46 protein-coding genes (1 of these 46 running past the window's edge) are annotated in these 49,948 nt (G+C 74.9%); 27 read left to right on the top strand and 19 right to left on the bottom strand.

The window, feature by feature from the left end; all coding sequences use genetic code 11:
- From ACLIYP_RS04345 to ACLIYP_RS04335, 3 genes are all read left to right on the top strand, one after another.
- On the top strand, positions 1–977 hold a 977-nt coding region (locus tag ACLIYP_RS04345), incomplete at its 5' end, for a DUF4139 domain-containing protein (RefSeq protein WP_412711801.1).
- 8 nt (positions 978–985) lie between these two features.
- Positions 986–2,641, top strand: a complete 1,656-nt coding sequence (locus tag ACLIYP_RS04340) for a DUF4139 domain-containing protein (RefSeq protein WP_412711800.1) — start codon at positions 986–988, stop codon at positions 2,639–2,641.
- Positions 2,642–2,717: 76 nt separating this feature from the next.
- The gene (locus tag ACLIYP_RS04335) at positions 2,718–2,999 is read left to right on the top strand and encodes a Thoeris anti-defense Tad2 family protein (protein WP_412711799.1); all 282 of its coding nucleotides are present in this window, start codon (positions 2,718–2,720) and stop codon (positions 2,997–2,999) included.
- Between the two features lie 29 nt (positions 3,000–3,028).
- On the opposite strand, the gene ACLIYP_RS04330 is transcribed toward ACLIYP_RS04335, so the two are convergent.
- Complete coding sequence (locus ACLIYP_RS04330; RefSeq protein ID WP_412711798.1) at positions 3,029–4,330, bottom strand: alpha/beta fold hydrolase; 1,302 nt, start codon at positions 4,328–4,330, stop codon at positions 3,029–3,031.
- 317 nt (positions 4,331–4,647) lie between these two features.
- Here ACLIYP_RS04330 and ACLIYP_RS04325 point away from each other — a divergent pair, with 317 nt between their 5' ends.
- Positions 4,648–6,024: a GDSL-type esterase/lipase family protein gene (locus ACLIYP_RS04325; protein WP_412711797.1), complete on the top strand. Its 1,377-nt coding sequence runs from the start codon at positions 4,648–4,650 to the stop codon at positions 6,022–6,024.
- Between the two features lie 51 nt (positions 6,025–6,075).
- On the opposite strand, the gene ACLIYP_RS04320 is transcribed toward ACLIYP_RS04325, so the two are convergent.
- Positions 6,076–6,816 carry an SDR family NAD(P)-dependent oxidoreductase gene (locus tag ACLIYP_RS04320; RefSeq protein ID WP_412711810.1) on the bottom strand — a complete coding sequence of 247 codons (741 nt, stop codon included), beginning with the start codon at positions 6,814–6,816 and terminating at the stop codon, positions 6,076–6,078.
- A 203-nt stretch (positions 6,817–7,019) separates the two neighbouring features.
- Here ACLIYP_RS04320 and ACLIYP_RS04315 point away from each other — a divergent pair, with 203 nt between their 5' ends.
- From ACLIYP_RS04315 to ACLIYP_RS04305, 3 genes are all read left to right on the top strand, one after another.
- On the top strand, positions 7,020–7,823 hold the full coding sequence (locus ACLIYP_RS04315; RefSeq protein WP_412711796.1) for a phosphotransferase enzyme family protein: 804 nt from the start codon (positions 7,020–7,022) through the stop codon (positions 7,821–7,823).
- Between the two features lie 92 nt (positions 7,824–7,915).
- Positions 7,916–8,713: an SDR family NAD(P)-dependent oxidoreductase gene (locus ACLIYP_RS04310; protein WP_412711795.1), complete on the top strand. Its 798-nt coding sequence runs from the start codon at positions 7,916–7,918 to the stop codon at positions 8,711–8,713.
- Positions 8,714–8,854: 141 nt separating this feature from the next.
- Positions 8,855–10,345 carry an MFS transporter gene (locus tag ACLIYP_RS04305; RefSeq protein WP_412711794.1) on the top strand — a complete coding sequence of 497 codons (1,491 nt, stop codon included), beginning with the start codon at positions 8,855–8,857 and terminating at the stop codon, positions 10,343–10,345.
- 76 nt (positions 10,346–10,421) lie between these two features.
- On the opposite strand, the gene ACLIYP_RS04300 is transcribed toward ACLIYP_RS04305, so the two are convergent.
- Positions 10,422–11,399 (bottom strand): TIGR03557 family F420-dependent LLM class oxidoreductase, encoded by a 978-nt coding sequence (locus ACLIYP_RS04300; protein WP_412711793.1) that lies wholly within the window; start codon positions 11,397–11,399, stop codon positions 10,422–10,424.
- Positions 11,400–11,596: 197 nt separating this feature from the next.
- Positions 11,597–12,052 carry a tellurite resistance TerB family protein gene (locus ACLIYP_RS04295; RefSeq protein ID WP_412711792.1) on the bottom strand — a complete coding sequence of 152 codons (456 nt, stop codon included), beginning with the start codon at positions 12,050–12,052 and terminating at the stop codon, positions 11,597–11,599.
- Between the two features lie 773 nt (positions 12,053–12,825).
- Here ACLIYP_RS04295 and ACLIYP_RS04290 point away from each other — a divergent pair.
- The 6 genes from ACLIYP_RS04290 (at position 12,826) to ACLIYP_RS04265 (ending at position 18,288) form a co-directional block, all read left to right on the top strand.
- Positions 12,826–14,289, top strand: coding sequence for an endo-1,4-beta-xylanase (locus tag ACLIYP_RS04290; RefSeq protein WP_412711791.1), 1,464 nt, complete (start codon positions 12,826–12,828; stop codon positions 14,287–14,289).
- A gap of 449 nt (positions 14,290–14,738) precedes the next feature.
- Positions 14,739–15,215 (top strand): VOC family protein, encoded by a 477-nt coding sequence (locus tag ACLIYP_RS04285; RefSeq protein ID WP_412711790.1) that lies wholly within the window; start codon positions 14,739–14,741, stop codon positions 15,213–15,215.
- 297 nt (positions 15,216–15,512) lie between these two features.
- Positions 15,513–15,947 carry a hypothetical protein gene (locus ACLIYP_RS04280; protein WP_412711789.1) on the top strand — a complete coding sequence of 145 codons (435 nt, stop codon included), beginning with the start codon at positions 15,513–15,515 and terminating at the stop codon, positions 15,945–15,947.
- 114 nt (positions 15,948–16,061) lie between these two features.
- Positions 16,062–16,556, top strand: a complete 495-nt coding sequence (locus ACLIYP_RS04275) for a hypothetical protein (RefSeq protein ID WP_412711788.1) — start codon at positions 16,062–16,064, stop codon at positions 16,554–16,556.
- Positions 16,557–16,666: 110 nt separating this feature from the next.
- Positions 16,667–17,425, top strand: coding sequence for a DsbA family protein (locus tag ACLIYP_RS04270; RefSeq protein ID WP_412711787.1), 759 nt, complete (start codon positions 16,667–16,669; stop codon positions 17,423–17,425).
- Positions 17,422–18,288 (top strand): cytochrome c biogenesis CcdA family protein, encoded by an 867-nt coding sequence (locus ACLIYP_RS04265; RefSeq protein ID WP_412711786.1) that lies wholly within the window; start codon positions 17,422–17,424, stop codon positions 18,286–18,288. Before ACLIYP_RS04270 ends, ACLIYP_RS04265 begins: the two co-directional genes overlap by 4 nt.
- A 97-nt stretch (positions 18,289–18,385) precedes the next feature.
- On the opposite strand, the gene ACLIYP_RS04260 is transcribed toward ACLIYP_RS04265, so the two are convergent.
- From ACLIYP_RS04260 to ACLIYP_RS04245, 4 genes are all read right to left on the bottom strand, one after another.
- Positions 18,386–18,967 carry a tyrosine-type recombinase/integrase gene (locus tag ACLIYP_RS04260; protein ID WP_412711785.1) on the bottom strand — a complete coding sequence of 194 codons (582 nt, stop codon included), beginning with the start codon at positions 18,965–18,967 and terminating at the stop codon, positions 18,386–18,388.
- A gap of 127 nt (positions 18,968–19,094) precedes the next feature.
- On the bottom strand, positions 19,095–19,760 hold the full coding sequence (locus ACLIYP_RS04255) for a helix-turn-helix domain-containing protein (protein WP_412711784.1): 666 nt from the start codon (positions 19,758–19,760) through the stop codon (positions 19,095–19,097).
- A 178-nt stretch (positions 19,761–19,938) separates the two neighbouring features.
- Positions 19,939–20,991, bottom strand: coding sequence for an NAD(P)-dependent alcohol dehydrogenase (locus tag ACLIYP_RS04250; protein WP_412711809.1), 1,053 nt, complete (start codon positions 20,989–20,991; stop codon positions 19,939–19,941).
- 150 nt (positions 20,992–21,141) lie between these two features.
- On the bottom strand, positions 21,142–21,708 hold the full coding sequence (locus tag ACLIYP_RS04245) for a rhodanese-like domain-containing protein (RefSeq protein WP_412711783.1): 567 nt from the start codon (positions 21,706–21,708) through the stop codon (positions 21,142–21,144).
- 80 nt (positions 21,709–21,788) lie between these two features.
- On the opposite strand from ACLIYP_RS04245, the gene ACLIYP_RS04240 reads away from it, so the two are divergent.
- Positions 21,789–22,079 (top strand): metal-sensitive transcriptional regulator, encoded by a 291-nt coding sequence (locus ACLIYP_RS04240; protein ID WP_412711782.1) that lies wholly within the window; start codon positions 21,789–21,791, stop codon positions 22,077–22,079.
- A 79-nt stretch (positions 22,080–22,158) separates the two neighbouring features.
- Here the strand turns inward: ACLIYP_RS04240 and ACLIYP_RS04235 are convergent, their stop codons facing one another.
- From ACLIYP_RS04235 to ACLIYP_RS04225, 3 genes are all read right to left on the bottom strand, one after another.
- A complete protein-coding gene (locus tag ACLIYP_RS04235) occupies positions 22,159–22,923 on the bottom strand; it encodes a sulfite exporter TauE/SafE family protein (protein WP_412711781.1) in 765 nt (254 codons plus the stop codon).
- The gene (locus ACLIYP_RS04230; RefSeq protein WP_412711780.1) at positions 22,920–23,279 is read right to left on the bottom strand and encodes a rhodanese-like domain-containing protein; all 360 of its coding nucleotides are present in this window, start codon (positions 23,277–23,279) and stop codon (positions 22,920–22,922) included. The genes ACLIYP_RS04235 and ACLIYP_RS04230 overlap by 4 nt, the downstream gene beginning before the upstream one ends.
- Before the next feature lie 84 nt (positions 23,280–23,363).
- Positions 23,364–24,728 (bottom strand): MBL fold metallo-hydrolase, encoded by a 1,365-nt coding sequence (locus ACLIYP_RS04225; protein WP_412711779.1) that lies wholly within the window; start codon positions 24,726–24,728, stop codon positions 23,364–23,366.
- Between the two features lie 186 nt (positions 24,729–24,914).
- Between ACLIYP_RS04225 and ACLIYP_RS04220 the strand changes: the two genes are divergently transcribed.
- Positions 24,915–25,310 carry a DUF302 domain-containing protein gene (locus tag ACLIYP_RS04220; RefSeq protein WP_412711778.1) on the top strand — a complete coding sequence of 132 codons (396 nt, stop codon included), beginning with the start codon at positions 24,915–24,917 and terminating at the stop codon, positions 25,308–25,310.
- A 60-nt stretch (positions 25,311–25,370) separates the two neighbouring features.
- On the opposite strand, the gene ACLIYP_RS04215 is transcribed toward ACLIYP_RS04220, so the two are convergent.
- Complete coding sequence (locus tag ACLIYP_RS04215; RefSeq protein WP_412711777.1) at positions 25,371–26,555, bottom strand: lactonase family protein; 1,185 nt, start codon at positions 26,553–26,555, stop codon at positions 25,371–25,373.
- A 138-nt stretch (positions 26,556–26,693) separates the two neighbouring features.
- Between ACLIYP_RS04215 and ACLIYP_RS04210 the strand changes: the two genes are divergently transcribed.
- The 3 genes from ACLIYP_RS04210 to ACLIYP_RS04200 all read left to right on the top strand — a co-directional run bounded on the left by ACLIYP_RS04210 (position 26,694) and on the right by ACLIYP_RS04200 (position 29,092).
- Entirely contained in the window at positions 26,694–27,452 is a 759-nt protein-coding gene (locus ACLIYP_RS04210; protein WP_412711776.1) for a hypothetical protein, read from the top strand.
- A gap of 71 nt (positions 27,453–27,523) precedes the next feature.
- Complete coding sequence (locus ACLIYP_RS04205; RefSeq protein ID WP_412711775.1) at positions 27,524–28,417, top strand: hypothetical protein; 894 nt, start codon at positions 27,524–27,526, stop codon at positions 28,415–28,417.
- Positions 28,418–28,462: 45 nt separating this feature from the next.
- Entirely contained in the window at positions 28,463–29,092 is a 630-nt protein-coding gene (locus tag ACLIYP_RS04200) for a histidine phosphatase family protein (protein ID WP_412711774.1), read from the top strand.
- A gap of 168 nt (positions 29,093–29,260) precedes the next feature.
- Here ACLIYP_RS04200 and ACLIYP_RS04195 read toward each other — a convergent pair whose 3' ends face one another.
- Both ACLIYP_RS04195 and ACLIYP_RS04190 read right to left on the bottom strand, forming a co-directional pair.
- On the bottom strand, positions 29,261–32,446 hold the full coding sequence (locus ACLIYP_RS04195; RefSeq protein WP_412711773.1) for a glycoside hydrolase family 3 N-terminal domain-containing protein: 3,186 nt from the start codon (positions 32,444–32,446) through the stop codon (positions 29,261–29,263).
- A 276-nt stretch (positions 32,447–32,722) separates the two neighbouring features.
- Complete coding sequence (locus ACLIYP_RS04190) at positions 32,723–33,727, bottom strand: Gfo/Idh/MocA family protein (RefSeq protein WP_412711772.1); 1,005 nt, start codon at positions 33,725–33,727, stop codon at positions 32,723–32,725.
- 147 nt (positions 33,728–33,874) lie between these two features.
- On the opposite strand from ACLIYP_RS04190, the gene ACLIYP_RS04185 reads away from it, so the two are divergent.
- The 5 genes from ACLIYP_RS04185 (at position 33,875) to ACLIYP_RS04165 (ending at position 37,233) form a co-directional block, all read left to right on the top strand.
- Complete coding sequence (locus tag ACLIYP_RS04185; protein WP_412711771.1) at positions 33,875–34,390, top strand: metallophosphoesterase family protein; 516 nt, start codon at positions 33,875–33,877, stop codon at positions 34,388–34,390.
- A 126-nt stretch (positions 34,391–34,516) separates the two neighbouring features.
- Entirely contained in the window at positions 34,517–34,861 is a 345-nt protein-coding gene (locus ACLIYP_RS04180) for a DUF1232 domain-containing protein (RefSeq protein WP_412711770.1), read from the top strand.
- A 121-nt stretch (positions 34,862–34,982) separates the two neighbouring features.
- Positions 34,983–35,738: a LamB/YcsF family protein gene (locus tag ACLIYP_RS04175; protein ID WP_412711808.1), complete on the top strand. Its 756-nt coding sequence runs from the start codon at positions 34,983–34,985 to the stop codon at positions 35,736–35,738.
- Positions 35,735–36,358 carry a 5-oxoprolinase subunit B family protein gene (locus tag ACLIYP_RS04170; RefSeq protein ID WP_412711769.1) on the top strand — a complete coding sequence of 208 codons (624 nt, stop codon included), beginning with the start codon at positions 35,735–35,737 and terminating at the stop codon, positions 36,356–36,358. The genes ACLIYP_RS04175 and ACLIYP_RS04170 overlap by 4 nt, the downstream gene beginning before the upstream one ends.
- Positions 36,355–37,233 carry a 5-oxoprolinase subunit C family protein gene (locus ACLIYP_RS04165; RefSeq protein ID WP_412711768.1) on the top strand — a complete coding sequence of 293 codons (879 nt, stop codon included), beginning with the start codon at positions 36,355–36,357 and terminating at the stop codon, positions 37,231–37,233. Before ACLIYP_RS04170 ends, ACLIYP_RS04165 begins: the two co-directional genes overlap by 4 nt.
- A 36-nt stretch (positions 37,234–37,269) precedes the next feature.
- On the opposite strand, the gene ACLIYP_RS04160 is transcribed toward ACLIYP_RS04165, so the two are convergent.
- The 5 genes from ACLIYP_RS04160 to ACLIYP_RS04140 all read right to left on the bottom strand — a co-directional run bounded on the left by ACLIYP_RS04160 (position 37,270) and on the right by ACLIYP_RS04140 (position 46,037).
- Positions 37,270–37,590 carry a hypothetical protein gene (locus ACLIYP_RS04160; RefSeq protein WP_412711767.1) on the bottom strand — a complete coding sequence of 107 codons (321 nt, stop codon included), beginning with the start codon at positions 37,588–37,590 and terminating at the stop codon, positions 37,270–37,272.
- A 127-nt stretch (positions 37,591–37,717) separates the two neighbouring features.
- Positions 37,718–40,303, bottom strand: a complete 2,586-nt coding sequence (locus ACLIYP_RS04155) for a SpoIIE family protein phosphatase (protein WP_412711766.1) — start codon at positions 40,301–40,303, stop codon at positions 37,718–37,720.
- A gap of 47 nt (positions 40,304–40,350) precedes the next feature.
- Positions 40,351–44,397 (bottom strand): HAMP domain-containing protein, encoded by a 4,047-nt coding sequence (locus ACLIYP_RS04150; RefSeq protein ID WP_412711765.1) that lies wholly within the window; start codon positions 44,395–44,397, stop codon positions 40,351–40,353.
- Between the two features lie 376 nt (positions 44,398–44,773).
- Positions 44,774–45,268 (bottom strand): DUF6069 family protein, encoded by a 495-nt coding sequence (locus tag ACLIYP_RS04145; RefSeq protein ID WP_412711764.1) that lies wholly within the window; start codon positions 45,266–45,268, stop codon positions 44,774–44,776.
- Between the two features lie 148 nt (positions 45,269–45,416).
- The gene (locus tag ACLIYP_RS04140; RefSeq protein ID WP_412711763.1) at positions 45,417–46,037 is read right to left on the bottom strand and encodes a dihydrofolate reductase family protein; all 621 of its coding nucleotides are present in this window, start codon (positions 46,035–46,037) and stop codon (positions 45,417–45,419) included.
- A gap of 137 nt (positions 46,038–46,174) precedes the next feature.
- Between ACLIYP_RS04140 and ACLIYP_RS04135 the strand changes: the two genes are divergently transcribed.
- From ACLIYP_RS04135 to ACLIYP_RS04120, 4 genes are all read left to right on the top strand, one after another.
- A complete protein-coding gene (locus ACLIYP_RS04135; protein WP_412711762.1) occupies positions 46,175–47,710 on the top strand; it encodes an ATP-dependent DNA ligase in 1,536 nt (511 codons plus the stop codon).
- A gap of 127 nt (positions 47,711–47,837) precedes the next feature.
- On the top strand, positions 47,838–48,377 hold the full coding sequence (locus ACLIYP_RS04130) for an SRPBCC family protein (protein WP_412711761.1): 540 nt from the start codon (positions 47,838–47,840) through the stop codon (positions 48,375–48,377).
- Positions 48,374–48,700: a YciI family protein gene (locus ACLIYP_RS04125; RefSeq protein WP_412711760.1), complete on the top strand. Its 327-nt coding sequence runs from the start codon at positions 48,374–48,376 to the stop codon at positions 48,698–48,700. Before ACLIYP_RS04130 ends, ACLIYP_RS04125 begins: the two co-directional genes overlap by 4 nt.
- Positions 48,697–49,948 carry the 5' portion of an RNA polymerase sigma factor gene (locus ACLIYP_RS04120; RefSeq protein WP_412711759.1) on the top strand. 20 nt of this gene lie beyond the right edge of the window, so 1,252 of the gene's 1,272 nt are visible here — the first part of the coding sequence; its start codon is at positions 48,697–48,699; its stop codon lies beyond the right edge, outside the window. The genes ACLIYP_RS04125 and ACLIYP_RS04120 overlap by 4 nt, the downstream gene beginning before the upstream one ends.

The raw sequence follows: 49,948 nt of genomic DNA, 5'->3' as shown, positions 1-49,948 counted from the left end.
ACGGCGGCCCCGCCGCCCCCGCCGCCGCACCGCTGGCACCGGCCTCCCCCGGCGGCCCGCCGGCCGCGGCTCGGACGGCAGCCGTGTCCCCGCCGGGCCCGCCCGGTCAGGCTCCCCCGCCGGGCCCGGCCGAGGACATGCTCGACTACTCCGGTCTGACGCTGGCCGGTCCGGACGAGCCCGGCCGGCGCGGCAGACTGCGGCCCGCACCGGACGAGCGGGGCACGGCCGTCGCCGAGCACCGGCGGCGGGCCGAGTCCGTGGCGCGGCTGGCGCGCCCCTCCCACACGGTCGACGTACGGCAATCGGCCGGTTCCTTCCACCACCGCTACGACACGGCCGCCCCGGTGGACGTGGCCGCGGACGGGGCCTGGCACACCGTCCCCGTACGCGAGATCCCGGTGGAGACGGTTCCGGAGTACGTGTGCGTGCCGTCGGTGGACCGGACCGTGTACGGCACGGTGCTGCTGACCAACGCCTCCGGCCACCCGCTGCCGGCCGGTCCGGCCGACGTCGTCGTGGACGGCGGCTTCGTCCTCACCACCCCTCTGCCCACCCTCGCGCCCGGAGAGCGCCGCAGGGTGGGGACCGGCGCCGTCGAGAGCGTGAAGGCGGCGCGGCGCACGCGTCTGCGCGAGTCCACCGCCGGGCTGCGCGGCGGGACGACGGTGCTCGACCACGCGGTCGAGGTCGAACTCGCCAACCGCCTGGCGCACCGGATCACGGTGGAGGTGCGCGAGCGCGTGCCCGTCGGCACCGACAAGGAGGTGCGGATCGAGGAGCGCCCGGCCGAGCCGCCCTGGACGGCCGCCGAGAGCCCTCTCGACGACCCCGGCGGCGGCGACGGCCGCCATGTGCGCGGGGTGCGGATCTGGCGGGTGGAGCTGGAGCCGGGCCGGACCACCGTCCTCAGGGGCGGGTACGAGGTGCGGATCCCCGCGGGCAAGGCACTGGTCGGCGGGAACCGGAGGGACTGAGCCGCATCATGACGAACGCATCCCAGGACACGGCCGGCCGTGGCGCGCCGTCCTCCCGGCCGGAGCCGGTCCCCATGCCGGTCACCGCCGTGACGTGCATGGAGGACCGCGCCCAGGTCGAGCGGCACGGGAGTGTCGAACTGGCCGCGGGGGCGCAGCGGCTGCTCGTCGGCCCGGTGACGCCGCTGGTGGTGGACCGCTCCCTGCGCGCGGAGGTCCCGGCCGGGGACGGCGGCGCGGGCGGCGTCCGGGTCGTCGACGCCCGCGTGGTGCGCACGTACGCGCCCCCGCGTCCGGGGCGGCCCGGCGACGACGCCTCGGAGCTGCGCCGCAGGGTCCACGATCTGGAGGAGGAGCTGCGCGACGCCCGGTGGCTGCGGCAGCGCCTGGAGAGCCGTCTCGCGGTCGTCGCCCAGGCCAGGGCGGACCTGTACCGCGATGTCGCCGAGGGCGCCGGGGCCGGCTCGGCCGACCCGGAGCGCTGGGCGGACCGTCTGGAGCGGATCGACGAGGAGGACGGGACGCGCACCGGGGAACTGCACCTGCTGCGGCGCCGGATCCTCCGCACGGAGGAGGAGCTGGAGGACGCGCGCCGGGCCCTGCGGCGCACCGAGGAGGAGCCTCAGGAGCTGACGGCGGTCGTCGAGGTGGTCGTCGAGGCCGATCGTGCCGGGCCCGCCGTGCTGCGCCTGACGCATCTGGTGCCCTGCGCCCTGTGGCGGCCCGCCTACCGGGCGACGCTGGCCGGGGACGAGCGGTCGGTGCGCCTGGAGACCGACGCGGTGGTGTGGCAGCGCACCGGCGAGGACTGGAGGGGGGTGCGGCTGTCGCTGTCCACCGCCCGGCCCACCCTCGCCGCCGGCCCTCCGTCGCTGTACGAGGACGAACTGGTGCTGCGGGAGCGCTCGGCCGGGGAGCGGCGCACGGTCGAGGTGGATCTGCGCGAGGAGGAGGTGCCCACGGTCGGGCACGGACCGGCCGCGGACGGGTCCGCCGGGGCGGACGCGGAGCTTCCCGGGCTGTCGGACGGCGGCGAGGTGCGGGTGATGACCGCCGCCTCGCCCGTCGACGTGGCCTGTGACGGGCGCCCCCACCGGGTGCGCCTGTCGGCGTTCACCGCGCCGTGCCGCACCGAGCTGGCGTGCGCCCCCGAACTGTCGCCGCTGGTGGCCCGGGTGGCCCGGACGGTCAACGGGGCCGGGCACGTCCTGCTGGCCGGGCCGGTGGACCTGGTGCGCGGCGGCGGTTTCACCGGGCGCGGTGAACTGCCCTTCGCCGGGCAGGGCGAGGAGATCTCCCTGTCCTTCGGCAGCGAGGACACCTACCGGGTGGTGCGCCGTGTCGAGGAGAGCCGCGGCACCGCGGGCCTGTCCGGCGTCAACCACCGCACGGTGATCACGCGTACGGTGCGGCTGTTCGTCTCCCGGCTGGACTCCTCCCCGCAGGGGGAGGCGGCGGTCGTGGTGGTCCGCGAGCGCGTCCCGGTCTCGGAGGTCTCCGCCGTCGAGGTGCGGCTGCGGAGGGCGGCGTGCCTGCCGGAGCCCGACGAGGACGTCGACGCGGAGGGCATGGTGCGCTACACGCTCCGTCTGGCTCCCGGCGACAGGCGCGAGATCACGCTGGAGTACGAACTCACGGCCGCGGACGGCGTGGTGGGGCTCTGAGGGACTTCCGGCCTCCCATAGCGCATTCTCCGTCCGGTGTTCAAGAGCCTTCCGGACGGCTCGCTACGCTCGCCGCATGGACTTCTCCGCAGCCCTGGAGCTACTGAGGGACGGCCGCCGCGTGGCGCGCCGGAGCTGGATCCAGCCGGGCAAGTACGTCTACCTGGAGCCGGAGTCGGTCTGCGTCTGCCCCGACGGGCGGAGCCGGCCGCTCGCCGCCCATCTGCGGTTCGTCACCGCCGACGGCACCGTGCAGGCCGGGGTGCAGCCGTCGCACGCCGGGCTGCTGGCCGACGACTGGTACGACGTCGACGCGCCGGAGGAGGCCGGCGGGGGCCGGTCCGGCGGCGGGGGCTGAGCGGCTCCGCCGCCGGGGGCGGGCGGCCGTCAGATCTCGCCGCGCACCATGGCCAGCAGCCGGCCGTAGACGGCGGGGTCCACCCGTACGCCGTCGTGCGCGTGGGCGTTGGTGATCCAGGGGCGCAGACCGCGCACGGCGGCGGCGGTGCGCAGGGAGTGCTCGCGGTCGACGTACATGTCGTCGTGGTAGACGGCCGCCGCGACCGGCACGCGGTTGGCGGCCAGGCGGTCGGCGTCGTACAGCGGGGGCCAGTCGGCGCGCCCGGCGAGCAGGTGGGCGGCCTCCCGCAGCGGCTCCAGCGCCGGGTCCTCCTCGAAGTGCCAGGGGTAGACCATCTCCCCGGTGAAGCGCAGCGGCCCGCCCCGGGAGGCGTCGAAGGCGGGGAACTCCTCGCGGATCCGGTGCGCGGACCAGGCGGTGGGCCGGCCGCCCTGGGCGTAGATGGCCTCGTGCAGCACGGCGTACAGGGGGTGTTCGGCGTAGGAGACGGCCGCCTCGACGCGGCGCAGGAAGGTGTCGGACAGCTCCGGTCCGCGCGCGCCCGGCACGAACGCGGTCTCCAGCAGGTAGTGCAGGGAGTCGAAGGAGGAGACTGCGCCGAAGGCGGCGCCCAGGGTCTGGAAGCGGCGCACGGTCAGTCGTTCGCCGGTGGGCAGCCGTACGTCCTCGCTCCCCAGATGCCCGGCCACGGCGTCGGTCAGGCGCTGGTCGCCGGGGTAGCGGTCGAAGTAGCGCTCGTTGTGGTCCGCCACGCGGGCGTAGGCGGCGCGGTAGACGTCGTCGGCGTGCGCGGTCGGGGAGGGCAGGCCGCCGGTGATCATCACCTTCTCCAGTCCCTCGGGCGCCAGGGACAGGTAGGTCAGGGCGCAGAAGCCGCCGAAGCTCTGGCCGAGCACCGTCCAGGGGCGGTCCTGCTCGCCGTCGGCGGCGAGGTGGCGGCGCAGCAGCTCGGCGTCGCGGACGATGGAGTCGGCGCGGAAGTGCGCCAGGTGGGCGGCGGTTGCGGCGGCGCCGGGGAGGGCCGCGAGGGTGCGGCGGTCGGCCGGGGTACTGCGGCCGGTCCCGCGCTGGTCCATCAGGACGACGCGGTGGTCGCGCAGCGCCTCGCGCAGCCAGGCGCCCGGAGCGTCGGGGCGTTCGGCCCGGTGGCCGGGACCGCCCTGGAGCCACAGCAGCCGGGGCAGGTCCTCCCCCTCGCGCCCGGCGGCGGTCACCTCGCGGGCGAACAGGGTGATCTCCGGGCCGTCCGGGCGGGCGTGGTCCAGTGGCACCCGGATGGTGTGGTCGGCGCAGGCGAGCCCGTTGTGGCGGTAGACGGCCGTGTCCATGGTGCTGGGGCTCCTCGTGCCGGGGGTCGGGGGTGGGCCGGGGCTCCGGGGGCGGTCTCCGGGTGGCTCCGTCCGCACCGTACGCGCCCGCGCCCGCGAGTGCGGACGGGCCCCCTCCGAACGGGTGCGGGCCGGACGGCGTCGAGGCGGTGTTGACGCCCCCGCCGGGGCGTTCCTACTGTGCGGGGCGCGGCCCGCGCACCGCGCACCCCGCGTGCGCCGCGCGTCCCGCCCTCCCGAACCGCCTGTCACCACGCACGACTTCAGCTCCTCGACGCCCGGTACGCCCACCGCACCAGCCGAACGAGAGGAAAGCCGTGACGTCTTCGCCGAGAGGCGGCGGACACCGCGCCCGCAGGGGCGTGTGGCCGGCCCCGCTGCTGATGCTGCTCGTCGCCCTGCTGTTCCCCCTGCTGGCCGCTCCCCCGGCCACCGCCTCCGGCACCGGTGAGGCCGGATCCCGCGAGCGGGGGCCGGCGCACGGGCGCAGCGCGATCTGGAGCGCGAGCCTCCAGGGAGCGCACGGCACCTCACCCGATGTGACCGTGCGCAACATCGCCCGCGCCTCGGTGTCGGCCACCTGGCTGCGGGTGCGCATCGGCAACCCGTACGGCGACCGCCCGGCGACCTTCCGCTCCGCCACGATCGGGCTGCAGCGCCGGGTCGGGGAGGCCGATCTCGTCCCCCGCTCCCTGCGCACCCTCACCTTCGGCGGGCGCGCCCGGGTGACCCTGGCACCGGGCGAGCGCGTCTACAGCGACCCGGTGCCGCTGCGGGTGTCCGCCCAGCAGAACCTGGCGGTCAGCCTGTACGCGCCGGGCGCACCGGTCAACGACCACACCTTCCCGCCGCCCACCCCGAACCCGCCCGGCAGCTTCCTGTCGCTGCCCGGCGACCACACCCGTGACACCGGCGACACCTCCTATCCGGAGCAGGACCGGGGGCTGTCGGACGAACCGGGCTACCACCCGGGCCAGTTGTGGTGGGTGGACGTCGTCGACGGCCGTACGCCCGCGGCGGGCGCCATCGTCGCCCTGGGCAATTCCAACACCTCCGGCCACAACGCCACCGGGGGCGGCGACCGGTGGACGGACCTGCTGGCGCGCCGGATCAACGCCCTGCCCCCGCACCGGCAGCTGGCCGTCGCCAACGCCGGGATCTCGGGCAACACCGTCAGCCGCCAGCCCAACCCGTACGACCCCACGGGCCAGTGCTGCGGCCCGCCCGCGCCCGACCGGCTGGAGCAGGACGTACTGGCCCTGGCAGGCGCGCGGTACATGGTCCTGTTCGAGGGCACCAACGACCTGGGTGGCGGCGAGTTCGCTCCTCCGGCACCGGCGGAGCAGGTCATCGACGCGATGCGGGAGATCACCGAACGCGCCCGCGAGCGCGGGCTGAAGGTCGTCGGCGCCACCCTGATGCCCATGTGCAACGCCGCCGGCGGCGCCAAGGAGGCCAACCGCCTGGCGGTGAACGAGTTCGTGCGCACCGGCGGGCTGTTCGACGGTGTCATCGACTTCGACGCCGCCGTTCGGGACCCGGCCGACCCGACCAGGATCCGCGCGGAGTACGAGGCGGACTGCTACCACCCCAACGCGGCGGGCCACGCGGCGATGGCGGAGGCGATCGACCTCGGCGTCTTCGGTCTCGGCCGGTGGGAGGCGGGCGCCGCCCGCCCGGGCCGGGCCGCCTGAACGGACCGGGCCGCCTGAACGGCTCCGTCCGGGCGAACGGGCCGGACCGGCTCAGGTCCGCAGGTGGGAGGCCCCGTTCAGGTCCAGCACGGCGCCCGCGCTCCACTGGGCCTGCGGGGACGCCAGCCACAGCACCGCCGCGGCCACCTCCTCGGGCGTGGCCACCCGCCCGTACGGGCTCTGTGCGCGGATGGCGTCCCCCTCGGGACCGGTCAGCCGGTGGGTGACGCGTTCGGTGTCGATGAAGCCCGGCGCAACCGAGGTGACCGCGATGCCGTACGGGGCGAGGGCGACGGCCAGGGACTGGCCCAGCGCGTGGACGGCGGCCTTGGTGGCGCCGTAGGCGGGGTGGTCCGGCTCGCCGCGGAACGCCCCGCGCGAGCCGACGTTGACGATCCGGCCGCCGGTGCCCCGGGCGATCATGTGGCGGGCGGCGGCGTGGCTGAGGTTCGCCGTGCCGAGCAGGTTGACGTCCACGTGCCGCCGCCAGGCCTCGCACCAGTCCTCGTACTCCGTGGTCGCGGGCGGGTGCGGGGTGTTGACGGCCGCGTTGTTCACCAGGACGTCGAGGCCGCCCAGCGCCCCGGCCGCCGCGTCCGCGAGCTCCGCGGCCTGCCGCGGGTCGGCCAGGTCCGCGCCGAGCAGGACGTGGCCGTCGCCGGGCAGGGAGGCCAGGGTGGCCTCGGCGTCGCGCCGGCGGCTGCCGTAGTGGACGGCCACCCGGTCCCCGTTGGCGGCGAACGCCTCCGCCACCGCCCGTCCCAGCCCCCGCGACGCGCCGCTGACCAGCACGCGCCGTCCGCTGCCGGGGAACGCGGTGCTGTCCGCGGCCGCCTCGCCGGCGGCAGGTGTCTCGGACCGGTCGGGGTGCTGCACGGCGGGGCTCCTCGGTGGTTGGCGGCGGTTCACCGCGGTCATCGGGGTCGTCGGGACCGCCGGGTGCCCACACCCTAATCCGGGTGCGCGGACGGGGCGGACGGGTGAGACTGGGCGGCATGGAGCGTGTCGCGCAGGGTTCGGGGGACTCGGGGGAGGAGCCGCTGCCGGGCGGGAACGTCAGCGCGGGCGTCGTCCGGGTGGGCGACACGGTACGCCGCCCCGCGGGACCGTGGACCCCCGCCGTCCACGCCCTGCTGGACCATCTGCACCGGGCGGGGTTCCGGGGCGCTCCCCGGCCACTGGGCGTCGACGACCGCGGACGCGAGGTGCTGGCGTACCTGCCGGGCCGCACCGTGTGGCCGGACCACTTCTCCCTGCTGGATCCGGTCCGCGGGCTGGAACGGGTGGCGCGCCTGATCCGGGAGTTCCACGACGCCGTGGCGGACTTCGTCCCGCCGCCCGGCGCACGCTGGCGGCGGCTGATCCCCGCCGAGGGGCACGAGATCGTCGCCCACCACGACCTGGCCCCGTGGAACCTGGTGTTCGACGGCGACCGGGGGTGGGCGTTCATCGACTGGGACGGCGCCGCGCCCGGCTCCCGTCTGGAGGACCTGGCCTACGCCGCCCACGGCTTCGTCCCGCTGTCGGCGAATCCCGCCTTCCGGCGTACGGACGCCGGGGCGCGGCTGCGGGCCTTCGCCTGCGCCTACGGGCTGGACGAGGACGAACGCCGCCGCCTGGTGCCCCTGCTGGGACGCCGTACCCGCGCCATGCACGACTTCCTGCGGGAGCGGGCCGCACGCGGCGTCCAGCCGTGGGCGAGGCTGTGGGACGAGGGCCACGGGGAGGTGTGGCGGCGCGACGCCGAGTACACCGAGCGGCGCGAGCGGCTCTGGCTGGACGCCCTGCTCGGCGGCTGAGGCCTCCGCGGCGGCCCGGGGCCGGGTGTTCGGGTGTCCGGGTGCCGCGCAGTACGGTTGCCCGCCCGGGCCCGATCCCGGATGCTGCGGTGGTGATCGACACCGGACTGGACGGACAGGTCGTACTCGTCACCGGCGCGGGCGCGGGCATCGGGGCGGCGATCGCCCGCGCGTTCGCCGCCCAGGGAGCGCGGGTGGCCGTACACCATCTCCCCGCGCAGGGCCCTCCGCCGCCCGGAGCACGCTGGGAGCACGCCACCCCACCCGCCGAGGCGGTGCGGGAACTGGTCGCCGAACTGGGCGGAGCGGCCGCGGTCGCCGCCGACCTGGCCGCGCCGGACGCGGCGGCGCGCCTGTTCGACCAGGTCGAGGAGCGGTTGGGGCCGGTCGGCGTCCTGGTCAACAACGCCGCGCACTGCGAGAGTCCGGACACCCTCGACACGCTCACCGCCGAATCGCTGGCACGCCACCACCGCGTCAACTCCATCGCACCGGTACTGCTCACCGCCGAACTCGCGCGCCGCGCACGGGGCGGGAGCGGCGGCACGGACGGGACCGCGCCCTGCGTGGTGAACGTATCCACCGACTCCGCGCGCGCCTTTCCCGGCCAGATCGGCTACGGCACGTCCAAGGCGGCGCTGGAGGCGTTCACCCGGGCCGCCGCGCTGGACCTGGCCGCGTCGGGCACCAGGGTCAACGCCGTGGCCCCGGGGCCGGTCCAGACGGGCTGGATCGGGGCGGACCGGATCGACGAGGTCCGCGCGATCGTGCCCATGGGCCGGGTGGGCGAGCCGGAGGACATCGCCGACGCCGTGGTGTTCCTGGCCTCGCGTCAGGCCCGGTGGATCACCGGGCAGGTCCTCCAGGTCGCCGGCGGCCACGCCTTGTGACGGTCCGGGGCCGGACGGATTCCGCCCTCCCCGCTCCCGCGGAGCCTCCCCGCACAGGCGCGTGTGGGCCGGCCGCGGCCGGGAAACCGTCAGGAGCGCGCCGAGGCGCATCCCCTCGGCACCGCGCCGGAGGGAGTGTTGATGGCGACTGACAGCCCCGTGGAACCGTCGGCCGGTACGGGCACGGTGACGACGTCCGTACCGGCCAGGCTCGACCGCCTGCCGTGGTCGCGCTGGCACTGGATGATCGTGATCGGGCTCGGCACGGTGTGGATCCTCGACGGCCTGGAGGTCACGGTCGTCGGCAACATCGCCGGGCGGCTGGCGGAGGAGGGCAGCGGACTGCCCATCACCTCCGCCGAGGTCACCGGCATCGCCGCGGCCCTGTACGTGGCCGGCGCCTGTTCGGGGGCGCTGTTCTTCGGCTGGCTGACCGACCGCTACGGCCGCAAGAAGCTCTTCATCATCACGCTGGCCGTCTACCTGGGCGCCACCGCGCTGACCGCCCTGTCCTTCTCCAGCTGGTGGTTCTTCGCCTGCCGCTTCCTGACGGGCTTCGGCATCGGCGGCGAGTACGCGGCCATCAACTCCGCGATCGACGAGCTGATCCCCTCCAAGTACCGGGGCCGCATCGACCTGATCATCAACGGCAGCTTCTGGCTGGGCGCGGTGGGCGGTTCGCTGCTGTCCGTCGTGATGCTGGACACCGACGTCTTCGCCCTCGACGTCGGCTGGCGGCTGACCTTCGCCCTCGGTGTCGTCTTCGGCCTGGCCATCCTGCTGGTGCGCCGCCATGTGCCCGAGAGCCCGCGGTGGCAGTTCATCCACGGCCAGGGCGACAGGGCCGAGAAGCTGGTGAGCGAGGTCGAGGAGGGGATCCGAGCCGAGAAGGGCACCGAACTGCCGCCGCCCGCCGGTGAGATCACCATCCACACGCGCCGCAGCATCGGCTTCGGGACGATCGCCCGCACGGTCTTCTCCCACTACCGCAAGCGGGCGGTGCTGGGGCTGTCGCTCTTCATCGGCCAGGCGTTCCTCTACAACGCCATCACCTTCGGCTTCGGCGCGATCCTGACCACGTTCTTCGACGTGGGCACCGGTTCGACCGGCTACTACTTCGCCGTCATCGCCGTCGGCAACTTCTTCGGCCCGCTGCTGCTGGGCAGGTTCTTCGACACCGTCGGCCGCCGCGTGATGATCTCCGGCACGTACATCCTCTCCGGTGTGCTGCTCTTCGCGACCGCCTGGCTGTTCGACGGCGGGCATCTGAGCGCCACCACGCTGACGGCCTGCTGGTGCGTGGTGCTGTTCTTCGCCTCGGCCGGGGCCAGTTCGGCCTATCTGACGGTCAGCGAGGTCTTCCCGATGGAGACGCGGGCGATGGCGATCGCCTTCTTCTACGCCATCGGCACGGCCGCGGGCGGCATCAGCGGTCCGCTGATCTTCGCCGGGCTCACCGAGTCCGGCGTCGTCGCGGACACCGTGCTCGCCTTCCAGATCGGCGCCGGTCTGATGACCCTGGCCGGGCTGGTGGCAGTCCTCCTGGCGGTGCCGGCCGAGCGGCGCGCACTGGAGGACATCGCCGTGCCGCTGTCGGCGCAGGTGACGCCCGCCCCGGGCGAGCGCGGGTGACCCCGGCCCCGGAAAGGGGCGGAAGGGGTGCTGCGGCGGTACCGCCGCAGCACCCCTTCCGCCATGCGGGGTCCGCTCAGGAGCCGGCCGGGCGCGGCGACAGTGCGCGGATGCGCTGGTCCAGCTCGCTGCTGTAGAACTCCAGGAAGCCGTCCGGGTCGGGGCCGGCGTTCATCAGGACCAGCCGGTCGAAGCCCGCGTCCACGTACCGCTGCGCCATCTCCACGAACCCGGCCGGGTCCGGGCCGCAGGCGAAGTTGGCGAGGATGTCCTCCTCGCGGACGGTGGTGGTGGCGGCCGCGAAGTTGACCGGGTTGGGCAGCTCGCTCATCACCTTCCAGCCGGTGACGGCCCACCGCGTGGTCTCCAGGACGGCACGGGCCGCGGTGTGCTCGTCGAGCGCCCAGGCCACGGGCACCTCGGCGTAGGCGGGGCCGGAACCGCCGGCGTCGTGGTACCGGCGCAGGATCTCCGGCTTGGCCTCGGTCGCGAACAGCCCGTCGCCGAGCTCTGCGGCGATCCGCGCCGACGGGCGGCCGCTGGCGGCCACCGCGATCAGCGGAAGCTCCTCGGGGAGGTCGAAGACCCGCGCGTCCTCCAGGTGCAGGTGCTTGCCCTCGTAGGACCGGTATCCGCCGCGCCACAGCAGCCGGATGATCTCCAGCGCCTCGCGGAGCATCTCGTGGCGCGCGGCGACCGCGGGGAAGCCCCGGCCGACGACGTGCTCGTTGAGCCGCTCGCCGGAACCGACGCCGAGGACGAACCGGCCCTCGGAGAGCAGGGCGAGCGTCGCGGCGGCCTGGGCGATGATCGCCGGGTGGTACCGCACGGTCGGGCAGGTCACCCCGGTGGCCAGTCCGATGCGTTCGGTCTTCGCCGCGATGGTGCCCAGGACAGTCCAGGCGAACGGCGAGTGGCCCTGGTTGTCCAGCCACGGGTGGTAGTGGTCGCTGATCTCGACGAAGTCGAAACCCGCCTGCTCCGCGCGAACCGCCTGCCGGACGAGTTCGGCGGGCCCGAACGCCTCCGCCGCCAGTTTGTAGCCGATCTGCATCTGTCCCTCTGTCCCTCGCCGTACGTCGCCGTACGTGGTGCCGTTCGGTTTCCGCTCGCGGCGGGTTCCCGCGACGTGCGGTGCGAAACGGTGTGGTGGGCCATGTGGACGAGGGGCGGAGGGAGAAGGAAGAGGGGAAGGGAGGGAGGGAGACCGGGGCGCGGGGGCACTGGGTACGGCCCCCGCGGATCGGCGGTTCAGAGGTCGAACTCGTGCGGGGGCAGGTCCAGTGCCTGGCAGACCTCGCGGACCACGGCCCGTTCGGAGAGGTCGAAGCGGCCGTCGGCGCCCGCGATGACGATGCCGATCTGGACGACGGCCCGGGCCTCCATCGGTTTCCTCCTGACCTTGGCGATCTCCTGGAAGGCGTCGGCCCTGCCGCGCTCGCGGTCGGCGGCGATCGCGTCCAGACGGTCCTCGAAGAGGCTCCGCAGTTCGTCGGCGGGGAAGTTCCTCAGCACCTCGTTGTTGGCGATCAGGTAGGCGACACGGCGCCGTTCGGCCGGGTCGACCGTGCCGTCGGCCGCGGCGACGAGCGCGCACACCGCCATGCTCGCGTCGCGGAACGCGCCGCCTCTGAGCTCGTTCCTCCTCTCCTCCAACTGGGCCTGCATCGTCTGTGCGGATTCCTTGAGGCGGTTCCACAGGGCCATGGGCACACTCCGTACGTCGCTGAGGGGTCCGGGCCGCGCGCCGTCCGGACCGTCCGCCCGGCGGGGGCGGCGCAAAGAAAGTCACGGCCGTCCGCGCGCCGTTCGACTCCGGGGGAAGGATAGAAGTGCCGCGCCCGCTCCGGTGACATCGCCCCTGGCCGGGCGGGCGGGTGCGCCGATCAGGTGATGCGGCGTCACAGTGCCTGCCGGGGGGCGCAGACGGGGTCGGGGCACCCCGGCCGATCCGGAGGCCGGGCGCGGAAGGGGATGGATCGTCTTTCCCGCCGCCGGCCGGGTGTGAGCGGCCGATCGCCGGGCATGCGCACGGTACGGCCGCGCCCGCGATGCCCCCTCCCCCTCGTCGCGGCGCGGCCTCACGCTGTCCGGGCCCTGTCCGGAGGCTGCCCGTGCGCTGTCCGGGCCGGAGCGCACGCCCGGCCGCGGACCCCCTTCAACCCCTCCGGAAGACCACCGAAAATTTTGGTCTGACCCTCATCACGCGCAGGCGGCAGCCCCTCCTTATTTCCCCAAAACCCCGGAGAATAAAGGGATATGACATGCACTCCTATCCGGAAGTTTTCCGGAAGGAAGCATTGACGGCGACTTGCAACCCGCGCATACTCCACATCGATCGTTGCCGATCGCCATGGACCTGTCACCGGCCTCGCCCCGGGTGGCGGGCCCACGAGCCGCGAATGGCACACCCACCGGCCCGACGGCCTCCCGCCCTGCCCCGGCAGGACGGGAGGCGGGCCACGGACGAAGGGACCGCAATGGTCGACACCCCCCACGCCTCGCCGGAACCCAGAACACCGGGCAGGCGCGGACGCTCCTCGCTGCGCAACGCCCTGGTCGTGGGCGCCACCCTGGCGCTGGCCGCCGCGGGCACCCTCACCGCTCTGACCGGCACCGCCTCCGCGGCCTCCACCCTGGGCGCGGCGGCGGCGGAGAAGGGCCGCTACTTCGGGACCGCGATCGCCGCCAACCGGATGGGCGAGTCGGACTACATGAGCGTCCTGAACCGGGAGTTCAACTCGCTCACCGCCGAGAACGAGATGAAGTGGGACGCCCTGGAGCCCTCCCGCAACTCGTTCAACTTCGCGACCGCCGACCGGATCGCCAACCACGCCCGCAGCCAGGGCATGAAGCTGCGCGGCCACACCCTGGTGTGGCACTCCCAGCTGCCGAGCTGGGTGACCAACCTGTCCGCGAACGACCTGCGCTCGGCGATGAACAACCACATCAACCGGGTGATGGGCCAGTACAAGGGCCAGGTCCACTCCTGGGACGTGGTCAACGAGGCGTTCGAGGACGGCTCCAGCGGCGCGCGCCGCAACTCCGTCTTCCAGCAGCGCCTGGGCAACGGCTACATCGAGGAGGCCTTCCGCACCGCCCGGGCCGCCGACCCGGACGCCAAGCTCTGCTACAACGACTACAACACCGACAACTGGAGCCACGCCAAGACCCAGGCCGTGTACAACATGGTCAGGGACTTCAAGTCCCGCGGCGTGCCCATCGACTGCGTCGGCTTCCAGGCCCACTTCAACAGCGGCAACCCGGTGCCCAGCAACTACCACACCACCCTGCAGAACTTCGCCGACCTCGGTGTCGACGTCCAGATCACCGAGCTCGACATCGCCGGCTCCGGCTCCTCCCAGGCCGAGCAGTACCGCGGCATCACCCAGGCCTGCCTGGCCGTCTCCCGCTGCACCGGCATCACCGTCTGGGGCGTGACCGACAAGTACTCCTGGCGCTCCTCCGACACCCCGCTGCTCTTCGACGGCAACTACAACAAGAAGCCCGCGTACACCGCCGTCCTGGAGGCCCTCGGCGGCTCCGGTTCCGGCGGGACCACGGGCGGCACCACCGGAGGCACCACCGGAGGCACCACCGGAGGCACGGACGGCGGGACCACCGGCGGTGGCGGCACGGCCTCCTGCACCGTCACCTACGAGCAGACCGACCGCTGGGGCGACCGCTTCAACGGCAGGGTGACCGTCCGGGCCGGCAGCGCACCGATCAGCAACTGGTCCACGACCGTGACCGTCACCTCGCCCCAGAAGATCTCCGCCACCTGGAACGGCACCCCGAGCTGGGACTCCAGCGGCAACGTCATGACCATGCGGCCCAGCGGTAACGGCACCCTGTCCGCCGGCTCCTCCACCAGCTTCGGCTTCACGGTGATGGCCAACGGCAACTGGACGGCTCCCCGCATCGGTTCCTGCACCGCCTCCTGACCCCGGTCACGGCGGCTCCCCGCGCACAACCTCCCCCCACAACCGGTGGTGCGGCGGCCTTCAGGCCGCCGCACCGCCGGCGCGTCCGCCCCCGTTCCGAAAGCGCCCCTCCAAGGGCGCGTCCCCCCAGCGGGAAACCGGCCCAGACCGGACGGCCAATCCGGCTCGGCCCGTTCCTCCGAATCACCCGCACGGCACTTGCGAGGCCCCCCGGCGGACCGACGCCCGACCTGCCCCCATCGCCTGCCCCTGGCAGCGCCGCGGTACGGCGGGCGGCCGGCCCGGTGACGCGGCGCGGCGCGGATTCCGGCTGCCGGCCGGCCGGCCGCCGGCACGGGCGCGATCCGCCGCCCGCCCGGATCCACCGGGCGGGCGGCGATGAGTTCCGGCGGCCCGGCCGGTCCACCCATAGGAAAGCGTCCGGCACACGCATGCCAGGAGGGCACGCCATGCAGAAGCAGAAGATCGCGACCTGTCTGTGGTTCGACGGCCGCGCCGAGGAAGCCGCCCGGTACTACACGTCCCTCTTCCCCGACTCCCGGATCACGGACGTCCAGTACTACGGCGAGGCCGGGCCGGGCGAGCCGGGATCGGTCATGACGGTCACCTTCGAACTCGCCGGCCGGGAGTTCATCGGGCTCAACGGCGGCCCGGAGTTCACCTTCAGCGAGGCGATCTCGCTCTCGGTGGACTGCGCCGACCAGGCGGAGGTGGACGAGCTGTGGGCCAGGCTCACCGACGGCGGCGAGGAGAGCGTGTGCGGCTGGCTCAAGGACCGCTACGGCCTGTCGTGGCAGATCGTCCCGCGGGAGCTGACCGAGCTGCTGAGCCACCCCGACCGGGCGGTGTCCCAGCAGGTCATGAAGGCCATGCTCGGCATGAAGAAGATCGACGTCCAGGCGCTGCGGGAGGCCGCCAGGAAGTGAGCACCCGCCGTCCCCGCCGGTGACCGGTCCCCGCGGCGGCACCCGGCACGCCTGCGGGCGGGCGGCGCTCCATGCGCACCGGGGTCGGCCGTGCGCCCCCTGGACATTCATACCCCGCCGGGTATACAAACGAGGGCGTCCGCGTCACGGCCCCCTCCATCGCACGGCGAAGGGAGGGAAGATCCACGTCCGGCGCCGTCCTGTACGCTGCCGGACGTCCCCGGGCATCCCGCCGGGGCGCACACACCACGCCGACCGATCCCTGCGGGAAGGGGCGGGAAGGGGGAAGCGCAGGCGATGCACGTCTTCCGCCGCCTCCTCGGCACCTCCCCGTGGGCCGTCTGCGTGCCGGCCCTGGCCCTCACCGCCGTACTGACGGTGCTCTGCGTCCAGACACCGGCCTCCCCGGCCCACCGGGGCGGCGCGCCCGTCACCGCCGCGGCCCCGACCCCCGCGGAGGGGTCCCACGCATCCGCTGCGCCCGCGTACACCGACCGGACCGCGGCCCTGCCCGCGACCGGCGGCGACGGCGGCTCCCCCTCGTGCTCCGGCGGCGACGGGAACGCACCGGCGGTCGTTCCGGCCACGGGCGCGGGAGACCCCGCCGCGGCCCCAGATGTCCACGGGCGCCCCCTCTGCGCGGACCCGGACGTCCACGGCGCCAGGGCCCCCGCGGACCGGGCCGGCCCAGGCCCGCACGCCTCGCGCTCCTTCACCGTCCTGAGGATCTAGACCCTGTCCCGGGGCCGCCCTCCCCGGCCCCGCCGTCGCCACCGTTCACCCGCGGTCCGCTCCCGGCCCCTCCGGTCCAACGGTTCCGCGTCACGACAGGACAGGATCTTCCCCATGCTCTCCTCCGTCCCGCGCACCCTGCGCACGGCCGGCACCGCCCTCGCGGCGTGGACCCCGCTGCGCCGGGGCGCCGCGGCGGGCGGCGCCGCCCTGACCGCCCTGCTGATCGGCCTCCCCACCGCCGTCATCCCCAATCCGCTCTTCTCCCGGATGACCCCGACGCTGTGGTGGAACTACCCGGCGCTCGCCGCCACGGCCGTCCTGGCCGGCATCGTCATCGCCACCTACGTCAAGGCCCCCGCCGACCCCCGGGCGTCGCGCTCGGGCTCCATCGGCGGCGTGCTGTCGTTCCTGGCCGTCGGCTGCCCGGTGTGCAACAAGTTCGTCCTCATGGCCCTGGGCACCTCCGGCGCGCTCGGCATCTGGGCCCCCCTCCAGCCGTTCCTCGCGCTCGCCTCGGTCGCACTGCTGGCCGTGGCGGCGGTGAAACGGCTGACCGGCGAACTCGCCTGCCGCACCTCCGCGCGGGACACGGCCCCCGCGGCCTGACCGCCGCCGCCCGCAGGGCCTCCGGCAGGCCTCTTTCCTCCTGCTCCCCCTGCCCTCCGCCACTTCCTCCCGTTCCTCCTCCCCGTTCCCGTTCCTCCTGGAGCTCCGCCATGCCCTCCACGTCCAGCACCTCCAGCACGTCCACACGCCGCGGGCGCGGCGTCCTGGCCGCCGTCGCCGTTCTCGTCCTCGCACTCGTCCTGGGCCTGGTGTCGGCCCTGGGCGGCGCCTCCGGTCCCGGCGGCGAGGAGCCCGCGGCCCGGGTGGAGACACCGCGGGACACCGCACCCCCCGACGAGGACCTCCTCGCCCTCGCCCGCCGCGACGACGGCGACCCGAACGCCCTCGGCAGCCCCGACGCCCCCGTGGTGCTGATCGAGTACGCCGACTTCCAGTGCCCGTTCTGCGGGAAGTTCGCCCGGGACACCGAGCCGGAACTGATCGAGAAGTACGTCGAGTCCGGCGTGCTGCGCATCGAGTGGCGCGACTTCCCGATCTTCGGCGAGGAGTCCGAGAACGCCGCACGGGCCGGGTACGCGGCCGGGCGCCAGGGCCGCTTCTGGGAATTCCACGAGATCGCCTACAGCGAGGAGGGCAAGATGAACAGCGGCCGCTTCGCCGAGGAAGAGCTCGTGCGGATGGCCCGCGAGGCCGGGGTGAAGGACCTGGACGAATTCCGCTCCGACATGGAGAGCGACGCCGCCGGCAAGGCGATCGAGCGCGACACCCGGGAGGGCTACGAACTGGGCGTCACCAGCACCCCCGCCTTCCTGGTCAACGACCGGCCCATCCTGGGCGCCCAGCCGACCGAGGTCTTCACCGACGCCGTCGAGGGCGCGAAGAAGGCGGCGGAGGCGCACGGCAGGTGAGCGACATCGGATACCTCGCAGCGTTCGCCGGCGGGCTGCTCGCCCTGCTCAGCCCGTGCAGCGCCCTGCTCCTGCCGGCCTTCTTCGCCTACTCCTTCAACAGCCCGGCCCGGCTGCTGGGCAGGACCGCGGTCTTCTACGGCGGCCTGTGCCTGACGCTCGTCCCGCTGGGCGCAGCCGGCTCCTTCGCCGGCCGGCTGTTCTACGGCAACCGCGACCTGCTGGTCGCCGTCGCCGGCTGGACGATCGTCGCACTCGGCGTCGCCCAGATCCTGGGCCTCGGGTTCGCCTCGCGCCGGATGCAGGCGGCCGCGGCCGGCGTCCGGCCCTCCTCGCCCCTGTCGGTCCTGGCCCTGGGCGCGGTGTACGGGCTGGCGGGCTTCTGCGCCGGGCCCGTCCTGGGCGGTGTCCTGACAGTCGCCGCCGTCGGCGGCAGCCCCTGGTACGGCGGCGCCCTGCTCGCCGTCTACGCCCTGGGCATGGCCGTTCCCCTGTTCGTCCTGGCCCTGTTCTGGGACCGCTTCGAACTGGGGCGCAGGCGGTGGCTGCGCGGCCGCCCCCTGCGCCTCGGACCACTGGAGACGCACAGCCTCTCGCTGGTGTCCGGACTGTTCTTCATCCTGCTGGGCGCCGTCTTCCTGGTCTTCGACGGCTCCTCCGCGCTGCCCTCGCCGCTCGGCGTCGACCAGGAGTTCGCACTGCAGCGATGGGTGGCGGACCGGTTCGGCGGCATCCCGGACGCCGCGGTGCTGGCCGGGGCCGCCGCCCTGGCGGCCGCCGCCCTGCTGGCCCGGGCGTGGCGCTCCCCCGGCCGGGCGGCCGGCACGGAACCGGAGAGGAACGCGGCCGGCCGGACCGACTGAGGCCGGCCGCCTCGCGCCCGCCCGGCGCTCCCGCCCCCCGGCCGTACCCTCACGGCGACGGCAGGGGGACGGGGGCCCGGGCACCGGGGCGGGCGGGTCAGAGCCCGGCGGTGGTCCAGGCGCGGCGCAGCTGCTCGAAGCGGGTGGGCAGCGGGGGCCGCCGGCCGGCGTGGGCGGCGTTGGTCCGGTACACGAAGCGGCGCCAGGAGAGCACCAGGCCCTGCCTGGTGATGGGCAGCCCCGCAGCGACCGTCACCCCGTTGTCGTGCGTGTGGTGCACCGTCAGCAGCAGCGCCTCGGGCACCGACCCCTCGAGCTCGGCGCACAGGTCGGCGCGGACGTCCATCCAGCGGCGCAGCACCAGCACCGTTCCCGCGTCCAGGCCGTGCCGGCGCGGGACGCGGTGCTTCCCGTGCTCGACGTCCACCCACCCCGCCCCCAGGTCCAGCGACCGCACGGTGCACCGCAGCAGATCGCCGTAGCGCGCCCCGCTGGCCCGGGCCAGCCCGGTCACCACGGCCAGCCGCACCGTCTCGGGCTTCGCGCGCTCCTCCACGGCCTGCGAGGCCAGGGTCCGCCACACCCACTCGGCCTCCTCCAGGGACACCGGAGGCCTGGGGTAGCGGGCCTCCGCCGCTCCGCCCGGCCCCTTCGCCTCTTCCGCCTGCCCGGCCGTCATGGTCTCCGTCCTGTTCGCGTCCGCTCGGATCCTTCCGGGTCATCGTACGCTTGGCACATTATTTCTTGTGCACGACGGCGTCCCTCTCCGGCGGGACGGTCACGCCCCGCCGGTCACGCCCAGCCGGTCACTCGGTGTGGATGCGGCGTCCGGTGACGCGTTCGGCGCGGACGACCACCCACAGGTCGCGCTCCTCTCCCCCGGCCCAGGGCTCACTGGGTTCCCGTCCGGCCAGGTGCCGGGCCTCCTCCTCGCCCGCGGCCCGGGCGCGGCCGACGACCAGGACGCTCCAGCCGCGCCGGAAGGCGTCGTCCACGTAGTCGACCTCGAACGCCACCTCGTGTCCCACGGCCGCCGAGGGCGCGGAGCCGGGCTTGGTGCGGAAGGCGATCGCGCCGTCGGCGACCTGGTAGTTCACCGGGATGATGGCGGGGCCGTCCGCGGTGGTGACCGCGATGCGGCCCACGCCGTGCGTGGAGAGCCTGGCCCAGCACTCCTCCTCGTCGAGTTCGAGGTACCGGGGGCGGCCCGAGGCCCGCCCCCGCCCGGGCGGGGCGTTGGTGCCGCCGCCGCGCAGCCACTCCACGGAGGTCTCCAGAGCGGCGGCCAGCCTGAGCAGTCCCGGCCCGCTCGGGGCCGAGGGGTGCTCCTCCAGGTACTCCAGGTACCCCGGTGCCATACCGGCCCGTACGGCGGCCTCCTCCCGGGTGAGGCCCAGCCGCTCGCGCTGGAGGGCCACCCGCCGGCCGATGTCACCGGGGTCCGGCAGTCCGTGGTGCTCCTTGTCGGACACGGCCACCGCCTCCTTCCTCGAGCCCTCCGCCCGGCGCGGGCTCCGCCGTGGCGATCGGATACCCGTGCACGGATACCCGATCGCAACCTCCCTCATGAGGGCCGAAGGGGCACACTCACGGGCGGGATCGGCGGACGGCGGGACGGCGGGGCGCCGGAACGCCGGGGCGGGCGCCGGATCAGGCCTCGGCGGTCGGCACCAGCACCGCCCGGCCGTCGACCCGGCCGTCGCGCAGCCGCTGGTAGACCTCGCCCGCCTCGCCGAGCGGGTGGACCTCCACGTGCGGGCGGATCCGTCCGGCACGGGCGAGGGCGACGACCTCGGCCAGCTCCGGCCGGGTGCCCCAGTACGGGATCGACACCGCGGCCTCGAAGGGCACGGCCCCGAAGGTGACGGGCAGGGTGCCGCCGGCCAGTCCGACGACGGTGATGTCGGCCTCCACGGCGGCGCACGCGGCGGCGGTGGCCATCGTGGCGTCGGCGCCGACGCAGTCCAGCACCAGGGTGGCGCCGAGGCCGCCGGTCAGGGTCCGGATCCGGTCCGCGTCCCCCTCCCCGGCGGGCACGCAGTGGTCGGCGCCCGCCCCGGCGGCCAGGTCCAGCTTGTCCGGGGCCACGTCGACGGCGATGACGTCGGCCGGGCCGAGGGCCTTGAGCAGCTGGACGGCCATGTGCCCCAGCCCGCCGACGCCGATCACGACCGCCGCCGTTCCCGGCACCAGCTTGTGCAGGGAGCGCTTGACGGCGTGGTAGGGCGTCAGCGCGGCGTCGGTCAGCGGGGCGGCGGTGCGCGGGTCCAGGTCGCCCAGCGGTACGAGCAGCCGGGCGGAGGGGACGAGCATGTACTCGGCCATGCCGCCGTCCAGGCCCAGCCCTCCGCCGGCGGCCCGCAGTTCGGCGGCCCGGCGGCAGTAGTTCTCCGCACCCCGGGCGCAGGCGGGGCACACACCGCAGCCCCAGGGGCCGTAGACCAGCACCGCGTCGCCCTCGCGCAGTCCGGTGTTCTGCGTGCCGGGCCCCAGGGTGTGCACCCAGCCGGAGGTCTCGTGGCCCAGGGTGAAGGGCAGGTCGTAGGGCAGCGCACCGGCGGGCCAGTCCATGACGTGCAGGTCGGAGTGGCACACGCCCGCGCCCGCCACCTTCAGCAGGACCTCTCCCGGGCCGGGTTCCGGCACCGGGACCCGGGTCACCTCCGGGGGCTTCTGCCAGCCGGTGAGCCGCACCGCGGTCATCTCGGACATCCGCTTCCTCCCATCCGTACACGGCCTCGAAGCCGTCCCGCCCCGCGGTACCCGCGGAGTACCGGTGCGACACCACCGGGCCGCGGGGCGGGACGGAACGTACGGAGGGAAGGAAAGGGAAGGAAGGGGTGCGGGGGCGCGTCAGCCGGCCAGGGCGGCCAGGGTGGCGTCGAGGTCGGCGGGCCGGGGGCGGTTGTGGGGCAGTTTGGCCAGCACACGGGCCATGCCGCAGGTGTCGGTGAGCGCGGAGAAGACCAGGCCGCCGGCGATGCCCGCGGAGACCATGCGCGCGGCCGGCCTGCGGCGGCCGGCGATCAGGCCCAGCAGGACCAGGGAGCCGGCGGCGAGCCGGACCTGCCGCTCCATGGCCCAGGCGGTACGGGCGCCGGCGGGCCGGTGCAGGTCGTGGCCGCGCTCGGTCCAGGCGGCGGTGCCGCCCTCGAGGGTGGCGGCGGTGATGCCGTGCTCGGCCAGGACGGCGCAGGCGGTCGCCGAGCGGGCGCCGGAGGCGCACACCACCAGCAGGTCGCCGCGGGCGGAGGCGGTCCGCAGGGCGGGCAGTGCCTGCTGGAGGCGGTCCAGGGGGATGTTGTGGGCGCCGGGCAGGTGGCCGGACGCGTACTCGCCGGGGGTGCGCACGTCGACGACGGTCAGCTCGTGTATGCGGGAGCTGCTCTGCTCGACGCTGAGTGCGGGGGCGGGGGACATGTGTGAGATGTTTCCTTCCGGTACGGGGGAGGACGACCCAGCAGGTAGGGTACCCGGTGGGGTATGAAAGGGGAGGTTCCGTGGAACTGGCGATGGCGGCCGAGGAACTGAAGACGGTGGTCAACCGGCTGCGCCGGGCGCAGGGCCAGATCGCCGGAGTGATCAAGATGATCGAGGAGGGGCGGGACTGCGAGGAGGTCGTCACACAGCTCGCGGCGGCCTCCCGGGCACTGGACAAGGCCGGTTTCGCGGTCATCGCCACCGGTCTGCAGCGCTGCCTGGCCGAGAACCCCGACGGCGACCCCGCGGCCGCCCTCGACCGCGAGCAGATGCGGGCCCGGCTGGAGAAGCTCTTCCTCTCCCTGGCCTGATCCCCTGCCCCGGCTCCGGCTCCGGTCCGCCCTCCCGCGTCGTACGGCGGCGCGGGCCGGGACCGGGACCGGCGAGGGGCTACAGCAGGGCGTCGGCGAGCATCACGGCGGCCACCGCCAGCAGTACGACCGCGAAGACCCTCTGCAGTACGCGGGCGGGGACCCTGGCCGCCAGCCGCCTGCCGTCCCAGGCCCCCAGGACCGCGGTACCGGCGAAGGGCAGCAGCGCCGCCCAGTGGATGCCTTCGGCGGCGTCGCCGCGGGCGGCCAGGGCGGCCAGGGCGTTCGCCGTGATCACCAGCAGACTGGTGCCCACCGCGGCCCGCATCGGCAGGGCCAGGACGGTGCGCAGGGCCGGCACGGCGAGGAAGCCCCCTCCCACGCCCAGCAGTCCGGTCAGCGCGCCCAGCCCCGCGCCGGCTCCGGCCGCCCGTACCGGCCGCACACCGCCTTCCTCCGCCCCCTCGCCCCCCTCCGCCGACGCGCCGCGGAACATCGCGGTCGCCGCGACGGCGGCCACGGCCGCGAAGGCCCCGGTCAGCACGGCGGGGGGAACCTCCGTGGCCACGGCGCCGGTCGCGGCCGCGGGCGGCAGCCCGGCGGCGGCGAAGACGGTCCCGGCCCTCCAGCGCACCTGACGGGCCCGTGCGTACGCGGTCAGGGCCGTCAGCGAGGTCACGGCGACGATCAGCAGGGAGGCCGTGGTGGCCTCGGCCGGGGTGAAGCCGAGCAGGTAGATCAGGGCGGGCACGGTCAGGACGCTGCCGCCGGCTCCCAGCGCGCCCAGCGACCATCCGACCACGGCCCCGGCCGCCAGGGCCAGGACCAGGGCCGGGACGGTCACGCGACGGTGCCGGGGCGACCGCGTCCGTCGCGCACGGGCAGGCCCTGCCTCTCCCAGGCGGCCATGCCGCCGGTGACGTCCACCGCCTCCACACCGCGCTCGGCCAGCAGCCTGGCGGCCTTCTGCGAGCGGTTGCCGGAACGGCAGACGGCCACCACGGGCCTGCCCTTCAGATGGCCGGGCAGTTGCGCACCCTCGGCCAGGCGGGACAGCGGCAGGTGGACGGCGTGCGGGGCGTGGCCGGCGTTCCACTCGGCGTCCTCGCGCACGTCCAGCAGGACGGCCTCGCCCTCGGCGGTACGCCGGTCGGCCTCGGCCGGGTCGACGCGGCCGGGGCCGCGGCGGAACAGGGACATGGTGCTCTCCTCTGTGGATGGTGCGGGTGGTGCGGGTGGTCGGGAGGCGCCCCCGGCGGGCGGACGGGAGTCCGTGAGGGCCTCTCAGGGCCGTACGACGGTCAGCCCGGCCTGCTCCGCCGCGTCGAAGGGATCGTCCACGGCGACCACCTCGCGGCCGGCCGCGTCCAGCATCGAGGCGGCGATCGCCGCGCGCATCCCGCTGGCGCAGTGGACCCAGACGGTCCCGTCGGGCACCTCGCCGACGCGCTCGTGGAGTTGGTGGACGGGAATGTGGGCCGACCCCTCGACATGGCCGTTCGCGCGCTCGGAGTCGCGGCGCACGTCGAGCACCACCACCTCCTCGCCACGTTCGCGGACGCCGGCCAGCTCGGCGAAGGCCGCCCGGGGGAAGGAGCGCGGCTCCTCGCCGTCGCCGAGCCAGTCGGCGGGGCCGCCGGTGGCGGCCGCGGCGGGTCGGTCGATGCCGACCCTTGCCAGCTCCCGCTGGGCGTCGGCGAGCTGTTCGAAGCTCTCGGCCAGCAGTGTGACCGGCTTGCCCCAGGGGATCAGCCAGGCCAGGTAGGTGGCGAGCTTGCCGTCGGCCTCGAAGTTGTACGCACCCGCCACATGCCCCTCGGCGAACGCCACCCGGCTGCGCAGGTCCACCACCCACTCCCCCGCGGCCAGCCGGGCGGCTGTCTCCTGCGCGTCCGCGCGCCGGGGCGGGGTGAGGTCGATCGGTTCCGGTCCGGCGGAGTTCACCGGTCCCATGTGGGCGTAGTACGCGGGGATGTCGTCCAGGCCGGCGAGCAGGTCGGCGACGAACTCGTCCGCGTCCTTGACCAGCGCGTCGTTGGCCTCGCGCTCCTTGCCGATGGTGGTGGAGTCGCCCTCGGCCTGGGTGGAGGAGCAGAAGCTGCCGAAGCCGTGGGTCGGCATCACGGGCACGTCGTCGTCCAGCTCGTCGGCCAGCCGGCGGGCGGAGGCGTGCTGGGCGCGGGCCAGTTCGCGCGTCATGCGGGGCTCGACCAGGTCCGGGCGCCCGACGGCGCCGATGAGCAGCGAGCCGCCGGTGAAGGCGGCGACCGCGCGCCCGTCCTCCTCCAGGACGTAGGAGGTGTGGTGCGGGGTGTGGCCGGGGGTGGCCAGCGCGCGCAGCACCAGCCCCTCCTCGATCCCGGCGGTGTCGCCGTCGGCCACCGGCGTCCGGGGGTACGACACACGGGCACCGGCGGGCACCAGGTACTCCGCGCCAGTCACCCGGGCCAGCTCCAGCCCGCCGGTGACGTAGTCGTTGTGCACATGGGTCTCGGCGACGAGGGCGATCCGCACCTCCCGCCGGGCCGCCAGTGCGAGCATCCGGTCGATGTCGCGCGGCGGGTCCACCACGACGGCCGCCGACCGGCCCCCGGCCAGGTAGCCGCGGTTGCCCAGTCCCCGGATCTCCACGGTGTCGACGAAGAACACGGTGTTGCTCCTTCCGGATCACTCTGCCCCCGGGGGATGTGATCACCACCGTAACACATACCCAGGGGGGTATTTTGGGAGTCAGGGCGCCGCGTAGCCCCTCACCCGGCGGGTACCCGCCGGGACGAGCGGAAACGGACGCGGCGCACCGGCCCGCGACACCACCGAGCACAGGAGATTCACGACGTGAGCTACGACCGCACCGTCCGGGTGGGCACCGACTTCGACACCACCGTGGCCGCCGTCCGCGACGCGCTGGCAGAGCAGGGCTTCGGCGTCCTCACCGAGATCGACGTCACCGCCACCCTGAGGAAGAAGCTCGACCAGGACATCGAGGACTACCTGATCCTGGGCGCCTGCAACCCGCAGCTGGCCCACCGGGCACTGGAGAGCGACCGCAACATCGGCCTGCTGCTCCCGTGCAACGTGGTCGTGCGCCGCGACGGCGACCAGACGGTCGTCCAGGCCCTCGATCCCGGCACCATGGTGACCCTCACCGGGCTGCCCGCCATGGAGCCCGTCGCCTCCGAGGCCACCCGGCGCCTGGACGCGGCCCTGGCCGCCCTGACCTCCCGGGACTGAAGCGCGCCCGCCGGCCCGAGCCCCCGCCCGGAGCCGTGGCGGCTCCGGGCGGGAGCCCTCTCACCGGCCCCGTCGCGCGGGCAGCACGCACACCGCCCGGTCGAAGGCGAGCGGCTCCCCGGCCGGGGCGAGGGCACCGCTCGCCGGGTCCCGGCGCAGGAGCGCGACCGTGCCGGAGTCCTGGTTGGCCGTGTACAGCAGGCGCTGCGCCGCCCCGAGGCCCCCGAAGGCGATGTGCCGGGGCGACCTCCCGCCGCAGGGGTGGTGGGAGACCGGACGCGGGCGGATCCCGCCGGACGCGCCCGCGGCGAGGACGGTGACGAGGTCGTGGCCCCGGTTGGAGGCGTACACGAACCGGCCGTCCGCCGAGACCAGCACCTCGGCGGCGGTGGTGCCCGCGGGACCGGCGCCCCGGGGCAGGATCGGCACGGTGGCGACGGGCGCGAGGGTGCCCCGGGCCGGGTCGTACGCGCAGGAGGTGAGCGTGGAGTCCAGCTCGCCCAGTACGTACACGGTGCGCCCGCAGGGATGGAAGGCCAGGTGGCGCGGGCCGGACCCGGGCACCATGCGCGTCTCGGCGCCGTCCGTCAGCAGACCGCGCCGGGCGTCGAAGCGGTGGACGCGGACGGTGTCGGTGCCCAGGTCGGCGGTGAGCAGCCGCTCTCCGGTGGGATCGGGCAGCACCATGTGGGCGTGCGGCCCGTCCTGCCGCTCGGGGTCGGGGCCGGAACCGGTGTAGCGCACCACCTGGACCAGTTCCCCCGGCGCGCCGTCGGGCCGCAGCTCGACGACGCCGACCGTGCCGGAGGTGTAGTCGGCGGTGAACAGATGGCGTCCGCCGGGATGGAGGGCGAGGTGGCAGGGGTGGGCGCCGCCGCTGGGCGACTGCCCCAGAAAACCCCGCACGGCGCCGTCCGGGGCGAGCGCGTAGGCCGACACCCGGCCCTCCTCCACCTCGTTGACGGCGTACAGCACCCGGCCCGTCGCCGACAGCGCCAGGAAGGAGGGGTCCTCGGCGGGGACCACCGACTCCAGCCGCAGGGCACCGGTTTCCGGGTCCGCGCTCGCCACCCCGATGCCGTGACCGGGGGCGCCGCCGGTGTAGGCGCCCAGGTAGACCCGTAACCGCCGCCCCTCCCCGCCCCCCGGCCGCGCGGCGGCGTCCGGTGCGTACGCCAGGCCCGCGGCGGCCGCGCCCGCCAGGGCCAGGGCCGTGCGCCGTGTCGGGCGGTGCTGTCCGTTCATCGCTTCCTCCGGTGTGGGATCGGTTCCAGAGCGTCCGTCAAGGATCACCGTCCCTCCCCTTCCGGGGAAGCCCTCCCGGAAAAGGGGGTGTCCACCGGTCGAGTGGCGGGGCACGGGCGGCGGCGTGATCCTGGAGGCATGAGTGGACACCGGCGGGGAGCCCGCCTGCTCCCCCTCACCATGACCTCCGCGGCCTCCGCGCTCTACGCGTTCTGGCTCCGCCCCCGGCTGCTGACCTGGGGGGCGACCGAGGAGGAGGCCGCGAGCACCTACCCCGGCGACGACCTCGTCCCCGACGCCACCAGCACCTCCACGATGGCCACCACCCTCCCGGCGCCGCCCGAGGAGGTCTGGGGCTGGCTGGCGCAGATGGGAGGCGACCGCGGCGGCTGGTACAGCTGGGACAGGCTGGACCACTACGGCGAGCCGAGCGCGGACCGCCTCGTGCCCGAGTGGCAGGAGCTGTCCGAGGGGCAGCGGCTGGCCGCGACGCGCGACGGCCGCGCCTGGTTCACCGTGGCGCTGCTGGAACCGAACCGGACCCTGGTGCTGCGCTCGGACCTGGAACTGCCGTCCGGCCACTCCTTCGACATGCCGACCGCGGCCCCGCCCCGGGTGTACGCGGACGGCATCTGGGCCTTCCACCTCCGGCCGGCCCCCGAGGGCGGGACGCGCCTGGTGGTCCGCACCCGCGGCCGGAGCGGCCGCGGAGGATCACCAGGCCGTTCGACCTGCTGGTGGGCGAACCGGCGCACTTCATCATGCAGGTGCGGCAGTTCCAGAACCTGCGGTCCCGTGTCGGCGCGGGGGCGTGACGCCCGCCGGGCGCGGGCGGCCGGGCCGCCCGCGCCCCCCTTTGCCCTTCAACTCCTTTCCGCGGAGGGCGAGTTGCCGTAGGGTGCCGGACGACCGCATGGGAGCGCTCCCAGAGCGGTTCGGCAGTCCCGACCACCCGACGGAGAACTCCCATGCGCTCCTTGCCCCGCCCGCCCCGCCGGCCCCGCACCTCCCGGCGGCCGGCCGGCCTGCTCGGCGCCCTCGCCCTGGCCGCCGTCACCACCCTCGCCGCCACGGGCGGCGCCGCCCCCGCACACTCCTCCCATGACCGTCCCGGCGACCGCCTGCCGCACCGCGGCTGCGCCCCCTCCCCCACCGTGCTGTTCTGCGAGGACTTCGAGGACCTGCCGCGCGGCGCGGGCACCAGCCCGGACTGGGGCGTGGACACCCGGCACGGCACGCTGGCCGTGGAGCGGTCCACCGGGCGCGACCGCCGCCACGCCGGGAAGCACCGGCCGGGGCAGGTGCTGCACCTGCGCACCGAGGGCAACGGCCACGCCTTCCTGGAGGTCGACGACTTCGACGCCCCCGGCAACAGCTTCTTCGGCCGGATGCGGGTCCGCGTGGACGCCTTCCCCACCGCCCCGGACTGGGCCCACTTCACCCTGGTCGAGGCCACCGGCCGCGGCGACGGCAGCGTGGTGCGGCCCATCGGCGGCCAGTACGTGCCGACCGTCGGCGACGGAGCGCAGCTGTGGGGCGTGGGCTCCGACGGCGGGCCGACGGGCGACTGGACCGACTGGCGCGAGTCCGCCCCGGCCGAGGCCGGGAAGTGGACGTGCCTGGAGTGGGAGATGGACGCGGACGACAACCGCGTCTCGGTCTGGATCGACGGCGAGCCCAAGCCGGACCTGACCGTCACCACCACCCGCCACGGCGGCAACCCGGTCGACTTCGTCCTCCCCGACGTCGACACCGTCCGCATCGGCTGGCAGCTCTACCAGGGCGACCCCACTCCGGGCTCCTACGACCTGCTCCTGGACGACCTGGCGCTGTCCACCGAGCGCGTGGGCTGCGGCCGCTGACGGCCCGTCCTCCCGCGGCGGCCGCTTCCGGCAGGAGTCCACTCGATGCGCAGCGTCCACGTCATCACCCACCCGGAGGCGGCACACCACGTGGAGAAGGTGGTCGGCGGGTGGCACGACTCGCCCCTCACGCCCGCGGGCAGGCGCGCGGCGGTCGCCGTCGCCCGGGCGCTACGGGCCCGGATCCCCGAGGGAGCCGAGGTGGAGGTGGTCTCCTCCGACCTGCTGCGCGCCCGGCAGACGGCCGACCGCGTGGCCGAACTGCTGGGCGTGGAAACACTGTTGGACGGCAGGTTGCGGGAGAAGTCCTACGGGGAGGCCGAGGGAAGGCCGCAGGAGTGGCTGGACCGGCGGTTCGTCCCGCCACCGGCCGCCGGGGACCGGATGGGCCACCACGAGGGCGTACGGGGAGCCGAGACCAGGGCGCAGTGCGCGCGGCGCGTCTACGCGGCCATGGACGAGATCCTGCGGCGCCCGCGCGAGCACCAGGTCATCGTGACGCACGGTTTCGCCCTGACCTTCGTCGTGGCGTTCTGGATCGGGATGCCGTTCGAGTCGCTGGGATCCGTCGTCTTCCGGGCGCCGTCCGGCAGCATCACCCTCCTCCGTGAGGACGACTTCTTCCACAACCGCCAGGTCGCCGGCCTCGGCGACACCGGCCACCTCGGCGGGTGAACGGGACGTCGTCCCCCGGTGGGTGCACGGGCCGAGCCGGTCGCTCCGGCGCGGTGCGCCCCGGCCGCGCGACGCGGCGGGGTGCGCCCCAGGGAAAACGGCGGCCCGCCGGGCGCCCCGCTGGAAGCGGGGGCCCGGCGGACCGGTTCGGACGGGTGGGGCGGACCGTCAGCGGGCCAGGCGGTGGGCCTCCGTCAGGTGGCGGATCGCCTTGGCGTAGTCGCCGGAGGCCAGGGCGTGGTCGGCGTCCGCGGTGCGGGCGGCGGCCTCCGCCGCGGCGCCGTCACCGGCCTTCAGCAGGGCGGCCTGGGCGATGTCCCGGGCGACCGAGGCCAGTTCGTCCGCCTGGAGGTAGGAGTCGGCCTTCGACTTCTCCAGCAGGGCGGCGGCCTTGGAAAGGTGCTTCAGGACCGCGTCCGCGCCGCGGACCGTACCGTCGGACTTCCAGTGCCGGTTCTTCAGTGCGAGGCGGACGTGGACGGCGGCGACGCGGGAGGCGGCGTCGCGGCGCTCCAGCAGTTCGTCGCGGACGTCCTCCAGGCGGTCGCGGGCGCTGTCGGTGCGCAGGCCCCAGCCGTACGGGTAGAGCGGGTCGTAGGAGGCGTCGCCGACGTTGACCGGGACCTGGGCGGCCGAGCGCGGCCAGCTCACCGGCAGGCGGCCGGTGAAGGGCCGCTCGCCGAAGAGGGTGTCGGCCACCCCGGTGCCCTCGGTGCCCGGCAGCCAGGAGGCCACCAGGGCGTCGATGTCGCCCAGTTGGCCGGTGATGATCTGCGGGCGGCCGGAGACGACCAGCACCGCGCAGTCCATGGCGCCGCAGACGGTGTCGATCGCCTTCCTGTCGGCCTCGGACAGTTCCAGGTCGTGCCCGTTTCCGACGTCGCCGACGCCCTCGGCGTACGGGGTCTCGCCGACCACCACGATGCCCACCCGGTGCCCGTCGGTGGGCTCGGAGGCGTCCTCGCTGAAGGTGACGGAGGCGTCCGGGGCGACCTGGCGGATGCCCTCGACGATGGTGGTGCCCTCGGTGATGTCGCCGGAGGAGCCCTGCCAGGAGATGGTCCAGCCGCCGGCCTGGTTGCCGATGTCGTCGGCGTTGGAGCCGGCGACGTAGAGCTTCTCGTCGCCGCTCAGCGGCAGCAGGTTCCCGTCGTTCTTCAGCAGCACCTGGGAGTCGGCGGCGGCCCTGCGGGCCAGTTCGCGGTGGGGGCCGGAGCCGACGGAGTCCAGGTGGGTGCGGTCGGCGTAGGGCTTCTCGAACAGGCCGAGCTGGAACTTCTTGGTGAGGATGCGGGTCACCGCGTCGTCGATCCGCGCCGTGGGCACGGCGCCGGAGTCGACCTGCTCGCGCAGGGTGGAGGTGAAGCCCTCGTAGTCGTACGGGACCATGATCATGTCGAGTCCGGCGTTGACGGAGGTCCGCACGTCGGAGGCGTAGTCGCCGGGGATCTGGTCGATGGCCTGCCAGTCGCTGATCACGAATCCGTCGAAGCCGAGGTCGCCCTTGAGGACGTCCGTGATCAGGTCGGCGTGGGCGTGCATCTTGACCGGGCCCTCGCCGTCGCCGAGGAAGTCCACGCTGGAGAAGGACGGCATGACGGTGCCGACGCCCTCGTCGACCGCCTCCGTGAAGGGGGCGATGTGGACGGCCTCCAGCTCCTCGCGCGTCGTCCTCGTGACGCCCTGGTCGATGGTGTACGTGCCGGTGGTGGAGGAGCCGAACTCGGTGCCGCCGTCGCCGACGTAGTGCTTGGCGGTGGCCAGCACCCGGTCGGCGTCCTTCAGGTCACGGCCGTCGGCGCGGCCCTGGTAGCCCTCGACGGCCGTGGCCAGCCGAGTGACCAGTGCCGGGTCCTCGGAGAAGGCCTCGTACGCCCGTCCCCAGCGCTCGTCGCGGCTGACGCACAGGCAGGGGCTGAAGTTCCAGGGGACTCCGGTGGCGCGGACCTCCCTTGCGGTGGCGTGCGCGGTGTCCTCGACCAGCTTCGGGTCGCGGGCGGCGCCGAGGCCGGTGTTGTGGGGGAAGACGGTGGCGCCGACGACGTTGTTGTGGCCGTGGACGGCGTCGACTCCGTAGATCAGCGGGATCTGCAGCCGGGTCTGCCGGGCGCGCAGCTGGAAGCCGTCGACCATGTCGGCCCAGGCCTCGGGGGTGTTGGGCGCCGGGTTGGAGCCGCCGCCGGACAGCAGCGAGCCCAGCTCGTAGGAGGCGATGTGGTCCTGCGCCTCCAGGGCGCCGCGCTCGGCCTGGGTCATCTGGCCGATCTTCTCGTCGAGCGTCATCCGGGACAGCAGGTCCTTGACCCGCTTGTGCACCGGGAGCCGGGGGTTCTGGTACGGCAGGCCGTGCGCGTCGATGACGACGGTGGGCAGGTCGTCGGGGGCGCGTGCGCCGTCGGCGGAGAGGGTGATGGGGATGGTCTTGGCGGTGGCGGGCTCCGCGCTGCGCTCGGTGTCGACGGTGAAGGTCTTCACCGTGCCGGAGGGGGTTCCTGCGGGGAAGGTGAGGGTGCCCTCGACCGGGGTGTAGTCCTCGCCGGGCTCCGCGGTGCCCTCGCCGGTGCCGTAGGTGACGGTGACGGGCTCGGCCAGCGGTACGTCGCCGGTGGTGCCCACCGACACCTTCACGGTGGCGGTGCCGCCGTGGCCGACGGTGTAGACGGGCCGGTCGGTGGCGACGCGGGCCCGCACCCCGCCCACGCCGTACAGTTCGACCTGGTCGAACTCCAGGGCGCCGGAGGCGGTGGGCAGGTTGACGGCGTAGCCCCACATCCGGGTCAGGTCCAGCACGCCGTCGTCCGGGGCGCCGGCGGGCTGGTAGTCGGGGCGCCGGACGAAGTCCTCGAAGGGGGTGCGCACCTGCTTCCAGCCGTCGGTGTCGTCGGTGAAGTAGCCGGCCCACAGCTCGGCCTGACCGGCGTTCGGGCCGCCGTCCTTGACCTCGAACTGGACGCGCTCCCCGCTGCCGGTGCCCTTCACCCAGAAGGAGAAGCCCTCGTGGCCGCTCCAGTCCTCGGCGCCGGTCAGGGCGTGGTCGAAGCCGCCCCAGGCGGTGATGTCGTACTCCACGCGCATGGCGCGGTTGAAGGCGTTGGCCCCGGGGCGGGCCTCGGCGGCGACCTGGCTGAGCCTCGGGGTGTCCTCGGGGGTGCTGCCGTAGGTGCCGATCGGGCCGGGGACGGCGTTGTCGAAGTCGTCCAGGACGCGGTCCTGCGCGGCGGCCGACGCGGCGGGGGTCAGGCCGGAGGCGAGCAGGGCGAGGAGGGCGCCGAGGGTTCCGGCGGCCGTTCGTCCGCGCCGCCTTCGCCGGCCTCCTCCCCTGGGGTCCGGTCCTGTGTGCAGCGGCTGTCCCATGGCGGCTCCCTCGGGCACGGTCGGCGTTTTCAGCACTTGAACACACGGAGGCGCAAGCGCACTGTCATGTGCACGGCGTTGATCCTGTACGCGCCCGGATGGGCCGTCAAGACCCTTGATGAGTAAACCTCTTGGAGCTGGGAGCCCTCCCAGGACGGTTGTCCACCGAAGGATGAGAGCGCTCTCGAAATCATGGCAGATGAGGGGCCTCCAAGGCGCTCCCGACCGCCCCGGAGACCCCCGGCACACATCGCCCGCCGGACGCCCGGCGGGCCGTCAGTCCCCCGGGTAGCGGACCCCGACGCGCTCGCGGACGGCGTCCAGCGTCGCCATCACCGCGAGCGTCCCGTCCAGCGGCACCAGCGGGGACTCCGTCTCCTTCTCCCGCAGGCAGCGCATCACCTCGGCCGCCTCGGGCCCGTAGCCGGTGCCGCCCCGCGCCCGCGCCCGCGGCACCCGGACCTCCTCGGCCTCGCGCCCCTCGCGGTGCAGCACGAACGACTCCGGGGCGAAGAAGCCGTGCGGCAGCTCGATGCGCCCCCTGGTGCCGCTGACGGCCGCCACGGTGGGGCTGGCGGAGGCGATGGAGCAGGAGAGGGTGGCGACGGCACCGCTGTCGTAGCCCAGCAGGACGCCGGTGGTCTCGTCCACGCCCTCGGGCGTCAGATGGGCCCAGGCGGCGACGGAGGAGGGTTCGCCCAGGACGAGGTGGGCGAAGGAGACCGGGTAGACGCCCAGGTCCAGCAGGGCGCCGCCGCCCAGCCGGGGATCGCGCAGGCGGTGGGAGGCGTCCGCCGGGGCGACGATGCCGAAGTCGGCGTGGACCGAGCGCACCTCGCCGATCGCTCCGTCGGCGACGAGTTCGAGCATGCGGCGGACCACCGGGTTGCAGTAGGTCCACATGGCCTCCATCAGGAAGACGCCCCTGCGGCGCGCCAGCGCGACCATCTCCCGCGCCTGGGCGAGGTTGAGGGTCAGCGGCTTCTCGCACAGCACCGCCTTGCCCGCCTCCAGGCAGACGGCGGCGGCCTCCAGGTGCGCCGAGTGGGGCGTGGCGACGTAGACCACGTCCACGTCCGGGTCGGCGGCCAGTTCGGCCCAGCTGCCGTACGCGCGCGGTACGCCGTGCTCGTCGGCGAAGCGGCGGGCGGACTCGGGCGAGCGCGAGCCGACCGCGAGGAGCTCGCCGCCGGGCAGGGCCGCGAGGTCGCGGGCGAAGGCCGCGGCTATGCCGCCGGTGGCGAGGATGCCCCATCTGATCGTGTCGTCGGTGCGCGTCATGTGCTCCCCCGGGTGCGGGCCGTTCCGGCTTGGGCGTGTCGCGGTCACCCTACGGCGGGCGCGCGGCGCGCGGCCGGGCTGTCCGCATGGTGTACGCGGGGGCGGCGGGGAGCGGGGCGACGAGGGCGTGCGGGTTACGGTGGGACCGTGCTCGTGCTGATCATGTCCGACACCCACATCCCCAAGCGCGCCGGGCGGCTGCCGCAGGAGCTGATGGCGCGCGTGGCGGAGGCGGACGTGGTGGTCCACGCCGGGGACTGGGTGGACACCGCCACCCTCGACCTCCTCCAGGAGCGCTCCCGGCGCCTGATCGGGGTGTACGGCAACAACGACGGGCCCGGACTGCGCGCCCGGCTCCCGGAAGTGGCCCGTGCGGAGCTGGACGGGCTGCGCCTGGGCGTCGTCCACGAGACGGGCCCGAAGCAGGGGCGGGAGAAGCGGTGCGCCGAGCGCTTCGGCGATCTGGACGTCCTGGTCTTCGGCCACAGCCACATCCCCTGGGACACCACCGCCACCACGGCCGCCGGCACGCCGCTGCGGCTGCTCAACCCCGGCTCGCCCACCGACCGCCGCTCCCAGCCGTACCGCACCTGTTTGACGGCCGTGGTGGAGGCGGGGCGGCTGGAGGCGGTCGAGCTGCACCGGCTGCCGCCGCGCGGCTGAGCGGCCGAGCGCCGCCGTCCCCGGGCCCAGGGCCCCGCGCGTTTCCGCGCGGAGGCGGCGAGCAGAAGAGGGGAGGGACACCGTCCGGCCCCGGGCCGCCGGCCGGACGACGAGCGAGGAGGTCCGTTGGAGAGCTGGCAGGTCGTACTGGTCGCCGCCGGCGCGGTGCTCGCCGTCGCGACGCTGGCCGTCGCGGCGGTCCTCCTGGTGAGGCTGGTGCGCACCTATCTGCTCCTGCGCGGCGCGGACGTCCCCGTGAGCGCCAGGACCGCGTTCTGGGGGGCGCTGCTCTACACGGTCTTCCCCGTCGATCTGCTCCCGGATCCGGTGTACCTGGACGACGTCGGCCTGCTGCTGCTCGCCCTCCACCACCTGAGCGGGGTGGCGCGGAGGTACGGGCGGGCCCCCGGAGAGGCGCAAGCGGCGCCCCCGAGGATCCCGAACACCCCGGAGGCGCGCCGCCGGCGCTGACGGGCGCGCCCGCGCGCCCCGCCCGCCCGCGTCCCGGAACTACCCTCGTCCCATGACACAGCGGGACGAGGGGGCGGCGGCTCCGGTGGATTCGGTGGGTCCGGCGGAGGGCACGGCCTCGGTGATCGATCTCAACGCCGATCTGGGCGAGGGCTTCGGGCGGTGGGAGCTCACCCACGACGAGGCGCTGCTCTCGGTCGTCAGCAGCGCCAACATCGCGTGCGGCTTCCACGCCGGGGATCCCTCCACCATGCGCCGGGTGTGCGCGCAGGCGGCCGAGCGGGGGGTGGCGATCGGCGCCCAGGTCGCCTACCGCGACCTGGCGGGCTTCGGGCGGCGGGCGATGGAGGTCCCGGAGGACGAACTGGCCGACGAGATCGCCTACCAGATCGGCGCCCTGCGGGTGTTCGCCGAATCCGCCGGGGCGCGCGTGGCGTACGTCAAACCGCACGGCGCGCTCTACAACCGCGCGGTGCACGACGAGGGCCAGGCCCGGGCGGTGGTGTCCGGGGTGCTGCTGGCGGGCGGGGAGCTGCCGGTGCTGGGGCTGCCCGGGTCGCTGCTGCTGCGGGCCGCCGAGGAGGCCGGGCTGTCCGCGGTCGCCGAGGCGTTCGCCGACCGCGGCTACACCGCGCGGGGAACGCTGGTGTCCCGGCGGGAGCCGGGTGCGGTGATCCACGAGCCGGACGCCGTGGTGTCCCAGGCCCTGGGCATCGCGCTGCACGGGAGCGTGGCAACCGGCGACGGCGGGCGGGTGGCCGCAGGCGCCAGGTCGCTGTGCGTGCACGGCGACACCCCCGGCGCCGTCGCGCTCGCCCGGCGGGTGCGGCAGGCCCTCGCGGAGGCCGGGGTGCGGATCGAGGCGTTCGCGCGATGAGGGTGACGAGGGTGCTGCCCGTGGGCAGGCGCGCCCTGCTGCTGGAGGTGGGGAGCACCGAGCGGGCCCAGGCCCTCCACGCCGAGCTGGTGCGGCTGCGGGAGACCGGCGGGCTGCCGCCGGTGGAGGAGATCGTCCCGGCGGCGGCCACCGTCCTGCTGGACGGACTGGAGGACCCGGGGTCGCTGACGGAGTGGCTGCGGGACCGGGAGTTCCCCGACGCCGTCCCGGCGGGCTCGGCCGCCGTGGTGCTGCCGGTGCGCTACGACGGCCCCGATCTGGCCGGGGTCGCGGCGCTGTGGGGGGTGGACGAGGAGGAGGCGGTCGCGATCCACACGCGCACCGAGTTCCGGGTCGCCTTCTGCGGCTTCGCTCCCGGGTTCGGCTATCTCACCGGGCTGCCCGAGGAGTTGGGCGTGCCCCGCCGCACCGCCCCGCGCACCTCGGTGCCGCCGGGCTCGGTGGGTCTGGCCGGGGCGTACACGGGGGTGTATCCGCGCACCTCGCCGGGCGGCTGGCAGTTGATCGGCCGGACGGACGCGGTGCTGTGGGACGTCTCCCGGGAGCCGGCCGCGCTGCTGGCCCCGGGCGCCCGGGTGCGGTTCGAGGCGGTGCCGTGAGCGGCGCGGGGGTGCTGGAGGTCCTGCGGCCGGGGGCGCTGACCACCGTGCAGGATCTGGGCAGGGTGGGCCGCGCCCATCTGGGGGTGCCGCGTTCGGGGGCACTGGACTCCCCCGCCCACCGGCTCGCCAACCGCCTGGTGGGCAACGCGCCCGGTGCGGCGACGCTGGAGACCACCCTCACCGGGTGCGCGGTGCGCCCGGACCGCGCCGTGGTGGCGGCGGTGACCGGCGCTCCGTGCCCGGTGCGGATCGACGGCCGTCCGGCTCCGTGGGGAGCGGCGGTACGGGTGCCGGGCGGGGCGGTGCTGGACGTCGGCGCCGCGCGGGCCGGGGTGCGCAGCTATCTGGCGGTGGCCGGCGGGGTCGGCGTCGAGCCGGTGCTCGGCAGCCGCTCCACCGATCTGCTGTCCGGGCTCGGCCCGGCCCCGCTGTCGGAGGGGGCGCGGCTGCCGGTGGGACCGGCGCCGGGGCCCGTCCCCTGGGCCGACGCGGTCGCCTCCGCCGCGCCGGGTCCGCCGTCGGACGAGCTGGTGCTGCCGCTGGTGCCCGGGCCGCGCGAGGACTGGTTCGCCCCCTCCGCGCTGCGCGCTCTGGCCCGCGGGGTCTACCGGGTGTCCGCCGAGAGCAACCGCGTCGGGCTACGGACCGAGGGGCCCGCCCTGGAGCGGTCGGTGAGGGGCGAGCTGCCCAGCGAGGGCATGGTGGCGGGCGCGGTGCAGGTGCCGCCGGGCGGTGAGCCGATCGTCTTCCTCGCCGACCACCCGACCACCGGCGGCTATCCGGTGATCGGCGTGGTGCCGCGGGAGGCCCTGGCGGCGGCGGCGCAGGCGGTGCCGGGGCTGAAGGTGCGCTTCGTTCCCCTGGGGCGCTGAGCGCGCCGGGTGCGCCGTGGCCCCGCGCCGGGCGGCTCAGCCTCCGGACTCCCGGCCGGCGCCGGTGTCCGTCCGCCCCGCCCTGCCCGGGGCGCCCGAGGCGTCCTCCTCGGCCCGCCGGGCCTTGCCGGAAGCGTTCTCCTCGGCCTCGACGCCCTTGAGCGGTTCGCCCTCGACGGTGCCGCCGCCGGAGAAGCCCTCGGCGGCGCTCGCCGTGCCGGGGACGGTGCGGTGCTCCATCCGCGTCTCCCGGCCGGAGTGGGCTCCGGGGCCCCGGTCGGCCGGGTCGGCGCGGCGCTCGGCCCCGTGGCCGTGCTCGCCCTCGCCCTGCTCGTGGTGCCTGTTCTTCTCGCCCATGGCCGTTGTCCTCTGTCCTCGCGGTGTGTCGCGTTCGGGTGCACGGCGCAGGTACCCGGTGGGCGGGGCCGGAAACGGCGGACCGGGGGGCGGCCGGGCGGGGACGGGGCGGCCGGGCCGGGCCGGGTCAGCGCATCCGGACGCCGACGACGCAGGTGTCGTCGTCGGTGTCGGAGTTGCTGTAGGTCAGCAGTCGGTCGAGCTGCTTGTCCAGGGTGGCGCCGGAGTCCCGGGCGAGGGCCATGAGCTGGTCCAGGGACTCCTGCAGGGAGCGGTCCCGGCGCTCGATGAGGCCGTCGGTGTACATCAGCAGCATGTCGCCGGTCTCCAGCACCAGCTTCTCCTCCTCGTACCCGGCCTCCGCGATGGCGCCGAGCAGGAGTCCGCCCACCAGCGGCAGCGTGACGGCCTCCCCCCGGCGCACCAGGACCGGCGGCGGATGGCCGGCCCGGGCCCAGCGCAGCGTCCGGGTGTCCGGGTCGTAGAGGCCGCAGACGGCGGTGGCGGTGACGTTCTCGGTGAGGTGGTGGGCGACGGTGTTGAGCCAGGCCAGTATCTGCGCGGGCCCGGCCCCCGTGGTGGCCAGACCGCGCAGGGCGTTGCGCAGGACGACCATGCCGGTGGCCGCCTCGATGCCGTGGCCCGCCACGTCGCCGACGGAGAGCAGCACCTGGCCCGAGGGCAGGACGACGGCGTCGTACCAGTCGCCGCCGACCAGGTGGTCCTTCTCGGCGGGGCGGTAGCGCACCGCGATGTCCAGCCCTCCGGCGTCGATGGGGCCCCGGGTGGGCGGCATGATGGCGCGCTGGAGCTGGAGCGTCATGCGGTTGCGCTCGGCGGCCTGCTGCTCGGTCTGGGCGAGCTGGTCGCGGGTGGCGCCCAGCGCGACCTCCGTCCAGTGCTGTGCGGAGACGTCCTGGTAGGCGCCGCGCACCGCGACCAGCCGGCCCTCGGCGTCGAGGGCCGGTTCGGCGACCACGCGGATGTGGCGCACGATCCCGTCGGGCCGCTGGAGGCGGAAGGCCGTGGAGGCGGGGCGGCGGTGGTGCAGCAGGGTGCGCAGGAAGCGCCCGATGGCGGCCTCGTCGTCCGCGTGGGTGTGGGCGGGCAGTTGCTCCAGCGGGATCGGCGCGGCGGTGGGCGGCAGTCCGTGGAGGGCGAAGAGCTGGCTGTTCCAGACGATCTCGCCGGTGACGAGGTTCTCCTCGAAGCCGCCGATGCGGCCCAGGCGCTGGGCGTGCTGGAGCACGCTCGCCAGTCGCGCCGCCTCGTTCTGGACACGCCAGATGAGCAGGACGTTCTCGCCGTGGCGGCTGATGCTGACGGCCGCCTCCACCGTCAGCGGCACCTGGCCGACCAGTGCGCGCAGCACCATCCGTTCGGCGCGGAACGGCTCGCCGGTGGCGTGGACGTGCTCGATCTTCTCGAACAGGCCGCTCTCGCCCACCGCCATCGGATAGGCCTCCAGCAGCAGCGATCCGGCGACCGCGCCGCGCGGACGGCCCGCCGGATCGACGAAGTGGGCGCTGACGTGGTGGATGCGGAAGTCGGCGAGCCTGCCCTCGGCGTCCAGCTGGGGCACCAGCACCAGGGCCGGGTCCAGCAGGCCGTCGGCGAAGTCCACCAGTTCCGAGGCGCCCGGGTGCCGTGCCTGGAGGGCCTCCCCGGAGTCCTCGGCGCCCGCGTCGCGGCTGTCCAGGGTGTGGGCGCACAGTTCGGCCAGGGCCTCGATCTGCCGCTGGACCTGCGGGGGCTGCGGCTCCAGCGGGCCGGGCCAGCAGATCTCCAGGACGCCCAGGATGCGTCCGCCGTTGTCGGCGGGGACGGTGACCCGGCAGCCCTCGGGCGCCTGCCTCCGGCCCAGGGTGGGCAGCCCGGTCTCGGCGGGAGTGGCGAACCACACGGGCCGGCGCTCGGTGAGGGCCCGGCGGGCGAGGGTGGCCACACCCGGCGGTACGTAGTGCCACCGCGCGGCCTCCTCGGCCGCGTAGCCCGCGGAGCCGGCCAGGGTGAGGGAGGCGTCGGTGCCGGCGGCCCAGATGGCCACCGCCACGGCGCCCAGCGGGGTCAGCGCGTGCTCCAGCAGGGACTCGGCGACCGCCTGGGTGTCGTCGGCGGCCAGTGCGCCGCTCTCCGCGGTGCGCAGCCGTACCGACAGCGAGGGGGCCTCCCCGCCGTCCCCTCCCCGGCCGCCGTCCCGGTCCGTGCCGCCCCGGCCTTCGGCACCGCCCTCGGCCCTGGCCAGGAACTCGCGGGCCGCCTCGGTGACCCGGTCGTGGGCGGCCTGGTCGATGAGGTCGGCGGCCAGCTCCAGGCGGGAGAGGCCGGCCTGGTCGGCGAGGGTGTCCAGCTGCCTGGCGGCCTGCGCCGGGCCGCAGCCCAGCCGCTCGACCAGGATGCCCTTGGCCATCTCGATCAGGGCGCGGCCCTCCGCCGCGGCGTGGGCCTCGCGCACCTCGCGGCGCAGCCGCTCGACGGTGGCGGCCAGCCTGCCGACGCGGACGTCGGCGCCGTCGCGCGGCGGGGCTCCGTCGTACACCCCGCGCTCGTACACCCTGCCCTCGTACGGCTGCCGCACGGACGGCACCGGGGCCGCCGTCTCCCGCACGGACCCGTCCGCCGCGGACGCGTGTGCCGCGGACGCCTCCCGTGCCGGGGCGGCGCTCGGCGGCCCGTCCTCGGGGACGGGCTCGTCCGGCCGCTGGGTCTGCACTGCGCTGCTCCTCGGGGAGGGGGTCGGCTGACGGTCGGAGGCGGCGACTACACGCCCAGGCAGCGACGGATGCACGCGACGAGGTCGCGGGCGTCCAGCGGCTTGGTCACGTAGTCGGTCGCTCCGGCGGCGATGCTCTTCTCCCGGTCTCCGGGCATCGCCTTGGCCGTCACCGCGATGACGGGCAGATGGGCGTGTTCGGGCATGGCACGGATCGCCGCGGTCGCGGCGTAGCCGTCCATCTCCGGCATCATCACGTCCATCAGCACCAGATCGACGCCGGGGTGACCGGTGAGGGTCTCGATGCCCTTGCGGCCGTTGTCGGCGTGCAGGACGTGCATCCCGTGGAGCTCCAGGATGCCGGTGAGGGCGTAGACGTTGCGCGCGTCGTCGTCGACGACCAGCACCGTGCGGCCGGCCAGCGAGGCGTCCGCCTCCTCGGGCGGGGCCGCCGGCCCGGCGGCCTCCTCGGAGCGCACCAGCGGGAGCACGTCGCCCGGCTCCTCGGCGGTCAGGTGCAGCGCGATGCGTTCGCGCAGCTCGTCCAGGCTGGAGAGCAGCTCCATCGGCCGGCTGCCGGTGCGGGAGCGCAGGGCCCGCTCCTGCTCGGGGTCCAGACGCCGGTTGTTGTGCGCGAGGACCGGGACCCGGCGCAGGGCCGCGTCGCCGTCCATGGCCTCCAGGAAGCCCATGGCCGTCCCGTCCGCCATGTCGAGCTGGAGCACCACGCAGTGGCAGGCCTCCGCGGCGAGCGCGGCGGCGGCCTCCTGCGCCCCCACCGCGGTGACGACCTCCACGGGGCCGCGCGGGTCGTCCATGTCCCGGGCGCTCTCGGCCAGGTCCGCCACGGCGTTCTCCGCGACCAGGGAGAGCAGGCCGCGGGGGCGGTCCTCGATCACCAGCAGCCGCCGCTTCTGCGGCCGCGGCGGCTCGGCGGCGGGCGGCTCCTCGGCGGTGGCGGGCCCGGTCTCCTCCCCCTGGGCCGCGGCCTGCTGGACGGCGTTCGGCGCGGCGGTGAAGTCGGGCCGTGCCACGGGCAGGTAGAGGGTGAAGGTGCTGCCCTGCCCGGGGACGCTCTCGGCGGTGATGGCGCCGCCCAGCAGGTAGGCGATCTCGCGGCTGATGGACAGGCCCAGGCCGGTGCCGCCGTACTTGCGGCTGGTGGTCCCGTCGGCCTGCTGGAAGGCGCCGAAGATGGTCTCCAGCTGCTGCTCGGGGATGCCGATGCCGGTGTCCTCCACCCGGAAGGCGACGGCCGAGCCGTGCAGGCGGACGGCGGAGGGCAGCTCGTCCGGGGCGACCGGCTCGATCCTCAGGGCCACGCCGCCGGACTCGGTGAACTTCACCGCGTTGGACAGCAGGTTGCGCAGCACCTGCCGCAGCCGGGAGTCGTCGGTGAACAGGTCGACGGGGACGCCGGGCGCGGTGGTGATCGTGAAGCCGAGGCTCTTCTGGGTGGTGAGCGGCCGGAAGGTGGCCTCGACGTAGTCCAGCAGGCCGCGCAGCGGGACGCGCTCGGGGTTGATGTCCATCTTGCCGGCCTCGACCTTGGACAGGTCCAGGATGTCGTTGATCAGCTGGAGCAGGTCGGAACCGGCGGAGTGGATGATGCCCGCGTACTCGACCTGCTTGGGGGTGAGGTTGCGGGTCGGGTTCTGCGCCAGGAGCTGGGCGAGGATCAGCAGGCTGTTGAGCGGGGTGCGCAGCTCGTGGCTCATGTTGGCCAGGAACTCCGACTTGTACTTCGAGGCCAGTGCCAGCTGCTGGGCGCGGTCCTCCAGCTCCTGCCTCGCCTGCTCGATCTCCAGGTTCTTGGTCTCGATGTCGCGGTTCTGGGAGGCCAGGAGGGCGGCCTTCTCCTCCAGCTCCGCGTTGGAGCGCTGGAGCTCGTCCTGCTGGACCTGGAGTTCCTCGGAGCGTTCCTGGAGTTCGGCGGCCAGGCGCTGGGACTCGGCCAGCAGCTCGTCGGTGCGGGCGTTGGCGACGATGGTGTTGACGTTGACGCCGACGGTCTCCATGAGCCGGCCGAGGAAGTCCTGGTGGAGCGCGGTGAAGGGGGTGACCGAGGCCAGCTCGATGACCCCGAGCACCTGGTCCTCCGCGGTGATCGGCAGCACGATCAGGCTGGTGGGGTCGGTGGCGCCCAGGCCCGAGGCGACGGTGACGTAGCCGGAGGGCAGGTCGTCGACGGTGATGGTGCGGCGGCTGCGGGCGGCCTGGCCGACCAGGGACTGGCCGAGCCTGAAGCGCGGCGGCTCGGCGCCGTCGGCCGCCGCGGGGTGGCCGTAGGAGCCGACCAGGCGCAGCTCGGTGCCCTCCTCGTCGTCCTCGGCGAGGTAGAAGGCGCCGTACTGGGCGCCGACGAGCGGGGTCAGCTCGTCCATGATCAGTTCGGCGACGACGGCGAGGTCGCGGTGGCCCTGCATCAGGCCCGAGATACGGGCCAGGTTGGTCTTGAGCCAGTCCTGCTCCTGGTTGGCCCGGGTGGTCTCGCGCAGGGACTGCACCATGAAGTTGACGTTGTCCTTGAGGTCGGCGACCTCGCCGGAGGCGTCCACGGTGATCGAACGGGTCAGGTCGCCCTCGGCGACGGCACTGGTGACCTCGGCGATGGCGCGGACCTGGCGGGTGAGGTTCCCGGCCAGTTCGTTGACGTTCTCCGTCAGGCGCTTCCAGGTGCCGGAGACGCCCTCGACCTCGGCCTGGCCGCCCAGGCGCCCCTCGCTGCCGACCTCGCGGGCCACCCTGGTGACCTCCGCGGCGAAGGCGGAGAGCTGGTCGACCATCGTGTTGATGGTGGTCTTCAGCTCCAGGATCTCCCCGCGCGCGTCCACGTCGATCTTGCGGGTGAGGTCGCCCTGGGCGACGGCCGTGGTGACCTGGGCGATGTTGCGGACCTGCCCGGTCAGGTTGTTGGCCATCGAGTTGACGTTGTCGGTCAGGTCCTTCCAGGTGCCCGCGACGCCCGGCACCCGGGCCTGGCCGCCGAGGATGCCCTCGGTGCCCACCTCGCGCGCCACCCGCGTGACCTCGTCCGCGAACGCCGAGAGCGTGTCGACCATCGTGTTGATGACGTCGGCGAGGGCCGCGACCTCGCCCTTTGCCTCGACGGTGATCTTCTGCGACAGATCGCCGCGCGCGACGGCGGTGGCCACCTGGGCGATGGAGCGCACCTGGCCGGTCAGGTTGGAGGCCATCACGTTGACGGAGTCGGTCAGGTCCTTCCAGGTGCCGGAGGCGCCGCGCACCGCGGCCTGGCCGCCGAGCTTGCCCTCGGTGCCCACCTCGCGCGCCACCCGCGTGACCTCGTCCGCGAACGCCGAGAGCTGGTCGACCATCGTGTTGATGGTCTCCTTCAGCTCCAGGATCTCCCCGCGCGCGTCCACCCGGATCTTCTGGGAGAGGTCGCCCTCGGCGACCGCCGTGGCCACCTGGGCGATGGAGCGCACCTGGCCGGTCAGGTTGCCCGCCATGAAGTTGACCGAGTCGGTCAGGTCGCGCCAGGTGCCGGAGACGCCCTTGACGTCCGCCTGGCCGCCGAGCTTGCCCTCGGTGCCCACCTCGCGCGCCACCCGCGTGACCTCGTCCGCGAAGCCCGAGAGCTGGTCGACCATCGTGTTGATGGTCTCCTTCAGCTCCAGGATCTCCCCGCGCGCGTCCACCCGGATCTTCTGGGAGAGGTCGCCCTTGGCGACCGCGGTGGTCACCTGGGCGATGGAGCGCACCTGGGCGGTGAGGTTGCCCGCCATGAAGTTGACCGAGTCGGTCAGGTCGCGCCAGGCTCCGCCGGCGCCGGGCACCTGGGCCTGGCCGCCCAGGCGCCCCTCGCTGCCGACCTCGCGGGAGACGCGGGTCACCTCGGAGGTGAACAGCGACAGCTGGTCCACCATGCCGTTGAAGACCGTGGCGATCTCGCCGAGGACCCCGTCGGCGCCGTCCGGCAACCGGGTGCCGAAGTCGCCGTCCCGGACGGCCGTCAGGCCGTCCAGGAGCTGCCTCAGCTCCTGCTCCCCCGCCTTGCCGCCGGTGCTCCGGCTCCGGGTGGTCCTGCCGCGCCCCGCCGGGCGCGGCTCGCCAACCGTGGTGTCAGCCATGTCCGCCATCGCTCCGCTCGTCCGCCACCGGGTTCATCACGTGCCGTGCTCCCCCGGTCGCACCCGGACGGGCAGGCGGTGTGCTCACACCACGTTCACAGGCCGTCACGCTTGTCATCCGACAAACGTGCAGACACGCCGAGATTACCCCACCCCGGGACGGTCACCGAATCTCCGTCTTTGAGAACACCGGCGTACATGTCAGAAGTTGGGCGTGCGGGCGGCACGGCGGTTCGCGGAGGTCCTTCCGGTGGCCGCCGTTCCACCGGGGAACGGCCGGCGGTCCTCTCCCTCGCGACCCGGCGGCCGGCCGCGTGGACGGCGTGGACCTGCGCTCCGGCACCGCGGGCGGCAGGGAGGCGGAGGGGCCGCCGCCTCAGCCGGAGAACCGGTCCCGGTCGGTGATCACCGAGGGAACTGCCGAGGACAGCAGGCTGACGATGGTCAGCCCTGTCACCAGGGCGACGGCGGCCGTGCCGAACTTCGACTCGGTGGCGATGCCGGTGGTGAAGGGGAACAGCATCATCGCGGCGGTCACCAGGACCACGATCCAGGTGAAGAACCGGCCCGGCCGGGGCGTGGCCACCAGCAGCAGGTGCAGCAGGGCCGTGGCCACCAGGGCCGCGGCGGCGGCGAGGGCGGCGAGGTGGCCGGTGGTGGCGTCCCCCCACGCGCCCGCCCGGTTCGGGGCGAAGACGGGGACTCCGAGGACACCGCGGATCAGGAGTGTGGTGACCACGGCTGCGAGGGCGGCGACGGCGGCGGTCGCCGCACCGGTGGCCCACAGCCGTCCCGCCGCGATCCGCGCCGGCGCCGGTTCCCGCTGGTCACCGCGAGAGGGGTACTGGCCGTAGGGGTCCGGGCCTGTCATGGGTCACCTCGCTGTGTTGAGGTCGGCTCTCTCGCGGATACCCGTAACGGCCCGGCGTTCACCTCGCGCGGCGGCCGTCGCGGCGGCGGGCCGGGTGGCGGGGTCCGTGCCCCCACCGCCCGGCGTGCCCGCTCCCCCGCTCCCCCGCTCACTCCTGCGGCTCGAACGAGCCGTGGCCGGGCGGCCCCGCCACCCGGTAGGTGTTGATCGCCACTCCGGTGGAGGTCGTCCTGCCGCCGGTGCGCTCCAGCGCGGCCGGCACGGCCCCGCCGTCGAACAGGCGCTTGCCGGCCCCCAGGATGACGGGGTAGGTCAGCAGGCGGTACTCGTCGATGAGGCCGTGCGCCATCAGGCTCCGCGCCAGGTTCCCGCTGCCGTGGATCTGCAGTTCGCCCTCCAGCCGCTCCTTGAGCGCGGCGACCTCCTGTACCGCGTCGCCCTTCAGCAGTGTGGAGTTGTGCCACCCGACGCCGTCCAGCGTCCGGGAGGCGACGTACTTGGGCAGGGTGTTGAGGCTGTTCGCCACCAGGTTGTCCGCATCGGTGACGCGCGGCCAGTAGGCGGCGAAGATCTGGTAGGTCCTGCGGCCCAGCAGGAAGGCGTCCGCGGACCGGAAGCCCTCCTCCACGAACCGCCCCATGTCCTCGTCGGCGTAGGGGACCAGCCAGCCGCCGTGCTCGAATCCGCCGTCGCGGTCCTCGTCGGGGCCCCCGGGTGCCTGCACGACCCCGTCCAGGGTCAGGAACTCCGTCAGCGTCACTTTCGCCATCGTCCTCGTCCTCTTCCTCTCCGCTCGGTCTCACGGGTTCGGACCCGCCGGTGCGCCGGAAGTCATCGGTCCCGGTGTGTCTCTTCTTCCGCGCGCCGTTCGGCGCCGGTGACGGCCGTCCGGGTGAGGATGGGGGCATGCTGCTGGCCGAAGTCGCCCGGATCTCGCACCAGGTCGCCCAGACCTCCTCGCGTACGGAGAAGGTCGCCCTGCTCGCCGGGCTGTTCCGCGCGGCCGGCCCCGGGGAGGTCCCGCTCGTCGTCACCTATCTGGCGGGCAGGCTTCCCCGGCGCAGGACCGGGATCGGCTGGAAGGCGCTGAGCCGGGCCGTGCCCCCGGCGGACGCGCCGTCGCTGTCGGTGGCGGACGTGGACCGGGCCCTGGAGGCGATCGCCGCCGTCTCGGGCCGGGGCGCGCAGGCCGAGCGCGGGCGGCTGCTGCACGGGCTGCTGTCCGCCGCCACCGGCGAGGAGCAGCGCTTCCTCGTCCGGCTGATCGGCGGCGAGCTGCGGCAGGGGGCCCTGGACGCGTTCGCCGTCGAGGGCCTGGCGGCGGCGGTGGGCGCGGAGCCGGCCGGGGTGCGGCGGGCGGTGATGGTCGGCGGCTCGCTGGGGCGGGTGGCCCAGGCCCTGCTCGCCCGCGGCCCCGAAGCGCTGGCGGACTTCCGCCTGGACGTGGGACGGCCGGTGCTGCCGATGCTCGCGCAGACCGCGAGGAGCGTGGACGAGGCACTGGACCGGCTCGGGCCGTGCGCGGTGGAGGAGAAGCTCGACGGCATCCGCGTCCAGGTGCACCGCGACGGCCCGGAGGTGCGGGTCTTCACCCGCACCCTGGACGAGATCACCGGCCGCCTCCCGGAGGTGGTGGCCGCCGCCCGGGAGCTGCGGGCCGGGCGGGCGGTCCTCGACGGCGAGGTCATCGCCCTGGGCGAGGACGGCCGGCCCAGGCCCTTCCAGGAGGTGGCCGGCCGGGTCGGGTCGCGGCTGGACGTGGAGCGGGCGCGCGCGTCGCTGCCGCTGTCACCCGTCTTCTTCGACCTGCTGTCGGTCGACGGCCGCGACCTGCTGGAGCTGCCGGCGGCCCGGCGGCACGCGGAACTGGCCCGGGTGGTGCCCGGGCCGATGCGGGTGCTGCGCACGGTCGTCGGGGATCCGCGGGACGAGCGGGCCCGTGCCGCGGCGCGGGAGTTCGCCGACGAGGTGCTGGTGCGCGGCCACGAGGGCGTGATGCTCAAGGCGCTGGACTCCGCGTACGGCGCGGGGCGGCGCGGGGCCTCCTGGCTGAAGGTGAAGCCGGTGCACACCCTGGACCTGGTGGTGCTGGCGGCCGAGTGGGGGCACGGGCGGCGCGCGGGGAAGCTTTCCAACCTCCATCTGGGCGCGCGCCGGGCGGACGGCTCCTTCGCGATGCTCGGCAAGACCTTCAAGGGCCTGACCGACGCCCTGCTGGCCTGGCAGACCGGGCGGCTGCGCGAACTGGCGGTGGAGGACGACGGGTTCACGGTGACGGTGCGGCCGGAGCTGGTGGTGGAGGTCGCCTTCGACGGGGTGCAGCGCTCCTCCCGCTACCCGGAGGGGGTGACGCTGCGGTTCGCCCGGGTGCTGCGCTACCGGGAGGACAAGACGGCGGCGGAGGCGGACACCGTGGAGGCGGTGCTCGCCCTGGCCGGGTGAGCGCTCCGGCGCAGCGCTCCTCCCTCCGGGCCGCCCGATTCCCCTCGCGCGGCGGTAGATCCGGGCGCGGCCCGTTCGTCGTACCGGTGTACGGCAAGAGCCGGAAGGGCCTGTGAGGGAGGACTGCGTGGACGAGACGGTGACGGGAGCGCGGGTCGAGCTGGTGGTGACCGTGGACGTCCCCGGGCGGCGGCTGTGGGACCTGGTCAGCGATGTGACCCGGATCGGCGAGTGGAGCCCGGAGTGCGTCTTCGCCCGCCGGCTGGACGGCGGCGGTGCGAGGCCGCGTCCCGGCACCCGCTTCGAGGGTCTCAACCGGTATCCGGACGGGCAGGCCGCCTGGGTCCTGTGCCAGGTCACCGAGGCGGTGCGGCCGGGCGTCTTCGCCTGGGCCGCGCTGGACGAGCGCGGCGACCCGCGCCGTCCGGCCTCCCTGTGGCGCTACGAGCTGGCGCCCGCCGTCGTCCCGGGGCGGACGCGGGTGCGGCACGTCTTCGAACACGGCCCGGGGAACAGCGGCCTGCGCGAGGCGGCCCGGCGCGATCCCGCGTCGCTGGCCGGACGACTGGCCGAACTGCGCCGCAACATGGCGGCGACCCTCGCCGCGATGGCGCGGGAGGATCGCGAGGATCACACGGCGAACAGCCTGACGGAGGAGGAGCGGTGAAGTACCTGATGCTGGTCTGCGCGGACGGGCCGGTCGAGGCGGACCCGGAGGAGCTGGATCCGCGGGCGTGGGTGGAGGAGATGGACCGCCGGGGTGTGCGGCTGCTTGGCGAGCGGCTGTGCCCGCCGGAGGACTCCACCACGGTGCGGGTGCGTGACGGCGGGCTGCTCGTGACGGACGGGCCGTTCGCCGAGACCCGGGAGCAGATCGGCGGCTTCGACGTACTGGAGTGCGCCGACCTGGACGAGGCGGTCGAGGTCGCCTCGAAGCACCCGATGGCCCGTTTCGGCCTGATCGAGGTGAGGCCGTTCTGGACGGAGTGACCGGACCGGAGGAGGCGGGCGGGGACACCGGGACCGTCGCCACCGCCGTCGCCGCCGCGTACGCCGGGGAGTGGGGCCGCGTCACGGCGGCCCTGATCCGCCTCACCGGCGACTGGGACCTGGCCGAGGAGTGCGCCCAGGACGCCTTCGCCCGCGCCCTGGAGCGCTGGCCCCGCGACGGTGTGCCGCGCCGTCCCGGGGCCTGGCTCACCACGGTGGCCCGCAACCGCGCCCTGGACCGGCTGCGCCGCGACGCGACCGAGGCGGCGAAGCTGCGGGAGGTGGCGCTGGAGGCACACCGGGACGGGGCGGCCGGCGAGGCGGGCTGCGTGCCGGAGGAGACGGGCGGGGTGCCGGACGACCGGCTGCGGCTGATCTTCGCCTGCTGCCATCCGGCCCTCTCCCCGGAGGCCCGGGTCGCCCTGGCCCTGCGCACCCTCGCCGGGCTGGAGACCGCCGAGATCGCCCGCGCCTTCCTGGTCTCCGAACGCACCATGGCGCAGCGCCTGTTCAGGGCGAAGCGGAAGATCCGCCGGGCGGCCGTCCCCTTCCGCGTACCGCCGGCCCACCTGCTGCCGGAGCGGACCGCGTCCGTGCTCGCCGTGCTCTATCTGCTCTTCTCCGAGGGGTACGCGGCGACCTCCGGCACCGGGCTGCTGCGGCAGGGCCTGGCCGACGAGGCGATCCGGCTGGCCCGGCTGCTGGCCGGGCTCGTGCCCGGGGAGCCGGAGGTCCTCGGGCTGCTGGCGCTGACGCTGCTGCACGACGCGCGGCGCGCCGCCCGCACCGGTGCCGCCGGGGAGCTGGTGCCGCTGGAGGAGCAGGACCGCACCCTGTGGGACCGGGCCCGGATCGCCGAGGGGCTGTCCGTCCTGGACGGCGCGCTGCGCCTGCGGCGGCCCGGCCCGTACCAGGTGCAGGCCGCCATCGCGGCGTGCCATGCCGAGGCGCCCGACGCGGCCTCGACCGACTGGGCCCAGATCGCGCTGCTGTACGGTCGGCTGGCCCGTATGGCGCCCGGTCCCGCGGTGGAGCTGAACCGCGCGGTCGCGGTGGCCATGGCCGACGGCCCGGGGGCGGGGCTGGCCCTGCTGGAGTCGCCGGTGGTCGCCGGGCACCGTCTGCTGCCCGCCGTGCGCGCCGATCTCCTGCGGCGGCTGGGCCGGCGGGAGGAGTCCGCCGCCCGCTACCGGGAGGCGCTCGTGCTGGCGGCCACGGAGCCCGAGCGGCGCCACCTCGCCCGCCGGC

Source organism: Streptomyces nanhaiensis, assembly GCF_046614825.1.
Classification (GTDB): Bacteria; Actinomycetota; Actinomycetes; order Streptomycetales; family Streptomycetaceae; genus Streptomyces; species Streptomyces radiopugnans.
Note: the sequence above shows the minus strand (reverse complement) of the source record. Positions and strands in the feature narration are given on the sequence as shown.

Coding starts and splice junctions, on each gene's coding strand:
- ACLIYP_RS04340 (WP_412711800.1), top strand. CDS start 986: ATGACGAACGCATCCCAGGACACGGCCGGCCGTGGCGCGCCGTCCTCC.
- ACLIYP_RS04335 (WP_412711799.1), top strand. CDS start 2,718: ATGGACTTCTCCGCAGCCCTGGAGCTACTGAGGGACGGCCGCCGCGTG.
- ACLIYP_RS04330 (WP_412711798.1), bottom strand. CDS start 4,330: ATGGACACGGCCGTCTACCGCCACAACGGGCTCGCCTGCGCCGACCAC.
- ACLIYP_RS04315 (WP_412711796.1), top strand. CDS start 7,020: ATGGAGCGTGTCGCGCAGGGTTCGGGGGACTCGGGGGAGGAGCCGCTG.
- ACLIYP_RS04305 (WP_412711794.1), top strand. CDS start 8,855: ATGGCGACTGACAGCCCCGTGGAACCGTCGGCCGGTACGGGCACGGTG.
- ACLIYP_RS04300 (WP_412711793.1), bottom strand. CDS start 11,399: ATGCAGATCGGCTACAAACTGGCGGCGGAGGCGTTCGGGCCCGCCGAA.
- ACLIYP_RS04295 (WP_412711792.1), bottom strand. CDS start 12,052: ATGGCCCTGTGGAACCGCCTCAAGGAATCCGCACAGACGATGCAGGCC.
- ACLIYP_RS04290 (WP_412711791.1), top strand. CDS start 12,826: ATGGTCGACACCCCCCACGCCTCGCCGGAACCCAGAACACCGGGCAGG.
- ACLIYP_RS04285 (WP_412711790.1), top strand. CDS start 14,739: ATGCAGAAGCAGAAGATCGCGACCTGTCTGTGGTTCGACGGCCGCGCC.
- ACLIYP_RS04280 (WP_412711789.1), top strand. CDS start 15,513: ATGCACGTCTTCCGCCGCCTCCTCGGCACCTCCCCGTGGGCCGTCTGC.
- ACLIYP_RS04275 (WP_412711788.1), top strand. CDS start 16,062: ATGCTCTCCTCCGTCCCGCGCACCCTGCGCACGGCCGGCACCGCCCTC.
- ACLIYP_RS04270 (WP_412711787.1), top strand. CDS start 16,667: ATGCCCTCCACGTCCAGCACCTCCAGCACGTCCACACGCCGCGGGCGC.
- ACLIYP_RS04260 (WP_412711785.1), bottom strand. CDS start 18,967: ATGACGGCCGGGCAGGCGGAAGAGGCGAAGGGGCCGGGCGGAGCGGCG.
- ACLIYP_RS04250 (WP_412711809.1), bottom strand. CDS start 20,991: ATGACCGCGGTGCGGCTCACCGGCTGGCAGAAGCCCCCGGAGGTGACC.
- ACLIYP_RS04245 (WP_412711783.1), bottom strand. CDS start 21,708: ATGTCCCCCGCCCCCGCACTCAGCGTCGAGCAGAGCAGCTCCCGCATA.
- ACLIYP_RS04230 (WP_412711780.1), bottom strand. CDS start 23,279: ATGTCCCTGTTCCGCCGCGGCCCCGGCCGCGTCGACCCGGCCGAGGCC.
- ACLIYP_RS04215 (WP_412711777.1), bottom strand. CDS start 26,555: ATGAACGGACAGCACCGCCCGACACGGCGCACGGCCCTGGCCCTGGCG.
- ACLIYP_RS04210 (WP_412711776.1), top strand. CDS start 26,694: ATGAGTGGACACCGGCGGGGAGCCCGCCTGCTCCCCCTCACCATGACC.
- ACLIYP_RS04205 (WP_412711775.1), top strand. CDS start 27,524: ATGCGCTCCTTGCCCCGCCCGCCCCGCCGGCCCCGCACCTCCCGGCGG.
- ACLIYP_RS04200 (WP_412711774.1), top strand. CDS start 28,463: ATGCGCAGCGTCCACGTCATCACCCACCCGGAGGCGGCACACCACGTG.
- ACLIYP_RS04195 (WP_412711773.1), bottom strand. CDS start 32,446: ATGGGACAGCCGCTGCACACAGGACCGGACCCCAGGGGAGGAGGCCGG.
- ACLIYP_RS04190 (WP_412711772.1), bottom strand. CDS start 33,727: ATGACGCGCACCGACGACACGATCAGATGGGGCATCCTCGCCACCGGC.
- ACLIYP_RS04170 (WP_412711769.1), top strand. CDS start 35,735: ATGAGGGTGACGAGGGTGCTGCCCGTGGGCAGGCGCGCCCTGCTGCTG.
- ACLIYP_RS04160 (WP_412711767.1), bottom strand. CDS start 37,590: ATGGGCGAGAAGAACAGGCACCACGAGCAGGGCGAGGGCGAGCACGGC.
- ACLIYP_RS04150 (WP_412711765.1), bottom strand. CDS start 44,397: ATGGCTGACACCACGGTTGGCGAGCCGCGCCCGGCGGGGCGCGGCAGG.
- ACLIYP_RS04145 (WP_412711764.1), bottom strand. CDS start 45,268: ATGACAGGCCCGGACCCCTACGGCCAGTACCCCTCTCGCGGTGACCAG.
- ACLIYP_RS04140 (WP_412711763.1), bottom strand. CDS start 46,037: ATGGCGAAAGTGACGCTGACGGAGTTCCTGACCCTGGACGGGGTCGTG.
- ACLIYP_RS04135 (WP_412711762.1), top strand. CDS start 46,175: ATGCTGCTGGCCGAAGTCGCCCGGATCTCGCACCAGGTCGCCCAGACC.